Annotated in this window: 58 protein-coding genes and 1 pseudogene (1 of these 59 only partly in view); 23 read left to right on the forward strand and 36 right to left on the reverse strand. The window is 71.7% G+C overall.

Annotated elements, in window-relative coordinates; genetic code table 11:
- Positions 1-363 precede the first annotated feature (363 nt).
- Positions 364-1,017 (forward strand): annotated as a pseudogene (locus tag ACFPZN_RS33345) (transposase); the annotation flags it as partial.
- Positions 1,018-1,122: 105 nt separating this feature from the next.
- Entirely contained in the window at positions 1,123-1,764 is a 642-nt protein-coding gene (locus ACFPZN_RS33350; RefSeq protein ID WP_378286283.1) for a class I SAM-dependent methyltransferase, read from the forward strand.
- 279 nt (positions 1,765-2,043) lie between these two features.
- Here ACFPZN_RS33350 and ACFPZN_RS33355 read toward each other — a convergent pair whose 3' ends face one another.
- Positions 2,044-2,649 carry a hypothetical protein gene (locus ACFPZN_RS33355; RefSeq protein ID WP_378286284.1) on the reverse strand — a complete coding sequence of 202 codons (606 nt, stop codon included), beginning with the start codon at positions 2,647-2,649 and terminating at the stop codon, positions 2,044-2,046.
- 59 nt (positions 2,650-2,708) lie between these two features.
- On the opposite strand from ACFPZN_RS33355, the gene ACFPZN_RS33360 reads away from it, so the two are divergent.
- Complete coding sequence (locus ACFPZN_RS33360; protein ID WP_378286285.1) at positions 2,709-3,041, forward strand: hypothetical protein; 333 nt, start codon at positions 2,709-2,711, stop codon at positions 3,039-3,041.
- On the opposite strand, the gene ACFPZN_RS33365 is transcribed toward ACFPZN_RS33360, so the two are convergent.
- Positions 3,038-4,141 (reverse strand): hypothetical protein, encoded by a 1,104-nt coding sequence (locus tag ACFPZN_RS33365; RefSeq protein WP_378286287.1) that lies wholly within the window; start codon positions 4,139-4,141, stop codon positions 3,038-3,040. The genes ACFPZN_RS33360 and ACFPZN_RS33365 overlap by 4 nt on opposite strands.
- Positions 4,142-4,250: 109 nt before the next feature.
- On the opposite strand from ACFPZN_RS33365, the gene ACFPZN_RS33370 reads away from it, so the two are divergent.
- Positions 4,251-7,208: a DUF4132 domain-containing protein gene (locus ACFPZN_RS33370; protein WP_378286289.1), complete on the forward strand. Its 2,958-nt coding sequence runs from the start codon at positions 4,251-4,253 to the stop codon at positions 7,206-7,208.
- A 344-nt stretch (positions 7,209-7,552) separates the two neighbouring features.
- Positions 7,553-8,065 carry a hypothetical protein gene (locus tag ACFPZN_RS33375; RefSeq protein WP_378286290.1) on the forward strand — a complete coding sequence of 171 codons (513 nt, stop codon included), beginning with the start codon at positions 7,553-7,555 and terminating at the stop codon, positions 8,063-8,065.
- Between the two features lie 482 nt (positions 8,066-8,547).
- Here the strand turns inward: ACFPZN_RS33375 and ACFPZN_RS33380 are convergent, their stop codons facing one another.
- Positions 8,548-9,972 carry an MFS transporter gene (locus ACFPZN_RS33380; RefSeq protein WP_378286291.1) on the reverse strand — a complete coding sequence of 475 codons (1,425 nt, stop codon included), beginning with the start codon at positions 9,970-9,972 and terminating at the stop codon, positions 8,548-8,550.
- Between the two features lie 423 nt (positions 9,973-10,395).
- Here ACFPZN_RS33380 and ACFPZN_RS33385 point away from each other — a divergent pair, with 423 nt between their 5' ends.
- Positions 10,396-11,145 carry a class I SAM-dependent methyltransferase gene (locus tag ACFPZN_RS33385; protein ID WP_378286292.1) on the forward strand — a complete coding sequence of 250 codons (750 nt, stop codon included), beginning with the start codon at positions 10,396-10,398 and terminating at the stop codon, positions 11,143-11,145.
- Positions 11,146-11,189: 44 nt separating this feature from the next.
- Positions 11,190-12,404 carry a cytochrome P450 family protein gene (locus tag ACFPZN_RS33390; protein ID WP_378286293.1) on the forward strand — a complete coding sequence of 405 codons (1,215 nt, stop codon included), beginning with the start codon at positions 11,190-11,192 and terminating at the stop codon, positions 12,402-12,404.
- A 54-nt stretch (positions 12,405-12,458) separates the two neighbouring features.
- Here ACFPZN_RS33390 and ACFPZN_RS33395 read toward each other — a convergent pair whose 3' ends face one another.
- On the reverse strand, positions 12,459-13,121 hold the full coding sequence (locus ACFPZN_RS33395; protein WP_378286294.1) for a response regulator transcription factor: 663 nt from the start codon (positions 13,119-13,121) through the stop codon (positions 12,459-12,461).
- Positions 13,118-14,227: a sensor histidine kinase gene (locus tag ACFPZN_RS33400; protein WP_378286295.1), complete on the reverse strand. Its 1,110-nt coding sequence runs from the start codon at positions 14,225-14,227 to the stop codon at positions 13,118-13,120. The genes ACFPZN_RS33395 and ACFPZN_RS33400 overlap by 4 nt, the downstream gene beginning before the upstream one ends.
- Positions 14,228-14,360: 133 nt before the next feature.
- On the opposite strand from ACFPZN_RS33400, the gene ACFPZN_RS33405 reads away from it, so the two are divergent.
- The 3 genes from ACFPZN_RS33405 (at position 14,361) to ACFPZN_RS33415 (ending at position 17,197) form a co-directional block, all read left to right on the forward strand.
- Complete coding sequence (locus ACFPZN_RS33405; protein ID WP_378286296.1) at positions 14,361-15,644, forward strand: alpha/beta fold hydrolase; 1,284 nt, start codon at positions 14,361-14,363, stop codon at positions 15,642-15,644.
- 373 nt (positions 15,645-16,017) lie between these two features.
- Entirely contained in the window at positions 16,018-16,578 is a 561-nt protein-coding gene (locus ACFPZN_RS33410) for a hypothetical protein (protein ID WP_378286297.1), read from the forward strand.
- Positions 16,579-16,582: 4 nt separating this feature from the next.
- Positions 16,583-17,197 carry a hypothetical protein gene (locus ACFPZN_RS33415; RefSeq protein WP_378286298.1) on the forward strand — a complete coding sequence of 205 codons (615 nt, stop codon included), beginning with the start codon at positions 16,583-16,585 and terminating at the stop codon, positions 17,195-17,197.
- 26 nt (positions 17,198-17,223) lie between these two features.
- Here ACFPZN_RS33415 and ACFPZN_RS33420 read toward each other — a convergent pair whose 3' ends face one another.
- Positions 17,224-17,469, reverse strand: coding sequence for a DUF2630 family protein (locus tag ACFPZN_RS33420; protein WP_378286299.1), 246 nt, complete (start codon positions 17,467-17,469; stop codon positions 17,224-17,226).
- A 135-nt stretch (positions 17,470-17,604) separates the two neighbouring features.
- On the opposite strand from ACFPZN_RS33420, the gene ACFPZN_RS33425 reads away from it, so the two are divergent.
- The gene (locus tag ACFPZN_RS33425; protein WP_378286300.1) at positions 17,605-19,413 is read left to right on the forward strand and encodes a class I SAM-dependent methyltransferase; all 1,809 of its coding nucleotides are present in this window, start codon (positions 17,605-17,607) and stop codon (positions 19,411-19,413) included.
- Here ACFPZN_RS33425 and ACFPZN_RS33430 read toward each other — a convergent pair.
- From ACFPZN_RS33430 to ACFPZN_RS33510, 17 genes are all read right to left on the reverse strand, one after another.
- On the reverse strand, positions 19,410-20,048 hold the full coding sequence (locus tag ACFPZN_RS33430; RefSeq protein ID WP_378286301.1) for a GTP-binding protein: 639 nt from the start codon (positions 20,046-20,048) through the stop codon (positions 19,410-19,412). The genes ACFPZN_RS33425 and ACFPZN_RS33430 overlap by 4 nt on opposite strands.
- Positions 20,029-20,433, reverse strand: coding sequence for a DUF742 domain-containing protein (locus ACFPZN_RS33435; protein WP_378286302.1), 405 nt, complete (start codon positions 20,431-20,433; stop codon positions 20,029-20,031). Before ACFPZN_RS33435 ends, ACFPZN_RS33430 begins: the two co-directional genes overlap by 20 nt.
- Positions 20,434-20,439: 6 nt before the next feature.
- Entirely contained in the window at positions 20,440-20,856 is a 417-nt protein-coding gene (locus ACFPZN_RS33440) for a roadblock/LC7 domain-containing protein (RefSeq protein WP_378286303.1), read from the reverse strand.
- Positions 20,853-23,555: a sensor histidine kinase gene (locus tag ACFPZN_RS33445; protein WP_378286305.1), complete on the reverse strand. Its 2,703-nt coding sequence runs from the start codon at positions 23,553-23,555 to the stop codon at positions 20,853-20,855. Before ACFPZN_RS33445 ends, ACFPZN_RS33440 begins: the two co-directional genes overlap by 4 nt.
- Positions 23,556-23,609: 54 nt before the next feature.
- Positions 23,610-23,957 (reverse strand): hypothetical protein, encoded by a 348-nt coding sequence (locus ACFPZN_RS33450; RefSeq protein WP_378286306.1) that lies wholly within the window; start codon positions 23,955-23,957, stop codon positions 23,610-23,612.
- A 31-nt stretch (positions 23,958-23,988) separates the two neighbouring features.
- The gene (locus tag ACFPZN_RS33455; RefSeq protein ID WP_378286307.1) at positions 23,989-24,528 is read right to left on the reverse strand and encodes an ATP-binding protein; all 540 of its coding nucleotides are present in this window, start codon (positions 24,526-24,528) and stop codon (positions 23,989-23,991) included.
- Positions 24,529-24,708: 180 nt separating this feature from the next.
- Complete coding sequence (locus tag ACFPZN_RS33460; protein ID WP_378286308.1) at positions 24,709-25,290, reverse strand: PadR family transcriptional regulator; 582 nt, start codon at positions 25,288-25,290, stop codon at positions 24,709-24,711.
- Positions 25,291-25,484: 194 nt separating this feature from the next.
- Positions 25,485-27,263 (reverse strand): fatty acyl-AMP ligase, encoded by a 1,779-nt coding sequence (locus tag ACFPZN_RS33465; protein ID WP_378286309.1) that lies wholly within the window; start codon positions 27,261-27,263, stop codon positions 25,485-25,487.
- A 5-nt stretch (positions 27,264-27,268) separates the two neighbouring features.
- Positions 27,269-29,056, reverse strand: a complete 1,788-nt coding sequence (locus ACFPZN_RS33470) for an acyl-CoA dehydrogenase family protein (RefSeq protein ID WP_378286310.1) — start codon at positions 29,054-29,056, stop codon at positions 27,269-27,271.
- Positions 29,057-29,291: 235 nt separating this feature from the next.
- Positions 29,292-29,708 carry a nuclear transport factor 2 family protein gene (locus ACFPZN_RS33475; RefSeq protein WP_378286311.1) on the reverse strand — a complete coding sequence of 139 codons (417 nt, stop codon included), beginning with the start codon at positions 29,706-29,708 and terminating at the stop codon, positions 29,292-29,294.
- Positions 29,705-30,664 carry an SGNH/GDSL hydrolase family protein gene (locus ACFPZN_RS33480; protein WP_378286312.1) on the reverse strand — a complete coding sequence of 320 codons (960 nt, stop codon included), beginning with the start codon at positions 30,662-30,664 and terminating at the stop codon, positions 29,705-29,707. The genes ACFPZN_RS33475 and ACFPZN_RS33480 overlap by 4 nt, the downstream gene beginning before the upstream one ends.
- 18 nt (positions 30,665-30,682) lie before the next feature.
- Positions 30,683-31,330, reverse strand: coding sequence for an SGNH/GDSL hydrolase family protein (locus tag ACFPZN_RS33485; protein ID WP_378286313.1), 648 nt, complete (start codon positions 31,328-31,330; stop codon positions 30,683-30,685).
- Positions 31,330-31,587 carry an acyl carrier protein gene (locus tag ACFPZN_RS33490; protein WP_378286314.1) on the reverse strand — a complete coding sequence of 86 codons (258 nt, stop codon included), beginning with the start codon at positions 31,585-31,587 and terminating at the stop codon, positions 31,330-31,332. Before ACFPZN_RS33490 ends, ACFPZN_RS33485 begins: the two co-directional genes overlap by 1 nt.
- Positions 31,588-32,158: 571 nt before the next feature.
- Complete coding sequence (locus tag ACFPZN_RS33495; protein ID WP_378286315.1) at positions 32,159-32,896, reverse strand: TetR family transcriptional regulator; 738 nt, start codon at positions 32,894-32,896, stop codon at positions 32,159-32,161.
- Positions 32,897-32,901: 5 nt separating this feature from the next.
- Complete coding sequence (locus ACFPZN_RS33500; protein WP_378286316.1) at positions 32,902-33,435, reverse strand: fatty acid desaturase; 534 nt, start codon at positions 33,433-33,435, stop codon at positions 32,902-32,904.
- The gene (locus tag ACFPZN_RS33505; RefSeq protein ID WP_378286317.1) at positions 33,432-34,943 is read right to left on the reverse strand and encodes a phytoene desaturase family protein; all 1,512 of its coding nucleotides are present in this window, start codon (positions 34,941-34,943) and stop codon (positions 33,432-33,434) included. Before ACFPZN_RS33505 ends, ACFPZN_RS33500 begins: the two co-directional genes overlap by 4 nt.
- A gap of 106 nt (positions 34,944-35,049) precedes the next feature.
- Positions 35,050-35,619 carry a hypothetical protein gene (locus tag ACFPZN_RS33510; RefSeq protein WP_378286318.1) on the reverse strand — a complete coding sequence of 190 codons (570 nt, stop codon included), beginning with the start codon at positions 35,617-35,619 and terminating at the stop codon, positions 35,050-35,052.
- 276 nt (positions 35,620-35,895) lie between these two features.
- Between ACFPZN_RS33510 and ACFPZN_RS33515 the strand changes: the two genes are divergently transcribed.
- The 4 genes from ACFPZN_RS33515 to ACFPZN_RS33530 all read left to right on the forward strand — a co-directional run bounded on the left by ACFPZN_RS33515 (position 35,896) and on the right by ACFPZN_RS33530 (position 39,522).
- Positions 35,896-36,498 carry an ATP-binding protein gene (locus ACFPZN_RS33515; protein ID WP_378286319.1) on the forward strand — a complete coding sequence of 201 codons (603 nt, stop codon included), beginning with the start codon at positions 35,896-35,898 and terminating at the stop codon, positions 36,496-36,498.
- The gene (locus ACFPZN_RS33520; RefSeq protein WP_378286320.1) at positions 36,471-37,385 is read left to right on the forward strand and encodes an SAM-dependent methyltransferase; all 915 of its coding nucleotides are present in this window, start codon (positions 36,471-36,473) and stop codon (positions 37,383-37,385) included. The genes ACFPZN_RS33515 and ACFPZN_RS33520 overlap by 28 nt, the downstream gene beginning before the upstream one ends.
- 258 nt (positions 37,386-37,643) lie before the next feature.
- The gene (locus ACFPZN_RS33525; protein ID WP_378286321.1) at positions 37,644-38,690 is read left to right on the forward strand and encodes a hypothetical protein; all 1,047 of its coding nucleotides are present in this window, start codon (positions 37,644-37,646) and stop codon (positions 38,688-38,690) included.
- 73 nt (positions 38,691-38,763) lie between these two features.
- Positions 38,764-39,522, forward strand: a complete 759-nt coding sequence (locus ACFPZN_RS33530; RefSeq protein ID WP_378286322.1) for a class I SAM-dependent methyltransferase — start codon at positions 38,764-38,766, stop codon at positions 39,520-39,522.
- A gap of 252 nt (positions 39,523-39,774) precedes the next feature.
- On the opposite strand, the gene ACFPZN_RS33535 is transcribed toward ACFPZN_RS33530, so the two are convergent.
- Positions 39,775-40,011, reverse strand: a complete 237-nt coding sequence (locus ACFPZN_RS33535; RefSeq protein WP_378286323.1) for a hypothetical protein — start codon at positions 40,009-40,011, stop codon at positions 39,775-39,777.
- A 198-nt stretch (positions 40,012-40,209) separates the two neighbouring features.
- Between ACFPZN_RS33535 and ACFPZN_RS33540 the strand changes: the two genes are divergently transcribed.
- Both ACFPZN_RS33540 and ACFPZN_RS33545 read left to right on the forward strand, forming a co-directional pair.
- Complete coding sequence (locus ACFPZN_RS33540) at positions 40,210-40,806, forward strand: ArsR/SmtB family transcription factor (protein ID WP_378286324.1); 597 nt, start codon at positions 40,210-40,212, stop codon at positions 40,804-40,806.
- 84 nt (positions 40,807-40,890) lie between these two features.
- Positions 40,891-41,877 (forward strand): LysR family transcriptional regulator, encoded by a 987-nt coding sequence (locus tag ACFPZN_RS33545; RefSeq protein WP_378286325.1) that lies wholly within the window; start codon positions 40,891-40,893, stop codon positions 41,875-41,877.
- Here ACFPZN_RS33545 and ACFPZN_RS33550 read toward each other — a convergent pair.
- The 4 genes from ACFPZN_RS33550 to ACFPZN_RS33565 form a co-directional block, all read right to left on the reverse strand.
- Positions 41,864-43,402: an FAD-binding oxidoreductase gene (locus tag ACFPZN_RS33550; protein WP_378286326.1), complete on the reverse strand. Its 1,539-nt coding sequence runs from the start codon at positions 43,400-43,402 to the stop codon at positions 41,864-41,866. The two genes, ACFPZN_RS33545 and ACFPZN_RS33550, sit on opposite strands and share 14 nt — an antisense overlap.
- Before the next feature lie 90 nt (positions 43,403-43,492).
- Entirely contained in the window at positions 43,493-43,915 is a 423-nt protein-coding gene (locus ACFPZN_RS33555; protein ID WP_378286327.1) for a hypothetical protein, read from the reverse strand.
- A gap of 173 nt (positions 43,916-44,088) precedes the next feature.
- The gene (locus ACFPZN_RS33560; protein WP_378286328.1) at positions 44,089-44,721 is read right to left on the reverse strand and encodes a helix-turn-helix domain-containing protein; all 633 of its coding nucleotides are present in this window, start codon (positions 44,719-44,721) and stop codon (positions 44,089-44,091) included.
- A gap of 146 nt (positions 44,722-44,867) precedes the next feature.
- Positions 44,868-45,443 carry a PadR family transcriptional regulator gene (locus ACFPZN_RS33565; RefSeq protein ID WP_378286329.1) on the reverse strand — a complete coding sequence of 192 codons (576 nt, stop codon included), beginning with the start codon at positions 45,441-45,443 and terminating at the stop codon, positions 44,868-44,870.
- Positions 45,444-45,512: 69 nt separating this feature from the next.
- Between ACFPZN_RS33565 and ACFPZN_RS33570 the strand changes: the two genes are divergently transcribed.
- Complete coding sequence (locus ACFPZN_RS33570; RefSeq protein WP_378286330.1) at positions 45,513-45,905, forward strand: nuclear transport factor 2 family protein; 393 nt, start codon at positions 45,513-45,515, stop codon at positions 45,903-45,905.
- Between the two features lie 178 nt (positions 45,906-46,083).
- Complete coding sequence (locus ACFPZN_RS33575) at positions 46,084-46,848, forward strand: peptidoglycan recognition protein family protein (protein WP_378286331.1); 765 nt, start codon at positions 46,084-46,086, stop codon at positions 46,846-46,848.
- Between the two features lie 50 nt (positions 46,849-46,898).
- On the opposite strand, the gene ACFPZN_RS33580 is transcribed toward ACFPZN_RS33575, so the two are convergent.
- Positions 46,899-47,546: a TetR/AcrR family transcriptional regulator gene (locus ACFPZN_RS33580; protein ID WP_378286332.1), complete on the reverse strand. Its 648-nt coding sequence runs from the start codon at positions 47,544-47,546 to the stop codon at positions 46,899-46,901.
- A 108-nt stretch (positions 47,547-47,654) separates the two neighbouring features.
- Between ACFPZN_RS33580 and ACFPZN_RS33585 the strand changes: the two genes are divergently transcribed.
- Entirely contained in the window at positions 47,655-48,440 is a 786-nt protein-coding gene (locus tag ACFPZN_RS33585; RefSeq protein ID WP_378286333.1) for a glucose 1-dehydrogenase, read from the forward strand.
- 7 nt (positions 48,441-48,447) lie between these two features.
- Here ACFPZN_RS33585 and ACFPZN_RS33590 read toward each other — a convergent pair whose 3' ends face one another.
- A complete protein-coding gene (locus ACFPZN_RS33590) occupies positions 48,448-48,600 on the reverse strand; it encodes a hypothetical protein (protein ID WP_378286334.1) in 153 nt (50 codons plus the stop codon).
- A gap of 124 nt (positions 48,601-48,724) precedes the next feature.
- Between ACFPZN_RS33590 and ACFPZN_RS33595 the strand changes: the two genes are divergently transcribed.
- On the forward strand, positions 48,725-49,285 hold the full coding sequence (locus ACFPZN_RS33595) for a GNAT family N-acetyltransferase (protein WP_378286335.1): 561 nt from the start codon (positions 48,725-48,727) through the stop codon (positions 49,283-49,285).
- Here the strand turns inward: ACFPZN_RS33595 and ACFPZN_RS33600 are convergent.
- Positions 49,280-50,413 (reverse strand): SGNH/GDSL hydrolase family protein, encoded by a 1,134-nt coding sequence (locus ACFPZN_RS33600; protein WP_378286336.1) that lies wholly within the window; start codon positions 50,411-50,413, stop codon positions 49,280-49,282. The two genes, ACFPZN_RS33595 and ACFPZN_RS33600, sit on opposite strands and share 6 nt — an antisense overlap.
- 111 nt (positions 50,414-50,524) lie before the next feature.
- Between ACFPZN_RS33600 and ACFPZN_RS33605 the strand changes: the two genes are divergently transcribed.
- Complete coding sequence (locus ACFPZN_RS33605) at positions 50,525-51,001, forward strand: MarR family winged helix-turn-helix transcriptional regulator (RefSeq protein ID WP_378286337.1); 477 nt, start codon at positions 50,525-50,527, stop codon at positions 50,999-51,001.
- Position 51,002: 1 nt separating this feature from the next.
- Here ACFPZN_RS33605 and ACFPZN_RS33610 read toward each other — a convergent pair whose 3' ends face one another.
- From ACFPZN_RS33610 to ACFPZN_RS33630, 5 genes are all read right to left on the reverse strand, one after another.
- A complete protein-coding gene (locus tag ACFPZN_RS33610) occupies positions 51,003-52,511 on the reverse strand; it encodes a hypothetical protein (RefSeq protein WP_378286338.1) in 1,509 nt (502 codons plus the stop codon).
- Complete coding sequence (gene cutA / locus ACFPZN_RS33615) at positions 52,511-52,843, reverse strand: divalent cation tolerance protein CutA (protein ID WP_378286339.1); 333 nt, start codon at positions 52,841-52,843, stop codon at positions 52,511-52,513. The genes ACFPZN_RS33610 and cutA overlap by 1 nt, the downstream gene beginning before the upstream one ends.
- Positions 52,844-53,012: 169 nt before the next feature.
- Complete coding sequence (locus ACFPZN_RS33620; RefSeq protein ID WP_378286340.1) at positions 53,013-53,198, reverse strand: DUF397 domain-containing protein; 186 nt, start codon at positions 53,196-53,198, stop codon at positions 53,013-53,015.
- A 122-nt stretch (positions 53,199-53,320) separates the two neighbouring features.
- Positions 53,321-53,554, reverse strand: a complete 234-nt coding sequence (locus tag ACFPZN_RS33625; protein ID WP_378286341.1) for a DUF397 domain-containing protein — start codon at positions 53,552-53,554, stop codon at positions 53,321-53,323.
- Complete coding sequence (locus tag ACFPZN_RS33630; protein ID WP_378286342.1) at positions 53,491-54,285, reverse strand: helix-turn-helix domain-containing protein; 795 nt, start codon at positions 54,283-54,285, stop codon at positions 53,491-53,493. The genes ACFPZN_RS33625 and ACFPZN_RS33630 overlap by 64 nt, the downstream gene beginning before the upstream one ends.
- A gap of 165 nt (positions 54,286-54,450) precedes the next feature.
- Between ACFPZN_RS33630 and ACFPZN_RS33635 the strand changes: the two genes are divergently transcribed.
- Positions 54,451-54,600 carry the 5' end (the start) of an ATP-binding protein gene (locus ACFPZN_RS33635; RefSeq protein ID WP_378286343.1) on the forward strand. The gene runs 255 nt beyond the window's last position, so 150 of the gene's 405 nt are visible here — the first part of the coding sequence; it begins with the start codon at positions 54,451-54,453; the stop codon falls past the right edge of the window.

Here is a 54,600-nt window from a genome sequence, read left to right on the forward strand (position 1 = left end):
GCAACCAGTCGTCGATCCTCACATACAGTGCGGTGGCGAGGGTGTTCAGGTCTGGGGTCACAACCGACCATGGACACCCTCGCCCCATTTCCGCAGGCGATCCCTTGGAATCAACCGTCTAGTGCGATGACCATGGACGTTCGCCGGGTCTGGTGACACGCCGGTCGACGTCCACGGTCTTGTCGTTGTTGGGCCTCACCCTCGATGCGATGTGGTCGTTGTCGAGGGTGAGGGGCGCAGGCTGTAGCAGATCGTGCGGCGGGGGAAGCACGAGTCGATCCGGGTGCGCCGGGCCATGATCGTCATGGCGTCGGCGATCACCCGCCTGGTGGCCGCGCATGAGGACACGGTGCCGACCGCACCGTGGAGATCGGGCGGGAGCGGCTGCGGCAGATCCTGCACGCTCATGGCATCACCTTCCAGCGCACCCGCACCTGGAAGGCCTCCACCGACCCCGATTTCGACGCCAAGCTCGACCGGATCGAGCACGTGACCAGCCGGTTCCCGGACCGGTGTTTCGCGTTCGACCAGTTCGGGCCGTTGTCGATCCGGCCCTGCCACGGCACCGGCTGGGCCGACGAGGGGCGGCCGGACCGGCTGCCGACCACCTACACCCGCGCCCACGGCGTCCGGTACTTCCACGGCTGCCATTCCCTGAGCGACGACACCCTGTGGGGCGTCACCCGCCGCGGCAAAAGCGGCGCCAACACCTTGGCCGCACTCAAGAGCATCCGGGCCTGGGCGGCCCGCAACAACGTCGAACTCTGTCTCACCCCGACGTATGCGTCGTGGACCAACCCGATCGAGGCGCACTTCGGCCCGCTGCGCATCTTCGTGCCGGGTAACTCCAACCATCCCAACCACCCCGTCCTAGCCCGCGAGTTGCGGGCCTACCTGCGGTGGCGCAACACCAACGCCCGTCATCCCGATGTGCTGGCCGCCCAACGCCGCGAACGCGCCCGCGTCCGCAGCGAACGCCAGCACCGCTGGGGCCGGCCACACCCCAAGGCCGCGTGATCGCACCTGGCGAACCTTCATGGTCATCGCACTTGTAGGGGCGATCTTCATGATCGACAGCCCCGGCCCGCGCCGGAGGTTGACGGATTGGCTACCGTGTCGCCCATGCCTGACACCTGGCTGTCCGATACCCGCTCCTCGTACGACACCGACGCCTCCGGATACGCCGAGAAGGTGCGTGGACTGCTCGGTGAGAGGCCTTACCTACGCACGAGCCTGGCGTTGTTCGCCGAGTTGGTGCACGGTGCCGGAGGCGGGCCGGTCGCCGATGTCGGCTGCGGGCCGGGCTATGTCACCGGCTACCTCCACGACCTCGAAGTGGACGCGTTCGGCATCGACATCTCGCCGGAAATGATCGCCATCGCGCGGCGCGACTACCCCGGCCTACGCTTCGAGGTCGGGACGATGACCGACCTCGACCTGGCGGACGATTCAGTCGCCGGCGTACTCGCGTTCTGGTCCGTGATCCACGTGCCCGACCACGCCATGCCCGGCGTGTTCGAGCAGTTCCGCCGAGTGTTGCGCCCAGGGGGTCCGCTACTGGTCGGCTTTCACGTCGGTGACGAGACACGACATACGTCCGAGGGCTACACGGGTCGCCCGATCAACGTTGACAGTCACCACCGCCGGCCGAGCAAGATCGCGGGCTGGCTTCGTGACGCGGGGTTCACGATCGAGGCCGAACTGGTCATCGGGCCGGACGAGGACGGCCCGGGAGCCGTCATCTTCGCGCGCAGCCAAGCCTGACCGCACCCACAGGACGGCACCTGTGAAACCCAGGTGCCCCGCCGCGCGATCTGCCGCAGCCTGCGGCCTTCATCCTCGGTCAGCCGACGTGCCCGCACCGGCTCAGCCACCCCCACCACCTCACCCTCAACAGCGATCTCGTCGCCATCGGGGGTGAGGCCCAGCAACGACCCGACCGTGGACCTCGACCGGCGTGTCCCGACCCGGTGAACGTTCATGGTCACCGCACTAGGGCTTACCCGGACCCGTCCTGCGATCGTGGGACGGGTCCAGGCCAGCTCAGTGAAGCTGGTGCCAGTGCCACGGTGGCGACGGCGCGCCGGTCGCATCGCGGCCATAGCGCCATTGCCCGGCGTCCACGCGCAGGGGCGAGTAGTGGTCCCGCAACGGCGTCCGCACGCTGAACCTTCCGGTGTTCCAATACCGCTGGAGCAGCACATCCGCTGCTTGGTCGGCGCCGACCTCCCGAAGCGTCTCCACGCAACGGTTGCTGAGCAGTGTGAGGTCTGCTCTGTGGGCGTAGCCGTCGGCCAGGAGACTCACCGCTCGGTGCCGTCCCTCCTGATGCCGGTTCAGCAGGTCGTCGTGGTCAAGCACGAGGATCTGGTCAACGATGCGATCGGCCAGCGTCCTCGCCTCGTCCTCCGCGCCCGCGTCCAGGAGAGCGACGAGCAGCCGGACGGCCTCGGACCAGATGCCCCTTTCCCCCCAGGGCCGGAGAGCACCACGCGGCGGCCGGGCTCCCGGGTCAGCAGCACTCCGATCGCCCGTTCGCACCCCTGCCTCCTGGAGGGCGCCCAGCAGCGCGACCGCGGGCCTCGCCGCCCACCGCGCCGACGGCGCGCCGGGAGCCGTCCTCGTCGGGGCGAGCGCCGCCAGCACCACGTTGAGCCTCTACCTCGCCGCCGTCGACGCCTACCGCTAACGCCCTATCCTCGTGTGCCATGCCCAGTGCCAGGTTCTTCTTCGATGCGGGATCGGGCGGGGTCTTGTGGGCCATCACGCCGGAAGACCGCGACGTGTGGGGATATCCGGTCGACCTGGACCGGCTGCCGATCAGCCGACCCCTCCGCGAGGAGCTGGAGAGCTTGGTAGCGCGGTACGACACGTCATTCAACTGGGACTACCCACCGGATCCGGGGCCGTGGCGGGAAGGGGAGTGGCGCCAGTTCAACGAGGCGGTGCGTCAGGCCCTTGGCCGTCTACGCACGGAACTCGGACCGGCATGGCAGATCGATGACGAGTTCTCCACGCGAACCGATGACTCGGGACGCTAGGGGGCGTCGGGCAGGTCGAGGAGTTCGGCGAGCGATCTCGCCAGGCCGGCGGTTGCGGGGTCGGTCGCCTTCAGTCCGATGGCGATCGCCTGGTGGGCGAACGGCGAGGAGAGCACGCTCTGGTAGAGACCGCGGATGACGGGCAGGCGGTGGCTCCATTGGGCACGTTCGGCTTGGTCGCTGCGCAGGAAATCGTCCACGAACATCAGGGTCTGCAGCCGCCTGAGCGTGGGCGGCCGCGCGAGGACGCGCTGGGCGTACGCGGTCAGGATCGTCTCGGCAGCGGAGAAGGTGAGGATGGAGGTTGTAGGGAACTCGCGGTCGCACATGGCGATCAGAATCCAGCCGGCACCGTTCAGCACATCGTCGTCGGCGGGGGCGGTGGTGAGCGCGGCGGCCAGGTCTCCGGTCTCTGCGACGATGTCGGCGATGTAGACGTCGAGGAAGGACCCCTCGCAGGCCTCGCGGACGAGCCAGTCCTTGATGTGCCGGTCCACCGTGGCGCCGCGCATGTGCGTGATCGCGTCGATCCGAGCCCATCCCGTGCGCTTACGGGCCATCTCGAACAGCGCCTCGTAGGGACGGGACTGCGAGCCGGCGAGAGCGTCCGCGGCGCAGCAGCAAGGACCCTCCAGGAGGCTCAAGGTGAGGATGGTGTCCCGGTCGTCGTCGTTCCCGGCGATCCCCAGGAGCAGTAGCCCCAGCTCGACCGCGCCGATGTGGGCCCCGGTCCTGGCGAGCCATCGTCCCAGCGTTCGGAGGCGATCCTCGGAGAAGTCGTCGCGCGCCAGGATCCGCGCCCGCAGCTCGCCACGCTCATGCATCAGATGCAGCTGCCGCAGCAGTTCGTCCAGCCGCAGGAGCATCTCGCGGCTGGGAGGCCAGTCGGTGAGCACACCGCTGAGGGCGCCGAGCAGTGCGTCGAGATCGGATCCGGTCGGTGAGCGCGGACGATCCGCCGTGTGCGAGTCGGGCCCGGGGAAGCCGTCCCCCGGCGGCGGCCCGGAGTCGGACGACCGCAGCAGGTGCCTGACGTGTTCGTAGTAGGAAGGCCCGTCCCCGATGGGGTCGCCGAGCGTTCGCCATTCCGGGGCGTTCACCGGAGCGCGGCCTGAGTGCCCTTTCGCCTGAGCATGATTCCGATCATGCCACACGGTCCCGCACGCGTTACGCATGATCTTGTCGGGCGTTGGGGCTACGTTGCCCCGCATGACCCAGAACGAGGACCTTCTCACTCTTCCTGATGATTGGCGCGTCACCCTCCATCCGCGTCGTGGCGGGACTCCCGGCCCCCCGCTCGAACTCGCCCCGGACGCCGCCTCCACCGTTCAGCAGTGGGTGAAGGAGTCGCGCGACGAGATCGACCATCTGCTCGGCGCCCGGCCGAGTCGGGGGGACCTGGTCGGATCCGCCCGCGCGCACCTGCGGGGCGAGGCGAACCCGCAGGGTGCCGCCGTACTCGCGGCCGTCCTGGCCGCGGAGTGGCCCCTGCAGGACGACTACGAGTACGACGAGGAACCCTTCGCCACCTTCGCGGACGCGTGGATCGCCGAGTACGGCCTGGTGTTCGCCGCCGAGGCCGCGGTCGAACTCAGCGGCGTCTTCGTCGACGGTTACGAATGGCGGGAGCGGAAGCACTGGCGCCATCTCAAGAACCGCCGCCTGGACAAGCAGGACTCCGGTTACAACCGCGGTCTGGACTGCCTCGAAGAGGTCGCGGGCCGCGTTCGCGCCTTCCTCGCGGCCGCCGACGAGCCGGAGTACGAGCGCGTCGTCAAGGCACTGGGCGAGCGCCGCCATGACGGCATGCGACGCCTGACCGCCGCGTACCTGGTGCCGACGCAGACCGCGTGGGTCGACGAACTCTGCGCGACCCTGCCCCAGTTGCAGCCGCACACATGGATGATGGTGCTGCGCACGATGGGGTCGGCCGACCATCTCGCCACGCTGCTCGCCCGTGAGCGCGGGTGGTACTGGCTCGACGGCAGGCCGGGCGTGCTCTCCACGGCCGTCGACGGCGTCGGCCCGGCGCTGGCCTCGACGCTGGCCACCGTCGCCGACGAAGAGACCGAGACCGGACGCGACCCGTACGAGTTGTTGCGGGCGCTCGGTGTGCTGGCGACGGACGAGGCGTTCCGGCTTCTGGTGGACCGCCTCGACCGGCCGCGCGTGCACAAGGCCATGATCGAGACGGCTCGCCGCTTTCCCGAGCGGGCGGTGCGGCTGCTCGGCGAGGCGGCCGCGTCGGGTCCCGCGTCGATCTCCGCCTACGCCGTCCGGCTGCTGCGCGACCATGTGGCGGCCCATCCCGACGTCACCGCCGCCGTTCTGCCGCGGCTGCCCGCCGCGGTCCGCGACGCCGTCGAGTCGATCGACGAGCTGGCGGCCGGGTGGGCGCCGGTGACCGGCGCGGAGCCCCTGCCACGGCTGCTCATCGAGCCGCCGTGGACGCGCGAGCGTCCCAGGTTCAAGCGGGTGACCGTCAAGGGACTCCAACCTCTGACCACCAAAGTGCCAGGGGAGCCGGAGGAACGAGCGGCGGCCCGCGCCCTCATTCCCATCGCGCTGGGCAAGACCGGCCCGCAGCGTTTCAAGGCGGAGGCCGCCCTTCGGCGCATCGCCGAGGAAGTGGTCCTTGAGGTGGCCGGTGAATACGGCGCCAAGGCCGCGAAGGCGGTCAGGACGCTGCTCGCAGCCGACCCCCTGGACGACCTTCCGGCCGCGATGCCCCGGCGGGAGGTCTGGCAGGATCCGCACCTTTTCCCCCAGGTGCTCCTCCGGGAGAACGGCCTGGCGCTTCCCGCCGACGCGCTCGACCACATCGTCGCCATGCTCTCCATCTCCGAGCCCGACAAGCCGTACGCGGGCCTCGAGGTCGTCAAGGAGATCTGCGACCCCGCCTCCCTCGCCGAACTCGCCTGGCGGCTGTTCGAGCTGTCGGGCCTGCGCGGGCAGACCTACAGCTCGCAAGACCGCAACTGGGTGCTGACGGCCCTCGGGTCGTTCGGCGACGACGAGACGGTGCGCCGACTCACGCCGGTGATCCGCGCCTGGCCGGGCGACGGCGGCCACCACAAGGCGGTCAGGGGCTTGGACGCCCTGCTCGCGATCGGCAGCGAGGTGGCGCTGATGCACCTCCACGGCATCGCCACCAAGGTCAAGTACAAGGGCATCAGGACGAAGGCGCAGGAGCGGATCAACGCCCTGGCCGAAGAACTCGGGTTGAGCGCCGAACAGCTCGGCGACCGGCTGGTCCCCGACTTCGCGCTGGACGAGACGGGCGGGATCTTCCTCGACTACGGGCCGCGCGGCTTCACCGTGGGCTTCGACGAGCAGCTCCGGCCGTACGTCGTCGACGACACCGGGCGGCGGCGCGCGAGCCTCCCCAAGCCGGGCGTCCGCGACGACCAGGAGCTGGCCCCGGCCGCCCACAAGCGGTTCGCCGCGCTGAAGAAGGACGTCCGGACCGTGGCCGGCGAGCAGCTCCGGCGCTTCGAACGGGCCATGGTCACCCAGCGCCGGTGGACCGCCGAGGAGTTCCGGACTCTGATCGTCGAACACCCGCTGGTGTGGCACGTCGCCCGGCGGCTGGTGTGGATCACCGAGGACGGCCGCGCGCTGCGCGTCGCCGAGGACAGGTCGCTCGCCGACCTCCAGGACGACGAGCTGACCCTGACCGAGGCGACCCGGGTGCGGGTGGCCCACCCGCTCCACCTGTCCGGCAGGCTGGAGGACTGGGCCAAGGTGTTCGACGACTACGAGATCACCCAGCCCTTCCCGCAGCTGAGCCGCCCCACGTACGCGCTGACCGAGGAGGAGCGCGCGGGTACCGAGCTGGAACGCTTCCACGGCATCACCGTGCCGGTCGGCACGCTGGTCGGCATGGAACGGCGCGGCTGGCAGCGAGGCAGCGCCGAGGACAACGGCATCCAGGTCAGCGTCCTCCGGGAACTGCCCGGCGGACGAGCCCTCGTCATCAGCGTCGACCCGGGCATCGCCGTCGGTGACATCGGTTACTGGCCCGAGCAGCGCATCGACCGCGTCTGGCTCAACCAGGGCGCCCACCTCAGCTGGCGGACCGAGTCCCGCCCCCTGCCGTTCTCCGAACTGGACGCGCTCACCGCTTCCGAAGTCCTCGCCGATCTCGTCGAGCTGACCACCCCCTGACCCCGCCCCGCGCCTGCCACGGACGCCGCCGCCGCGTCCCTACCTGGTCAGTGGTCACAGGCGAAGACGACGGCCTGGATGCGGTCGCGCAGGTCCAGCTTGAGTTTTGGTGGTGGCCTCGCCGTTGGACAGGCCGCGCGAGTAGGAGGAGTACTTCGCGTTCGCGGTCGGTGAGCCGGTCCAGGCGGCGGCGGGCGACGGACGGGCCGAGCAGTCCCTCGCCCGCGGCGACCGTCCGCCCCCGGCTCGGCGACCGCAGCCGCCGCCTGGACCAGACCACCCAGCCCCGCACCGCCGCCGGCGGCACCTGGAACCGTTACCCCCACCCGCAAAGGAACAGCTCGATGAGCTTGATCGCCCAGCACGGTCCCGCGTGGACCCGTATCGACTACCACCAGTTCTTCCTCATGGAACCGGAGCATCAGGATTTCGTGCCCGAGGAGGCCGGACGGCTCATCTCCCCCACAGGCGAGGCGGTCATCGTGCACACCGGAATCGCTGGCGGCAACGTCGCGGTGCACATCGAGATCCACGACCACGAGCCGCCCTTGGACGATGCGGACTGGGAAGAGGTCGCCGAGGCCAGCATGCAGGTGGAAGAAGGCTCACTCATGGTGCGCTGTCTGATGGAAGATCCGCCGGACCTGCCGGTGCTCACTCCGGCCGGGCCAGGCCCCTACCGGGTCCGCGCACACGCTCGCGGCCGCGACATCGCCTACGACGGATGCGAGTCGCGATCACAAGAGGTCTATCTCTTCCAGATCTGGTCGGCTCCCTACCTGCCGCTGCACGTGCTCAAACAGACCGACCTGTGCGGCAAAGGCCTGCGCCGCCCCGCACACCCCGCCGAGGAGTAGCTACCCCGGCAACGCTCGTTCCGGCTTGAACCGACGCGCAGTCCGCCGGGCCCCCGGCTCAGCGCAACGGTGTTGCGGAATCCGACTCGCGCCAGGTCATAGCAGCTGGTGGCGCACAGGACGTCCAGCGCGCCATCTGGGCGGATCACCGTCAGGAGGTGGTTGGCCGTGCGCCAGTCTCCCAGGTCGGGCTCGTCGACATTCAGGTGCGCCACCGCGAACCCGACCGACGAGCCGGCCCTGTTGTGACGGCTCGGCTCCAGCGTCATCCGTTCGACGCGGCCACCATGGCCTCGTCTCTCGAAGCAGCGCCGGGACTTGATCCATCGAAACCCGTCAGGCCGGAACTCCTCGGCCATGCACAACGCCGCCGCGTGAAGAACATCGGCTGGTCGATGGGCGCCTGCCAGCGGGCCTGCCACGTCGTCGCCCCACGTGATCATGTCCAGATCACGCCGTCGCCGGGCGGGGCCCCTGGTCGCTCACGCCGTCTGCAGCCTCCTTCGCATCGCTACGGCCAAGGGGGCGGTCGACAGGATGATGACCGTGCTCAGCACCAGGGCCCACCTCCAGCCGTCGACCATCGCTCCCGGGGTGTCGGGACCCCCTTGGGCGGCGGTGACAGCGACGGCCAGGGAGGTCAGCATCGCCACCCCCAGGGCGATGCCCAGTTGCTGCGCGGTGTTCAGCACGGCCCCCGCGACGGCCTTGTGATCGGCGGGCACGCCGTTGTTGGCGGCGATGCTGGCGACCACCACCACGATGATGTGCCCGAACGAGTTGAGCGAGGTGGCCCCGAGCACGAGCCACAGCCCTCCGCGCTCGGGCAGGACGGCCAGGGCCAGCATGCCGAGCGCCGTGGCGGCGATGCCGAACAGCAGCACGCGGTCCGGGGACCAGCGCTTCAGGAACCTGTCGGTGAGCGTGCCGGTCAGGACGGCGACGGCGCCCGAGAGGGAGAACGCCAGGCCGGTGGCCAGCGCCCCGAGGCCCAGGACCTCCTGCAGGTACAGCGTCAGGACGATGAGCATGCCGCCGTGGGCGGCGCCCATCGCCATGGCGGTGAGGTTCGCCCCGCCCACGGCTCCGGTCCGGAACAGCGACAGCGGCAGCAGAGGTGAGGAGCTGCGGCGTTCACGCAGTACGAACAGCAGCGCGAGGCCGGCGCCGACCACCAGCAGCGACGCCGTGTACCCCCAGGACCTCTCGGGCCCGGCCTCCTCGAGGGTGTAGACGATGCACGCCATCGCCCCGGCTGACAGCAGGCCGCCGGGGATGTCCAGCTTCCTGCTGCCGTCGTGGACCCGGCTCTCGGGGAGGCGGCGCACGGCCAGCGCCGCCGCGCCGATCACGATGGGCACGTTGATGAAGATCGTCCAGCGCCAGCCCAGGAACTCGGTGAGCAGGCCCCCGCCGATCATGCCGCTGACGAACCCGGTGGACAGGATCGCGCCGTAGATCCCCAGGGCCCGCTCGCGTTGCGGCCCCTCGGGAATGGTGGCGGTCAGCAGGCCGAGGGCCGACGGCGCGATGAATCCGGCGGCCAGTCCCTGCAGGACACGGCCGGCGACCAGGACGGCCGGGTTCCACGCGGCGCCGGCCAGCATCGACGCCGCGCCCAGCACCAGCAGGCTGACGACGAACACCCGCCTGCGCCCGTAGAGGTCCGCGATGCGCCCGGCCAGCAGGAGCATCGCGGCGAAGGCCAGCGCGTACGCCGACAACACCCAGCCCACCGAGCCGGGGTCGAAGCCCAGTTCCCCGGTCATGGCCGGCACGGCGACGTTGACGATGGACAGGTCCAGTGCCACCAGGAACTGCGCGGCACAGATCACCAGCAGGCCCAGCATGGGCAACGCGGCCGGGCCGGCCTCCGTGCCGTCGACGGTGTCGCTTGCCTGGGTCATCGAGAAGCTTCCTCTCTCGTGCCATCGAAAGCGTGACGATCGGTGTGCGCCCTAGGCCGTCACCATCAAGACTAAGACGATAGTGACGCTGGGCGCGAGGAGGACGTTGGACGACGCCCGCGCCCGACACGCTGGAGCCGGTCCGCGGACTGTCGACACCCGAGTACATCTACCGCCGTGACGAGCCGGAAAACGAAGGACGCGCCGGCCGCTTCCGCGCGGGGCCTTGTCGGGTTCGTCCGAGCCGGAGGCGCTGTCCGGGTCACGGTTGCGGGGACGGATCCCGGATCCGGTTGCGCAGCGGTTAACCATTTGGGACAGCACCAAACCCCGCCAGATCTGACAATTCTCTCACATCGGGTTAGTTGCCCATTTGTCGGTTATGTGTCCCCGTCAACGAGTGACGCGAAGAATGGAGGACTCGTGACAGGGACGCAGTACGACAAGACCGCCGGTGTCTACGAGGACAGCCTCAACGTCCTCACCTACCCCGCCTATGTCGAGGAGCCGACGTACACGGCGGTCATCGGGGACGTGCGAGGACGCGACGTCCTGGATCTCGGGTCGGGTACCGGCATCTGGACCCGCCGGATCAAGCAGGCCGGAGCCGGCCGTGTCGAGGGCGTGGAGGTCTCCGCTCCCATGGTCGACACCGCCCGGGACAAGGAGCGCGAGGAACCGCTCGGCATCACCTACCACGTGGCCGATGTCTCGCAGGGCTTGGCGGGCGGCCTGGCGGGCGGCTTCGACCTGGTCACCGCCATCAACGTCCTTCACTACAGCTCCAGCCGGGACGAGGTCGCCGGCATGTGCGGCACGGCCCGGAGCGCGCTGCGGCCCGGCGGCCGTTTCGTAGCGACCTGCGCGAACTGGGACATGCCCGACGACACCGAGTACTACCGGCCCTATGGGCTCACCTGCACCGTGCCGGCCGACCGCGAGGAGGGGACCAAGGCGCTGGTCGAGACGACGATGGGCGGCGAGCACATCGCGCTCAACTTCTATCTGTGGCGGCCCGAGACCTATGCGGCCGCTCTGCATGCGGCCGGGTTCACCACGCTCCGCTGGCATGACTGGCAGGTGTCCCCGGAAGGCATCGAGAAGCACGGCGCCGCGCACTGGGAACGCTTCCTCGCCATTCCCTCCATTCACCTGGTGGAGGCCTATGCGTGACGAAGTAACCCCTGTTCTTCGAGAGAGATGGAGGAGGCGTGAGGATGTCTGAGATCGTTCGGCTGGACGACGCAGGCACGGATATCGACGGGGAGGGGGCGGAACTGCGGCGGCGCGGGCCGGCCGTGCTGGTGGAGTTGCCAGGCGGGGTGCGCGCGTGGGCGGTCAGCCGTTACGAAACCCTCCGGCGGGTGCTGGCGGATCCGCACGTGTCGAAGGACGCGTACAAGCACTGGGGTGCCTGGATCTCGGGGGAGGTGACGCACGACTGGCCGTTGAGCAACTGGGTGTCGGAACGGAACATGTCCACGGCCCACGGGGACGACCACAAACGGCTGAGGTCGCTGCTGTCGTCGGCGTTCACGGCGCGGCGGACGGCCGAGCTGAGGCCGGTGGTGGAGGCGATCACGGGACGGCTGCTGGACGACATCGCGCGGACACCGGCCGGGGAGTCGGTGGACCTGCGGGACAGGTACGCGTTCCCGGTGCCGATCCAGGTGATCTGTCACCTGTTCGGGGTGCCCGAGGAGCAGCGCGGGGAGCTGCGCTCGAAGGTGGACGCGCTGTTCGACAGCGCCATCACCGCCGAGGAGAGGGAGGCGAACACCGTCGCGAGTCACGAGTGGTTCGCGAACCTGGTGGAGCTGAAGCGAGCGGCACCGGCGGACGACCTGACCAGCGCGTTGATCGCGGCGATGGAGGATCAGCCGGGAGCGATGAGCGAGACCGAACTGATCGACACGCTGATCGGGATGCTGTCGGCGGGGCAGGAGACGACGGTCAATCTCATCGATCACGCGATCGCGGCGCTGCTCACCCATCCGGACCAGCTCGAGCAGGTGCGGTCGGGAGAGCTGTCGTGGAGTGATGTCACCGAGGAGACGTTGCGGTGGCAGGCACCGGTGCCCTACCTGCCGTTGCGGTACGCGGTCGAGGACATCGACGTGGACGGGGTGACGATCCGGAAGGGCGAGCCGATCCTGGCGGCGTACAGCGCCGCCGGCCGCGATGCGGAGAAGTACGGCGACCGGGCGGACGAGTTCGACAGCGGCCGGGAGACGAAGCAGCACCTGACGTTCGGGAACGGCGCCCATTACTGCATCGGGGCGCCGCTGGCGCGGTTGGAGGCGCAGATCGCGCTGCCGGCGCTGTTCGAGCGGTTCCCGGACCTGCGGCTGGCGATCCCGGCGTCCGAGCTCAGGACGACGCCCACGTTCCTGTCCAACGGGCACACGGAGCTGCCGGTCCTGCTCAGCTGAGAAGCTGCGCTTCCTTCACGCGCCCTCGCCGGACGCCGCCGCGGCGCTACCGGGTCACGGGTTCGGGCGGACGAGGCCGTGGTCGTAGGCGAAGACGACGGCCTGGATGCGGTCGCGCAGGTCCAGCTTGGCGAGGATGCGCTTCACGTGCGTTTTGGTGGTGGCCTCGCCGACGTGCAGGGCGCGGGAGATCTCGCCGTTGGACAGGCCGCGCGCGAGTAGCAGGAGTACTTCGCGTTCGCGGTCGGTGAGGCGGTCCAGGCGGCGGCGGGTCGGTTCGTCCGGCGGGGCGGGCGAGGTGCGGGCGAACTCGTCCAGCAGGCGGCGGGTGACCGACGGGCCGAGCAGTCCCTCGCCCGCGGCGACCGTCCGCACGCCTTCGATCAGCGTCTCCGGCGGGGACCGTTTGAGGAGGAAGCCGCTGGCCCCGGCGCGGACGGCGGCGAAGACGTACTCGTCGAGCTCGAAGGTGGTGAGCACCAGGACGCGGGGTTCCGGGCCGCGCGCGGTGATCTCGCGGGTGGCGGTCACGCCGTCCATGACGGGCATGCGCACGTCCATGAGGACGACGTCGGGGGCCAGGTCGCGCGCCAGCCGCACGGCCAGGGCGCCGTCGGACGCCTCGCCCGTGACGGTGATGTCGGGCTGGGTCTGGAGCATCATGCGCAGCCCGCCGCGCATCAGCTCCTCGTCGTCGGCGAGCAGCACCTTGATCACGTGGACCGTCCCGGGACTCGGACTTCCACGCGCCAGCCGCCGGCGGGCGCCGGGCCCGCGTCGCAGGTCCCGCCGAGCCGTTCGACGCGCTCGCGCATGCCGGTCAGGCCGCGTCCGGGGACGTGCGGCGCGGGGGTTCCGTTGTCGGTGACGCGCAGGGTGATCTCCTCCTGGTGGTACGACAGGGTGATCCGGACTTTCGTGGCGGACGCGTGCCGGACGACGTTGGTCAGCGCCTCCTGCGCGGCGCGGTACAGGGCGCGGCGGACGGGTTCGTCAAGGGGTGTGCCGTCGACGGACAGTTCGGCCGTGAGGCCGGTGGGCAGGCCGTCCACGAGGGTTCGCAGCGCGTCCGCCAGGTCGGGGGGCGGGCCGTCGGCGGCGAGCAGGCCCAAGACCTGGTCGAGGTCGGCCATGGCGGCGCGCCCGGTGTCCTCGATGCGGCGCAGCGACGACCGGACGTCGGGGTGCTCGCCGCCCAGCGCGAGACGGGCGGCGCCCGCGTGCGTCACCATGACGGTGACGGCGTGGCCGACCGCGTCGTGGAGTTCGCGTGCCAGGCGTGCACGCTCGTCGGCGAGCGCGCGCTCGCGCGAGGCCGCCGCCCGTTCCTCCTCGTGTGCGCGCAGCACGCGTGCCGTCTCCCAGCGGGAACGGTTGGAGGCCCCCACCGTCCACGCGACGCCGTGCAGCACCGCGCCCAGGACGAGCGCCTCCATGTTCTGGAAAGCGAGTGCGGCGAGGGCGACCAGGACGGGCGGCACCGACAGCGCGACCGCATGGGGGCGGGTCTGCGCGACCATCGTCAGGGCCAGCGCGGACGCCGCCGACAGGTTGGTCAGCGGGAGGTCCGCCAGCGCCACGGCGGCGGTCGCACCGGCGGCGCCCCACAGGGCGGCGGCCGGGGCGAACCGGCGGCCCGCGATCGCCGCGAACCAGACGACCGCGGCGGCCCGCGCCACGGGCGGCCCGTGCAGCACCGACGCGGTGGCGTCGGACTCGCCGATCGGGATGGTCGCCGACGTGTAGGCCACCAGGACGTCGATCGCCACCCAGCGCCACCGGCGATCGGCCCGACGGTCCGGCCGCCACCGGGTGAGGTCCATGACGGTCAGCGTACGGAAGGTCGGTGATCTGCGGAATCACACCGGAGGCGGGCGCTTCGTCCCCCTGCGGGGGGACGGATCCGATCCCGGCCGGGGGACGATCCGCGAGCCGTCCCGTTCCTAGCGTCGCGGCATGACGAACTCCCCTTCCACGGGCCGCCGCGTCGCCGGCTGGTCGCTTCTCCTCCTGACCGTCGTGCTCGGCCTGCCGCTGGCGGCCGCCGCGTTCCTGCTGGCCGCGGCGGTCCGGGCCGGGCTGGTGCCGAGCGCCGTGCTCGCGCTGGCCGCCACCGTCCTGGTGTGCGGGCCGGCCGCCCGCCTCGGCGCCCGGCTGGCGCTGCGGCGGCGACGGCGGCTCGCTGCCGCGCTCGTGACCGGCGGCATCGTGGCCGTCGTGGTCCTCGGCTCCGCGCTGACCGTCTTCCGGCCGCTCGGCGTCGCGGCCGGTCCACTTCCCTCCCAGGACACCCGGTATTGGGGGCTGTCCACGGGTTCGCGGATCGCCTACACGCTGACGCTCGGCACCGGGACGCGGCGGCCGGAACCGGTCGTCCGGCTGCACGGCGGCCCCGGAACGCCGGGCACCGGTCCGGACGACCTCGACCGGCACCTGGCCGCCGAAGGCTTCGACGTCTACACCTACGACCAGCTGGGCTCCGGACGGTCCCAGCGGCTGGACGACCCGACCGGCTACACCGTGGCCCGGCAGGTCGCAGACCTGGAGGCGATCCGGCAGCGGATCGGCGTGCCGCGGCTGATCCTGGTGGGCGGCTCGTGGGGCGCCACGCTCGCCGCCCGCTACATGGCCGCGCACCCCGGCCGCACCGCCCGTGCCGTGTTCGTCTCCCCCGGCGCGCTGTGGGCGCCGGAATGGGAGAGGTCCGGCGAGGGCGAGATCTGGGACCGGCTCACCCCCGCCCAGCGCGCGGCCATGGACGCGCTGGAGGCCCGCCCCAAGCTGATCGCCTGGTCGCTGCTCACGGAGGCCAACCCGCGGGCGGCGCACGACCTGATGCCGGACGAGGAGATCGACCCGCTGTTCGACCGGCTGCTGGCCACGGTCGGATCGGCCGCGACCTGCCGTCCCGGACGGCCCTTCGCCGAGCCGTCGTCCCGGTCGGGCTTCTACGCCAACCAGATGACCTCGGCCGACGCGCTCACCGTGCCGGATCCGCGGCCCGTCCTGAGGCGCGACCGGACGCCCGCGCTCGTCCTGCGCGGCCAGTGCGACTACAAGCGGTGGGAGATCGCCCGCGAGTACCGGGACACCCTGCCGGGCGCGAAGCTCCTGTACGTGCGGGGTGCGGGCCATGTGATCGAGGCCGAGCAGCCTGCGCTCCACCGCGACGCGATCACCGCGTTCCTCACCGGCGGGCCGCTGCCGCTGGCCCCGCACACCGGATACGGCCTCCCATGACCGACGAGTCAGGGCACCGCGGCGAGAGCCTTGCCCAACACCGTCACCTGGGTGTCCGACATCTGCGACACCGGCCCGCCCCCGGCCGCGGCCTGGAGCGTGCCCGTGACGGTCCGGTTGCGGTCCCGGACGCTGACGGTGACCCAGTTGGGAGCCGAATTGATCGAGTAGAGGCAGTCCGCGGGGACGTTCGGGCATGTCCGCAGGCCGCTGGTGCCGTCCTTTGAAGGCCGTCCCCCTGCCTGCAGTTCACCTGCCGGGGTGAATGCCCTGGATATGTCCTCGCCCGGGTGTGCTGTTATGTTGGCGTCGCGATCGGGGGATCGGGTGGAGCGCCCTCGTGCCTCCCTGCTCCAAGACGGAGGCTCGCAGCGTGCGCCGGTTCCTTGTCGCCCTCTCGGCCGCGTCCCTGCTCCCGCTCGCCGCGTGCGGGGGCGGCGGGTCGCCGGGCGCCGCCGAGTCCGAGGCGCCGCCGCTGTCGGAGGTCAGTCCGATGGCCCCGCCCCCGTCCAGCACCCGGACGCCCGGTCCCGAACTGAAGGCGGCGTGCCCGCTGCTGCCGCCGGGGCGGCTGGTCTCGGTGCTGGGTGCCCGCGATCCGAAGCCGCACGAGGACCCGGGCGGTCCCCTGGCGCGCACCTGCCGGTACGTGTCCACCAGCGGCGGGATGTTCCTGATCGTCGGGACCGAGCCCGCCAACGGCACGGCCGACGAGATGGCCTCCCGCGTCATCCGGCGCTACAGCGGGTCGCTGGTGAAGGTCTCCGGGGTGGGGGACGCCGCGTACTACCAGAACGGGCCCGGCGGCCAGACCATGGTGGTCACCCGGGCGGAAGGCCCCCAGATGCGGACGATCACGTTCAGCTGCCGCTTCCCGGGCGATCCCAAGGACAAGCTCGTCGTGCTGCTGCGCGGCGTCCTGGAAAGGATCTGATCCGGTGGCCGTCGGATGGCGCGGCGCGGGGCTCGCCTTCGTCCTTTGTGTCGCGGGGTGCGGGGGCGGCGACGCAGACGCCTGGGCGACGCGCGGGGCGGCGGTGCCCGTTCCGAACGAGCCGCAGCCGACCCGCTCCCCCGACGCGTCGGTCGTCGGGGTGGACGGGCTGCGGGTCGCGCTGGAGGGGCGCGTGGCGGCGACGGCGGGGCTGGTCCGTCCGCTCAAGTCCGACTGCGACACCACCGTGGCCACGCCGTCGTTCACCTGCCGCGTCACCTTCATGGACGAGGTCGTCACCTACCGCGTGACCACCGAGGCCCGGGGGACGAACTCCTTCACCTGGAAGGCCCAGGCGGACGCGATGGTCGTCACGCGCACCGGGATCCAGGCCGCGGTGTGGCGCACGTACTCGCCCCGCGCCACCGCGATCAGGTGCGACGCCTTCCCCGAGCGCCAGCGCGCGGCGCCGCGGGCGGTGCTGCCGGGCCGCTGCTACGTCAAGCCGACGCTGAGCGATCGGGCCTTCGGCCGCGACTCCGGGAACGCCGCCCGCACGGTCGCCGTCAAGATCAGCGTCTATGACGGCTCGCTCGGGCTCACCGAGCAGACCCAGTAGCGATCGCGAGATCCCCGAGAAGCTCGCTATTGGCGGTAGTTCTCCACCTGCGAGGCGGGCCTGACCTGGGCGTCATCGGGATTCTGGCCCGCCTGGACGCGGGCGCGGCGCTGGCGGAGGAGGTCCCAGCACTGGTCGAGGGCCACCTCCAGCTCCTTGAGGCGCCGGTGCTCCTCGGCGTCGGACGGGCTCTCGTGCTCGTGGCGGGCCCGCAGCTCGCGCTCCTCGTCGACGAACGCGCGGATGCGTTCGAGGATGTCCTTCTCGTCCATCGGCCCCTCCGTTCCGTGACCACCGGTCACCTGCACCACCGAATTATCCCTGGATCTCAGAGCTTTCCCGAAATCGGTCGCTAAGGATCTTTACTCTTGTCAGCAGGCTGACAGGAGAGCGTGCTGGGGGCGGGGATGCGCGGAGCGAGGACAAGCGGCCTGCTGCTCGGGGCCGCCGCGGTGGGATTCGTCGCGGACGCGCTGTGGCGCCGCACCCGGGCCAGGTCCCTGGCGACCGCGCCGTCGGCCGCGCCCGACACCCCCGAGGGCGCGTACCGGCTGGTCCGCGCGGCCGGGGTGCGGGTTCCCGAGCCCGACCTGCGCGCCGCCCGCGCCCACGCCGCCGACCAGGGACTGGACGTCCTCGACCTGGTCCCCGCCCGCCTCGACACCGCCCGCGCGCTCGAACTGCTGCTCCTGGCGCCCCGGCGGGCGAACCGGATGGCGCGCGGCGCGACCGCCGGGCACGCGCTGCTGGTCTCCGCCGACGTCCACCGCCGCGCCGAGGTGACCGGCGACGCGCTCACCTACAACGAGATGGACGAGCTCGCGATCAGGCTCCGCAGGTACGCCCCGGTCACCACCGACGCGGTGATCGTCCCCGGCCTGGCGCCCGTGCCGTGCACGCCCGCCGAGCGGCGGGCCGTGCTGCGGCGGCGCTGGCTGTCGCACCTGCCGACGTACCTGACCGGCAACCTCCTCGCGCTCGGCGGGCTGGGCGCGCTCGCGGCGCGCCGTCCCCGCTGGGGCGCCGCCGTGCTCGCCGCCGCCTGCGCCCAGCCGTACCTGGCCACCCTGTGCACGCCGCTGCGCCCGCACGACCGCGCCCGGTTCTCCCTGACCCGGCCGGTCGCCGCGCCCTACCGCTGGGCCCGCGTCGCCATCGCCCCGGAACACCCCGACCCGCGGATCGAACGGGCCCGGGACGGATACGCCGCCGACATCGCCGAAGGCGTCGAACGCTTCCTCCTGCCCGCCGCGACCGCCTGCCCCTGGTGCGCCGGCACCGACCTCCGCAAGCTCCTGACCAGCGGCGAGTACCAGCGGAACAAGCCGGGCACCTTCCGCCTCGACACGTGCCGATCCTGCGGCCACGTCTTCCAGAACCCCCGGCTCAGCACCGAGGGCCTCGACTTCTATTACCGCGACTACTACGACGGCCTGGGCGCGGAAGAGGTCGAGGACGCGTTCCGCGTCAGCGGCCACTCCTACAAGGGACGCGCCACGATGGTGAGAGGCCACGCCGTTCCCAAGGCGTGGCTGGACGTCGGCGGCGGCCTCGGCCATTTCTGCTCCTACGCCCGCGACATCTGGCCGGACACCCGATTCGACGCCCTCGACATGGGCGCGGGCATCGTCCAGGCGGAGAAGCAGGGCTGGGTCGACCGCGCGCACCGGGGCTTCTTCATCGACAAGGCAGCCGAACTCGCCGGGCGGTACGACGTCGTCAGCATGCACCACTACCTGGAGCACACCCTCGACCCGGCCGCCGAACTGGACGCCGCCGCTAAGGTCCTCCCGGCGGGCGGCCACCTGCTCGTCGAGGTGCCCGACCCGCAGTCGCCGTTCGGGCGGCTGGCCGGACGCTGGTGGCACAACTGGCTCCAGCCCCAGCACCTGCACCTCATCCCGTTCGGCAACCTCGTCCAGGCCCTGCACGAGCGCGGCCTGGAGGTCGTGGCCGTCGACCGGGGCACCGCCCACCAGCGCGCCGACGCGCTCCCCGCCCTGATGGTGATGCTCAACCGGCTCGTCCCCGACCCGGACCGGCCCTGGCGGCCCGCCGGACGGCGCCGCCTCCGCGTCGCCGTCCGCACCGCCGCCTACCTGGCCGCGCTGCCGCCGCTCGCCGCCGCCTTCGCCGCCGACCAGCTCGCCAGCGCCGTCATCGCCAGGACCGGCGGCGCCAACGCCTACCGCGTCCTCGCCCGCAAGACCGGTTAGCGGGCCGGGACCGCGCCCCCGTTCCCGGTGTGGGACGCCGAGCGCAGCGCGTGCTCGATCAGCCCCACCAGCACCTCCTTGGCCGACCCGGGACGGCGCGCGTCGCACAGGATGATCGGGACCTGCGGGTCCACGTCCAGCGCGGCCCGGATCTCCGGTCCGTCGTAGCGTTCGGCGTCGTCGAAGCAGTTCACGGCGATGACGAACGGCGTCCCGCGCCGCTCGAAGTAGTCGATGGAGGCGAAGCTGGCCGGCAGCCGCCGCGTGTCGGCCAGCACCACCGCGCCCAGCGCGCCGCGCGACAGCTCGTTCCACATGAACCAGAACCGCTCCTGGCCCGGCGTCCCGAACAGGTAGATCGCCACGCCGTCCCGCAGCGTGATGCGGCCGAAGTCCATCGCCACGGTCGTGGTGCGCTTGGCGGCCACGCCCTCGATGTCGTCCACGCCGACACCGGCGTTGGTCAGCTTCTCCTCGGTGCGCAGCGGCCGGATCTCGCTGACCGCGCCGACCAGCGTGGTCTTGCCGACCCCGAAGCCGCCGGCCACCAATATCTTCAGCGCCACCCGCGGCCCGTCCGCGGCACCCGGATCGGGAGCCGCGGCGGGGGCGGGATCAGAGCGCGCGTAGCTCATCGAGCACCCTTCTGAGCAGGTTCTGGTCGACCTGCGCGGTCGGCGGCTCCCACTGCTGCACCGCGAGCAGGCCCTGGGCGAGCAGGTCCCCGGCCAGCACCCGGATCACGCCGAGCGGCAGGTCCAGTTCGGAGGCCAGGTCCGCGAGCGTGTACGGCCGCCGGCACGCCGCCAGCATCCGCCGCTGCTCGCGCGACAGCCGGGTCAGGTCGGCGGGCGCGTGGCCGGTCGCCACGATGATGGCCACGATGTCCAGCGGTTCTCCGGCCGGGACGGTCCGGCCGCGCGTCATCGCGTACGGGCGGACGATGGGACCGGCGGCCTCGTCCAGCCACCGCTCCCGTCCCGGCCCCTGGGGAGGACCCCCGGTGGTGCTTCCTTCCATGCGGGGTCACCCGGAACCCGATCCGCTCGGTCTCAGCCCGGTCGACAGTTGCCGATGCACCCGCTTCACCAGCATCGTCATCTCGTAGGCGACCAGGCCCGCGTTGGCGCCGATATCGCTCAGCAGCGCCAGGCAGCTGTTGCTCCCGGCCGCGACCACGAAGAACAGGCCCTTCTCCATCTCCACGATCGTCTGCCGGATCTCACCCGAGTCCAGGTGCGGCTGCGCCCCGATCGCCAGGCTGTGGAACCCGGCGGCCAGCGCGGCCAGATACTCGGCGTCCTCGCGGGCGACCTCGCTGGAGGCCCCCATCACCAGGCCGTCCCGGGACAGGACGACGACCTTGCGCACCTGGGGCACCCGGCCGACCAGATCGTCCAAGAGCCAGGCGAGCCCTGCCGTTCCGTCCGATGGAGCGCTCATGACGGTCTCCCATCTGCAGTGAACCCGTTTCCAGTGAAACCGTCTCCGGGGAAGCCCTCCCCTGTGAACCCGGCGCGTCCGGCCGGGCCCTCGTCCTCCTCGCGGCCGCGGAGCCAGCCCGCCTGCAGCGAGGCGAACAGGTCGCGGGACGCCTCCGCCGAGCGGTCCTCGGCGAAGGGGATGCGGGTCCCCTCCGGCGGGGTCGCGCCGGGCGGCTGCGGCGGCGCGACGTTGCGCAGCTCCGGTGCCAGGCTCGCCTGCCGGACGCGGCGCGGCAGCGGGGTGCGGCCGCTGCCGGTGCCGGTCACCTGCGGCGGCGACATCGGCGGCGGCACGTACGGGTGCCGGTCCTCCGGCTCGGGCAGCGGCCTGGTCCACGACTCGGGCGTCCACGAGCCCGAGCCGTCGGAGATCCCGGCGACCGGGACGTCGGGGGCCGGGAAGTCGTGGGCCGGGGCGCCGGTGGCGCCGGCGACCGGGATGTCGGTGATCCCGGCCACCGGGCCCGGCGAGGCCTCGGGGGACGGGCGCGGCCCCGGCAGCACCGGGCGGTCGGGGACGGGCGCCGACAGCTCGGCGTTGTTGCCGGGGCCCGGCGAGGGGTTCCGCCAGACCTCGGCCTCGATCGTCTGCGCCGGGTTCGGCACGCCGTTCCGCCCGCCCGGCGCCTGGATCGCCGGCGGGCGGCCGGGGTCCTGCGGCCGGGCGATCGGGGCGCGCTCGGGACGCCGCGGCGCGTCGTCCTCGGGGCCCTCCACGTCCACGATCAGCTCGCGCGGCACCAGCACGACCGCGCTGATGCCGCCGTACAACGACGGCTGGAGCGCGACCTTGACGCCGTGCCGGGCGGCGAGCCGGGACACCACGAACAGGCCGAGCCGGTCGCTGTCGGCCAGGTCGAACTCCGGCGGGCGGGCCAGCCGCATGTTCAGCGCGTCCATCTCGGCCGGCTCCAGGCCGATGCCGCGGTCCACGATGTCGATCGCGAAGCCGTTGGCGCCCATCTCCCCGCGCACCAGCACCTCCGTCGGCGGCGGCGAGAACACCGTGGCGTTCTCGATCAGCTCGGCCAGCAGGTGGATGATGTCGGCCACCACCTCGCCGATCACCGCGGCCTGCGCGGACACCACCACGACCTCGACCCGGGTGTAGTCCTCCACCTCGGCGACGGCGGCGCGCAGCACGTCGTCCACGTGCACCGGACGGCTCCAGCCGCGGCCGGGCGACGCCCCGGACAGGATGACCAGGCCCTCCGCGTGCCGGCGCATGCGGGTGGTGAGGTGGTCCAGCCGGAACAGGTCCTCCAGCGCCTTGGGGTCGGAGGCGCCGCGCTCCATCTCGTCCAGCATGCTGAGCTGGCGGTGCAGCAGCGACTGGCTGCGCCAGGCGACGTTGAGGAACACCCGGCTGATGCCCTTGCGCAGATGCGACTCGCTGACGGCGGTCTCGATCGCGGTGCGCTGCACCCGGTTGAACGCCTCGCCGACCCGCGCCACCTCGGTCGTCTTCCCGACCTCCAGCGGCGGGGCCTCGGCCGCCACGTCCACCTCCTCACCGCGCCGCAGCCGGGCGACCACCCCCGGCAGCCGGTCCTCGGCCAGGTTCAGCGCGGCCCGCTGCAGCCCGCGCAGCTCGCGGGACAGGCTGCGGGCGGCCAGCAGCGACAGGATCACCGACGCCACCACGGCCAGCAGCCCGAACCCGCCGGCCAGCGCCAGCCGCAGCACGATCCGCTCACCGATCGGCTGCGCCATCTCGTTCAGCGACAGGCTGGTCTGGGTGACGGCCTGCTCCCACGCCTGCGACAGCCGCGGCGTGGTCGCCGGCCAGTTCGCCGCCTCGCCCGGCAGCCGGTTGCCCGGGGCGGCGGCGATCGCGCCCTCCATCGCCCGGACGTCCTTGAAGCCCTGGGACGCGGCGAGCCGTTCCAGGGGCGCGCGCAGCTCGTCGTCCAGGTCGTTCATCCCGGCCTGCCACTCGCGGCGCCCGAGGGCGACCGACTGCACGAACGCCAGGTGCTCGGCCGGAGTGAACCGGCCGTCCCTGGCCAGCGCCGCGGTCACCAGCGCGTCCTCGCGCAGCATGAACGCGCGGGCGTTGCCCAGGCTGATCAGCGCGCGGCCCTGCTCGAAGATGGCCAGATCGTTGACGATCACCAGGCCGCTGAAGACCTGGATGATGCTGTCCAGCATCAGGCTGTAGGCGTCGATGATCTGGAGCGTCTCGGCACCGCCCGAGTCGACCTGGGCGCGCAGCGCGGGCAGCGTGTCCAGCCGCTTGAGCGCCGCGGCCAGCCGCTGCTCGCTGCGGGCGTCGGCGGCGTCGCGGGCCTCGGCCGACAGCGCGGTGCGGCGGAACGACGCCTGGACGCCGTCCGCCCGCTTGCGCTGCGCCTCCAGCCGCTGCCGCTCCTGCCCGTCGCCGCCGGCGCGGCCGCCGGTGCTGAGCGCGACCACGCTCAGCTGCCGTTCCTGCTGGAGCTGGTTCACCAGGTAGATGCCGGGCAGGCTGATCTTCTCGTAGGTGTCGGAGAAGTCGTACTTGTCGAGCGCGTCGCCGAGCGTGATGCTCGCCGCGAACCCCCACAGCCCGATCAGCGACAGCAGCGGGACCAGCAGCAGCGCGGTGATCCGCAGCCGTATCGGGCGCCTGCGCGGGCGCTTGCCCGGCGGCCTTTCCTGGTGATGTCGGCTGGCCATCTCATCACGTCCTCGGGGATGGGGTCGATGGGGACGGGGTCGGTGGGGACGGGGTCATGGCGGGTCCTCCTCGCCGCGCGGACGGGAGGCCAGGTGACGCAGCCGCTTGGAGATCAGCACGACCGCCTCGGCGTGCCCCCGCCCGGCCTGCTCGCGCGTCGTGTACTGCCCGATGTCGGCGTGCGTCGTCAGATCGGAGACGATGGTCTGCCATAGCAAGGGCCTTCCGTTCGAGGCGAATCCCTGATCGACGACGGTGAACCAGGTGGAGACCACGACCACCTCGGTCCCGACATGGATGACGTCCTGCGCCAGGAGGCGCGCCCCTATGTCGAGCAGCAGCCGCTGAGCCTCGTCCGAGGTGGCGCGCCCACCGTCCGCGCGGTACCAGTCCACGGCCATGACCATCCCCAGGAAGAAGGGAGAAGGGCTTTCAGGGAACGGGCGGCCCGGGTGCGGGCCACGCGGTCAGCTCGCACCACACGCACTTGCCCGACACGGTCTGGTCGGTGCCGTGGCGGTCGGCGATGGCCGCCACGAGGAACCAGCCGCGGCCGGTCTCGTCCATCAGGTCGACGCGCCTGACCCTGGGCGGGAACGGGCTCGGGTCGTGCACCTCGATGCGCAGCCGGGGCCCGGCGCGGAGCACCGTGAGGCGGAGCGTGGACCTGGGCGTGGCGGCGTGCCGCACCGCGTTGGTGACCAGCTCGGAGACCAGCACCTCGGCGTCCTCGCGGACGTGCTGGACGGCGCGCGCCGTCACCAGCGCCCGCATGAACGCGCGGGCCCGGGGGACGGAGGCGTGCACGGCCGGCAGTTCGAGCTCGTCCAGGGGTCTGAGCCTGGACGGGCCGGGCGCCGGAGCCGGGCTCGGGGCCGGGGACGCCGCCGGGTCCCGGGGGTCGGGGATGAGGGGGTCGGGGGTCTGTTTCGCCTGGTCAGTCCTGGCGATGGTGGGGGGTTCGGCCGACATGGGGGACGCCTCCTCGGAAGGGGCGCAGTGACCGGGGCGTCCGGCGCGGAGGGCACGCCGGAATCCGCGGATCACCGGATGTGGGCACCGATGCCGCGTGGACGCGCGGCGGGAAGATGATCGGTGAGGGGGGAGCCGGGCGGCCGGGACGGGTCATGGCGGGTGTCGTGACGACGGCCCTCATGACGGGTCGGACCCCTCGGCGTGCGCGGCCGCGCGCTCGCGCAGCAGCTGTGCGGTGCTCCTGAACCAGTCGTGGTTCTCCTGCTCGAACCGCCGCCCCCGGAGGCAGGTGAGGTACGGTCCGATCGGTTCGCCCTGCCGCAGGAAGGTCTCCTCGTCGAGATCCCCGCGCAGCCGTTCCAGGGTGCGGTCGAACAGCGCGACCTTGGCCGCGGCGGCCAGCGCGCGCTCCTCCAGCTGGGCGATCACCGCGGGGACCTGGATGTGGTCCACGGCCTGCACCATGACCAGCAGGTCCTCGCGGATGAGCCCGGGCTTGGCGGGCACGGTGGCGAACCGCTCCAGCTCCTCGATCCCGGCCGGTGTGACGGTGTAGACCCGCTTGTTGGGCCGGTCGTGCTGGATGACCTGGCGTCCGGAGATGAGCCCTTCCGACTCCAGCCTGCTCAGCTCGGTGTAGAGCTGCTGAGGGACCGCGTGCCAGAAGTTGGAGACCGCCACGTCGAAGATCTTGGCCAGCTGGTAACCGCTGTACTCACCGTCGAGCAGTGCCGCGAGCACCGCGTGGCGTAGCGCCATGGATCGCCCTCTCCCCGGTTGGTTCAGGGTAGTGTCAGAGCTTACTAGTCAAAAACATGACTAGTAAGGACTTCAACTAAAAAGGGCAGATTCTTCGCAGCATCGGACGAACGGGCGGCCTCCCTCGCAACGGAGACGGCCGCCCGCCGGGACCCTCGGTACCTCCCTTCCTGACTCGTCCGACGCCGAGAACGTCAGGTGCCCGCGCGGCGCGGCGCGGCGGCGGCCGGATCGAGATCGCCGCCCAGCCGCCTGATCCTCCCCTCCAGGAAGTCCTCGCGGGTCAGCGGGCGCTGGATCTTGCCGCTGGTGGTGCGGCGGACCGCGCCCCGGCCGGCCAGCACCACGCTCACCGCGGTCAGCCCGAACGCGCGGGCGACCGTGTCCCGGGTCAGCGCGGCCAGCTCGTCCGGCGACCGCTCCCCCGCCGCCGCGGCGGCGAACTCCTGCACGATCACCACGTGCTCGGCCCCCGGCGCGGAACCGGCCGGGTCGAGGGCGAACGCGGCGGTGGTCCGGGCCGCCGGATGGGCCGCCATCGCGGCCTCCTCCAGGTCGTGGGCGTAGATGTTGTGCCCGTTGACGATGATCAGGTCCTTGATCCTTCCGGTGATGTACAGCTCCCCGTCGACCCGGAACCCCAGGTCGCCGGTGCGCAGGTAGGGCCCCCGCCCGTCGGCGGTCCGGGCCTGGAAGTCCGCGCGGGTGCGGTCGGGCCGCCGCCAGTAGCCCCGGGCGACGCTGCCGCCCGCGACCCAGATCTCGCCGACCCGCCCGTCCGGCAGCACGGCCCGGGTGTCCGGATCGACGACGCGGACGTCCAGCCTGACCGGACGGCCGCTGCTCACCAGCCGTTTCCCCGGTGTACGGACGACGGCCTCGTGACGGCTCAGCGCCTCGGCGTCGAATTCGCGGACGACCGCGCCCGTTCCCAGCGGGGCGCCCGTGACCAGCAGCGTCGTCTCGGCCATCCCGTAACACGGCATCCACGCCCCGGCCCGGAACCCGGCCTTCCCGAACCGCTCCACCATCCGCTCCAGCGTGTCGGCCCGCACCGGCTCGGCGCCGTTCTTGGCCGTCCGCAGGCTGGACAGGTCCAGCCCCTCGAGCTGGGCGTCGGTGACGCGGCGCAGCACCAGCTGGTACCCGAAGTCGGGCGCCACGGTGATGGTGCCGCGATGCCGGCTGATCAGCTCCAGCCACAGCACCGGGCGCTTGATGAACGTGATCGGCGAGGTGAACACGTACCGGCAGCCCAGGTACAGCGGCTCCAGGAACTGCCCGACCAGCCCCATGTCGTGGTAGTGCGGCACCCAGCCGACCCCGACGGTGTCCGCGGACCCGTCGATCCGCCGCTTGATCTCCTCGGCGTTGTAGAGGAGGTTCCCGTGCGTGACGATGACGCCCTTGGGATCGCTGGTCGAGCCGGAGGTGTACTGGAGGAAGGCGGGGGTGTCGGGGGTGAACTCGGGGGCCGTCCAGCCGTCCGGGTCGTCCCTCACATCGGTGTCGGTGGCCAGGCGGCCGACGTGTTCCGCCAGGCCGGCGCCGTCCAGCCATTCGCCGATCATGCCGCGGCGCGCCTCGTCGGTGAGGATCCAGGTGATGTCGGCGTCGCCGATGATCCCGTAGGTGCGGTCCGCGCGTCCCGCGTCCAGCGCGGGCAGCGGCGCCGGAACCGCGATCGCCCGCGCGTACAGGCAGCCGAGGAAGGCCACCAGGAACTCCAGGCCCTCCGGGTAGAGGAGCAGCACGGCCCGGTCGCGCAGCCCGAGGGCGTTCAGCCGCGCCGCCACCGCGCGGGCCCGCCGGTCCAGCTCGGCGAACCCCAGCTCGTCCTCCCGGTAGCGGCGCCCCGGCCCGCGCTCCTCGCTCACGAAGGTGAAGGAGCGGCCGTCGCCGTGCCGCCGGACGTTCTCCCGGACGACCGCGACGAAGTCCTTGGCGTCCTTGAACTCCCGCGCCGATTCCACCGCGATCACCCCGCCGCCGGGAGCGGCACCGAGACCGAGCGCCCGCCGTCGGCCAGGCCCAGCAGCGTGAACCAGCGGCCCTCCCCGAAGCAGCGGAACATCGTCTCCTCCAGCGACGGCAGGTACTGCTCCGACAGCGCCGTGTCGGGCCGCGCGCGCTGCAGCAGCCGCTCCAGCACGAGCACCAGCCACGCGCCGTCGGCGAACGAGCCGCCGAACTCCGCGTGGTTGTGGATCCAGGTGAGCATGCACGAGACCATCGCGTGGATCTCGCAGTGCCGCCGCGCCCGCCGCAGCGCCTCCGCCGAGGTGGTGTCGGACGGGTCCGCCCGCACCTGCGCGTGCAGCTCCGACCGCAGATCGCCGATCCGCGCCACCAGCGCCGCCAGGTCGTTGGCCACGTCCGGCGCGGCGAACACCCGGGCGGTCGCCAGCAGCGTCTCCACCGTCGCCTCGTACTGGCGGCCGATCTCGTCGTGCCCCTCGTTCGTCAGCTGCAGCAGCCGGCCGTCCGGGCGCCACTCCGGCGGCGTCCGCGTCCAGCTGAACAGGTCGGCCAGCAACTCCCCGGACGCCTCCGCCTCGGGCTGGTCGCCGACCAGGAACGGGAGTTGCCCGGCGACGTTGGCCAGGTTCACGTGCGTGGTGCCCTCGAAGATGCTCGCGATGGCGTGGTCGCGCTGCAGCTTCTGGAACACCCCGTGCGCCACGCCCTCGCGCAGGTAGCCGCGCGCCGCGAGCACCGCCCCGATGCTGGCCACCACCTCCTCGCCCTGCACGGGCACGAAGTACTTCACGATGGACGACCACAGGCTCAGCCGCCCCGGCGCCACCGTCAGCGTCCGCGCCACCGGGATCGCCACGCACTCGGCGATCAGCAGGTCCAGATGCGCCTTGACGAGATGGTCGCGGATCACCGGGATCTGGTAGATGTCCGCGCCGTACAGCTTGCGGGCCCGCGCGTACTCCATCCCGATGCGCACCACCGCGTCCATCGTCCCGATCGACAGCGCCGCGATCGCGGTCCGGGTGATCTGCAGGGTCTTGAGCGTCTGGACGAGCCCGGAGCCCGGCCGCCCGATGATGGCGTCGGCGGGCACCCGCGCCCCCTCGAACACGACCCCCGACAGGTCGTGGCCGCGCAGCCCCACCGTCCTGACCGGCGGCAGCACCGACCACTCGCCCGGGTCCAGGTCCTGCTTGTCCACCAGGATCAGGGAGAAGTCGCGCGGGCCCGTCTTGGCGTAGGCGGTGACGAACCGGCCGCGGGTGGCGTTGCCCACCGGCCACTTGGTGCCGGTCAGCACCAGATCGCCATCGTGGGCCTTGGGGACCGCCTGCGCCTCGCAGGCCATCACATCGCTGCCGTGGTCGGCCTCCGAGACGCCGAAGCAGGCCAGGTCGCCGTCCAGGACGCCCTCGGCCACGGCCTTCTGCTGGCGCGGGTCGCCCCACAGCCACACCGGGTTCACCGCCAGCAGGCCCGACCCGTACATCACGGCGACGGTGAGGCTGCGCCGCGAGATGCCGCGCGTGACGAAGAACAGCTCTTCCAAGGTGGTCAGCCGCCCGCCGAGGTGGCGCGGCACCAGATATCCGGGGAAGCCCCAGGCGCGGACCGTCTCCACGGCGCCCTCGGGCAGCTCGTCGCGCTCCTCGGCCTCGACGATCGACTTGTAGGAGAAGGGCCCGGCGGCGTCGTCCAGGGGGTCGCCGAGAAGGGCGTCCAGATCGGCGGCGATCCGGTGCGCCGGGGACAACTCTGCGCGCGGGGAGACTTGGCTACTGGTCATCGTTGGGTTCCCTCTTCTCGCGTGGCGAGACGTCGTTCGCAGGGCACGGCGGGGCGGGGGCACGGTCGCACCCCCGCCCGGTGCCGTCCTGGGTGGACGGCACCGGGCGGGCCGGGCGGCCGCGCGTGCGGTGGCCAGGGGGATACGGCGGCGGGGGCCGGCCGTCAGGCGGTCAAACGGTCGTCAGTCGGCAAGGTGGCCGGGCGCTCCGGGGAGCCGGGGACGCGCGACGGTTTCAGGCGGACTCCTCGATCTCCTGCATGCGCCGTCCGACCGCCCGGGCCAGGGTCATCGCGGCGGGCAGCGGCCGGACCATGACCGTCAGGTCGCGGACCAGCCCCTTCCCGTCGAAGGTGATCAGGTCCAGTCCCTGGACCCGCGTGCCCATGACCTTGGCGGTGAAGACCAGCGCCTGCACCGGCGGGGCGCCGCCGTTCCCGGCGGGGTCCCGGCCGGCCAGATCGTGCGTGTACGAGAAGTCCTCGAAGACCTCCAGCAGCACGCTGAGCAGACCGGTGACGGAGTCGGCGCCCCGGTACGGCTTCACCATCACCGGGCTGTGGAACTCGATGTCCGGCGCGAGGGTCCGGGTGATCGCGGCGAGGTCCTTGGACTCCACCGCCGCGCGGAACGATCCGGGCGGGGCGCTCACGCCGCCCGTTCCGTTCCCACGGCCTCGGCCAGGTCGTTCGCCCAGGCCCGGTAGCCGTCCGGCGACGGGTGGAAGCCGTCGGAGGCGAACAGCGTGCGGTCGGCGGCCATGTCCGGATCCATCGGGACGTGCACGGCGCCGTTGGCCCGCGCCACCTCCCGCATGATCCGGTCCATCGCCCGCGCCCGGCCGCCCATGACCAGGCGCAGCGGCTGGGGCAGCGCCGGGAACCGGTGCACCGGGGGCATCCCGGCGACGATCACCTCGGCGTCGCGGTACCGGCCGCGCAGCGCCCCGAGCAGGTCGGTCAGGTCGGCGGTCCAGGTCTTCAGCGGGCGCCGTCTCATCAGATCGTTGATGCCGACGGTCACCACCACGATGTCGGGCGGGGCTCCGTCCTGATCCGCGTCCAGGGCCGGGACGAGATCGGTGCCGATCCGCCGGGCGGTGGCGCCGTTCTTGCCGGACACGACCCAGGCCACCCCGCGGCGCAGGCGCCGCTGGAGCGCCCCCGCGAGGAAGCCGGGCAGGGCCCGCTCGTGCTCGGCGGCGCCCACTCCCGCCGCGGTGGACTCACCGATGACGACGAGCCGCAGGAGCGGGACCGCGCCGGCGACCGTGCCCCGGTCGGCGCCGGAGGCGGGGTCGAGCCGCGGGGTCCGGCGAACGGTCCGCCGACCCTGGACGAGCAGAACGGGCGCGAGGACCAGCGCCATGGCCGCGTGCGGAACACCCGCCAGCACGCGCGGTATCCGGGCGGCGCGGGAGGCTTTCCCCGTACGGCGGGGAGGCGGGGGCGCGGCGTCGGAGGCCGCGCGCGTGTCAGGGACGCCGCCGGTGCCGGTGGCGTCGCGAGAGTCGGGGACGCGTGGGGTGCCGGGGTCGGCGGTGGCGTCCGGGCGGATGTCGGTGTCGGTGTAGCTGTCGGCACGGGTGAAAGAGGCTGGTCTCTGCATCTCTACCCCAGAGTGTGGCTATCCCGATGACGAGAGGACGTGTTCCCCCAGTAGGTTTCTTACGATTCCGGTGATGATCTCCGCCACGTAGGCGTGTCCCGCGGAGTTGAGGTGGATCCCGTCGAAGGCCCACAGCGACGGGTCGGCCACGCGCGGCACGGCGTCCGGCTCGATGAATTCCATTGCATGTGCACGTGCACTGTGCCGCAGTTCCGCGTTGAACCCTTGAATACGTTCGAGTATGCGTTTTCTTCGGAAGTCGGAGATGATAGATCGTTCCAGCAGTGGCGGACGGGGGACCGGTGCCGCGACGCCCACCGCGCCGACCGACCGGGTCCAGCCGAATATCTCTCCCAGATGCCCGGCCGCCTCCGTCCTCTCGAATCCGTTGACGACGTCGTTCATTCCGCAGTTCAGCACCACCAGCCCCGGGGTCAGGCGGCGGACCTCGGGCAGCTGGGCCCGGGTCACCTCCGCCACGGTCGCGCCCGCCCCGCCGAGGTTGGCGACGCGGTCGCGGGTCAGGTCGAGGTTGCCGGCCAGCCGGCCGGCCCAGCCGAGCCAGCCGCCGGCCGGATCGGGGTCGTCGCGGCCTTCGGCCAGGCTGTCCCCGAGCACGACCAGCCTTACGGGAGCGGGAGCGGGCGGCATTGCCCGTTCCCGCATCAGCGGACCAGCTCGAGCAGGTAGTCGGTCAGGGTGTCGACCGTCCCGCGGCGGCGCGCCTCCGCCACGTCGACCTCGACCTGCAGGTGGTCCTCGATGTCGCTGATGATGCTGATGGCGTAGACCGAGTCGACGCCGTAGCGGGCCAGCTCGACCGTGGGGTCGATGCTGTCGGCCGGCTTGTCGAGATAGAACGCGATCCGGTCGAGGAGCCAGGTTTGCAGCCCACCGCGAGATATGGTCTCCGTTTCGTTCACCGCGTTCCCCTTCTGTAGAGGTGATTTTTTACCGAGTCCCCCCGAGTTCAACGCGATTTCCCCCGCTATCGGGCTTCTCCTATCGGGGCGCAACGAAGATTACCGCCGTGACCGTATCAGACGGCACAGTGACCTGTGAACTATTGGAAACAATCTATTTTCTGCGCTGTAAATTGAGTCAGCGAGCCGGTAAATGGGGCGGACCTAAGTCCTGGCGGACCGTGATCAATGGACGGGTCCGGGCCGGGCCGGAGAAAGAGATCATCCGGGCGCGCAGAAAGATCCTTTTCTTCCCTCCCCCCGGTTCACCTGCCCGCATACCGGGTGGGATCCGGACAGAACGTGAGAGTTGCACCGGATCCGACACGCGGGACGAGGCGCGACGACCGGGCACACCGTGCCACCCGGGGATTTTGGGACAGCGCCGAACGCGAAAATGACCACCCGAGCATCGACGGTTCCCGCCCGTGCCTCACGCACACGTCGGCGGCCCCGTGAGCGTCGCGACGACGGTCGGTGCGCTGTGTATCGGTCCACAGCGACACTCCGTCACCGCCGATGACGCCGGCCGTCACCCGGCGTGAGGCGCACCGCTCGGAAAGTCCGGGTTGTCCGTTCCATCTGCGCGTGAGACGCCCGAGTTGCCTGAGATATCCGAACCATCCGAGTCATCCGGTTCTGGCGTTCGGCCCGCGAAACCGTCCCAGAGGAACGCGGCCGGGCCCGCCACCCGGAACAGCTCCTCCACCCGGGAGCGGTCGCCGTCCAGATGGGTCAGCGTCTGCACGCCCAGGAACGCCGCGATCGCGATCGAGCCCAGCTCCCGCGACGGGACCACGTCCTCCAGCGCGGTGCCCGCGACCAGCCGGCGGACGGCCGCGGCGGCGAACTCCGACCACGGGCCCACATGGGCCAGCAGCTCCTCGCGCAGCCGCGGGGACGTCGCCGCGGCGGTGAACAGCTCCTGCACCGCCGCGATGTGGCCCTCCTCCGCCATGTCCTCGGCGTACAGGCCGCGCAGCCGGTCCAGCAGCTCCACCGCGCTGTCGCACGACCCCAGCGCCTCCTGGTACGTCTCCATCCGCTTCCGGCCGGTGTGGCGCAAAGCGGCCAGGAGCAGATCCTCCAGATCCTCGAAGTGGTAGTAGATGACGCCCGGCGCGAACCCGCCGGTGCGGGCGATCGAGCGCGCGGTCGTACCGCCGTACCCCTCGGTCGCGAGGGTGCGGACGGCCGCCTGGAGGAGCCGCTCCCGGGCCTCCTCACGCCGGGCGCGCGGCCGGGACGTCCGGGGCCGGGATAGGGGCATCGGGGTCAGATCACTCTCCGCGGACGGACGCCCGCCGCGTCCAGGAAGGGGTCGAGCCGCCGGGCCAGCCTGGCCAGGTGGTGGCTCGGCACCTGGGGATAGAGGTGGTGCTCCAGGTGGTAGGTCAGCTCCAGGAACAGCGCCGGGACCACGCGCCCGCGCAGCGTGTGCGTCTGGGTCAGCGGATCCTCCCCGTAGTGGCGGTGCGGCAGGTGGACGGTCAGCAGCGGGTAGACCCAGCTGCCCGCGATCATCATCGTGGCGTAGACGAGCAGTCCCCGCCAGAACAGCGCGGCCTCGGTCGCGGTGCGGCCGAGGCCCAGCGAGCGGTGGACGACGTCGTGCGTGGCCGTCACCACCGCCACGAAGATCCCGAACGCGATGAGCGGCGTCGTCCACCACCAGCCCGCCGCGGCGGCCCCGGCGAACAGCGCGACGCCCAGGTAGGGCAGGGAGAGCGTGAGCGTCCTGCGGCGGCGGGTGGTCACCAGGAGGTCGTGGCCGAGTTCGGACAGCCGGGGGATCGGGTGCGTTCTCATCGCGCGGCCACCCGTCCGGCCGTTCTCAGCACGGCGTCGGCGACGATGCGGCTGCCGAGCGCGCAGGCGACCGTGCCCAGCCCAGGCCAGGTCGAGTCGCCCGCCAGCCAGAGGCCCGGGACGCCCAGGGAGTGCGGGACGGCGTTCTGGTTGGCGTTGCCGGGAGTCTGGCGCGCACCCCCGACGGCACCGCGCGGCCGGAACGCGAAGCGCTCGTACGAGCGGGGTGTGCCCACGTCCAACACGACGGCCCGTTCGCCCAGGTTCGGGTGGACGCGGCGCGCCAGCCCCAGGAGCCGCTCCCCCATCTCATGCTTGCGCGCCTCGTACGCGGCGTCCGTCAGCCCTTCCCAGGCCGCGAGCTCGGTGTGGGTGGAGACCATCACGGCGCGATGTCCGGGCGGGGCGCTCTCGGTGTCGCCGGGTGCGGAGACCGAGACGAACATGTTGTTGCCGTCGCCCAGGGGACGGCCGTAGTCCTGCAGCAACTGGTGGTGGGTGAAGTCCTGGCCCACGACCTCGTCCTCTGGAACGCCCAAGAAGACGACGATCGCGCCACCGAGGTCGTCCGCGTCCCGTTCGAGGTAGGGCCGAAGCCGTGCCGCCAGGGCGGGGACAACGCGGGCGGTCGTCTCCACGGGTAGCGCGCTCACGACCTGCTCCGCGTGGACGACCCCCCTCTTGGTGTGGACCTCGAAGGCACCGGCCTGGCCGCGCACCCGTTCCACCTCGCAACCCACGCGCAGCTGCCCGCCCATCCCCCTGTAGTGGGCGGTGAAGCGGCGCCAGAAGCCGCGCATGCCGCCGTCGGCCCGGGTGAGCCCGGCCCCGCGGATGGTCACGCCCAGGGCCGCGTTGATGAGCGGGGCCCTGTCGACCGTGCTGTGCACCGTGTCCTCCACCAGCATCGACAGCAAGCCCACCAGCGGGTCGTCGCCGCGCAGACCGTGCCGGACGAGGGCGTCCCCGAGCGTGGCGTTCATGTGCCGGACCAGCGGAAGGTTGCGCGGGCCCAGCGCCCGGAGGTTGTGCACGGCGTCAGAGGGCCGTCGCAGGGGCAGCCGTACACCGGCGCGGCTCGCGTCCCAGAACACCTGCGCGATGCGGTCGAGCCCCGCCCAGAACGCCCTGTGCCGCGGGGTGCCGCCGAGGGCCCGCAGCCGCTCCCTGTGCCATGCCGCCGTGTCGCGGTGGAGGGTGACGGTGCGGTCGGGCAGCCACGCCGCGTACCCCGGCAGCGCCTCGCCGGGGACGGGGGCCATGCCGATGCCGTCGAGGAGTTCGGCGCCGACCCCTCCGGGCTCGAAGTCGACCATCGTCGTGGCGCCCACGTCGAACGAGAAACCGCGCCGCCGGTAGTAGCCCGCGCAGCCGCCCACGTGGCCGTGCGCCTCGATCACCGCGGTGGACAGGCCGGCCGCCTGGAGCCGCGCCGCGGTCGCCATCCCGGCGAGCCCGCCGCCGAGCACCGCCACCCGGCACGACACCGGAAACCGCGGCGCCGCCACGCGCCGTCTCTCCTGAACGTCTGTTCTGAACATGAGTTCAAAATCTGCGCGTGCCCGGCACGGGTCAAGGAAGGTAAGAACAAACTGCCCCTACCGGCAGCGGGCTCTAGACCGCCACGACGGTCTGGAGCAGTCCCCAGACGAAGTGCGCCACGTACGTGCCGCCGCCGTTCTCCTCGCGGGTGAACGTCACGTGCCAGCGGCTCGGCACTTCTCCCGCCTGGTGCCGGAGCGTCCCCGCGCCGCCGAAGCGCAGGTCGAGGTCGCCCACCACGCACGACCACGGGACCAGGTCGTCGACCGACGCGAGCTCGGGGACGGGCGAGTCCGCGGCCCTGACCAGCCACTCCTGGAGGATCGTCCCCTCAGGGCCGGTCAGCGTCTCGTACCGCAGCTCCGGCCACAGCCACAGCGGCCACCGCTCGACGGTGCACCCGACGTCGCCGAGCCGCCGCTCCCCGGTCTCGGACGGCGGGCCGAGGACGGCGGCGAGCCGGCGCCGCCCGTCCGGGAACGACCGTGACCGCACCATGCGCTGCCAGCGGGCGTTCACCTCGCGCATCTCGGTGCGCGAGGCGTCCAGCGACCTGGCGGCCTGCGCCACCAGGTCGGGCTGGTAGTCGGCCATCCGCCGGAGCAGGACGAGCTGGAACTCCCGCCGCGCGAACCCCTTCATGTCCCCTATCCCTACACCCTCGGGCGGCTAGAGCGTTCCACTCGAGGTCGCGGCCGACTTTTCCCAGCGTGGCGCAAGGGCTTTGCATGCGTGCAAGCCCCGGTGACTCCGCCCGCCCCGTCGCGTCAGAGTGTCTGTTGTGCGGGCGGCCCGCCGGCTCGCCCGAACCCGCCATCCGACTTCCCACGGGAACCCGACATCCACCGTCCCCCGACTTCCCCTGGCACGCGCATGTTCGGTTACAGCCCTACACGGATACGTGGAACCGCCGACGCCATGGACGCACTCGACGCTTGGGCCGGATCGCCGGCGTTCATCTCAGACCCCTTCTCCGAGCCCTCGCTGGAGCTCGGCACGCCCGCGGGCTGGGCGCCCGGCGCCCTGGCCGCCGAGGGCCTGCTCGGCGAGATCGACCTCGCCGCCACCCCGGCCGCCGTACGGCTCGCCCGCTCCTACGTGCGCGAGCTCGCGGGCGAGTTCTTCGGGGCGGGCGCGGCCGTCCTCGAGGACCTCGAACTGCTCACCAGCGAGACCGTGACCAACGCCGTGGTGCACGCGGCGCCGCTGATCGACGGCATGATCATGCTGGCCGTCCTGCACGTCGACCGGCACGTCCGGGTCGAGATCACCGACGGCGGCCCGATGCCGGGCGGTCCCGGGCCCGCGGACGACCCGCTCGCCGCGCGCGGGCGCGGGCTGCGGCTGGTCCAGGCGCTCGCCGTGGAGCACGGCAGGCATCACAACACCGACGGCACGGCCACGTTCTGGTTCGAGGTCGCGGTCGACGCCCACCCGGGCGAGGAGCTTCCGGGCGACGCGCCGGACGCCTCGCCCCTGGAGGAGCCGGAACGGTGGCTCGGCGGCTGGGTGATGCCGTGACCTCCGGGCCGGTGCTGAGCATGGACGCGCGGGACCCCGCCGCCCTGCCCGGCCGGCGCGCCGGCGGCCGCCGCGGACGCCCCGTGCCCGAGACCGCCCCGGAGCCCAACGCGGCCCGGATGTACGACTACTACCTCGGCGGCAAGGACAACTACGCCGTCGACCGCGAGCTGGCCGGCCGGGTCGTGGACGCGGCACCGGTCGTGCCGCTGGTGGCCCGCGCGAACCGGGCGTTCCTGCGCCGGTCGGTCCGATTCCTCGCCGAGAGCGCGGGGATGCGGCAGTTCCTCGACATCGGCTGCGGCCTGCCCGCGCTCGAGAACGTGAACGGCCTGGCCCGCGCGGTGGACCCGTCCTGCCGGGTCGCCTACGCCGACAACGACCCGATGGTGCTCAGCCACGCCCGCGCGCTGCTGGCGGTGGACGACCTCACCGACGCGTTCGGCGGCGACCTGCGCGATCCGGAGGCGCTGCTGGGCCATCCCGCGCCGCGGCGGCTGATCGACTTCGACGAGCCGGTGGCGGTGCTGCTGCTGAGCGTGCTGCACTTCGTCACCGACGCCGAGGATCCCCGCGCGATCATGGACGGTCTGCTGGCGGGCCTGCCGCCGGGCAGCCACGTCGCGATCTCCCACGCGGCGCGGACCCCGGAACTGGACGCGGTGGCCGCCCTCTACCGGGACGAGGCGGACGTCCCGTTCACGCCCAGGACCCGGGAGGCGATCGCCGAGCTGTGCCGGGGGCTGGAACCGGTCGAGGCGTTCCCCGCCGGGCCCCCGCTCCCCGTGTCCGTGCCCGCGCCCGTCCCGGACCGGTTCCCGCGGTCCGCCGGCCTTGAGTCCGACCCGATGCCCCTCGCCTGCTTCGTCGGCCGCAAACCCCGATAGAGCACCGCCCCTATCCACCCCCCGAGGACATCGATGACGGCGCCCGAGACGATCAGCACCTTCCGGACGGTGCCCCCACTGCCCGAGAGGACGCCCAGGTCGGGGCGGTTCCGCACGAAGCCGGCCGGGGGCCGGAGGGGCCGGGACGGCACCGCCCGGCGCGGATGCACCGCCGCCGGATCGCGCCAAGAGTCCGTGTCGCCCCCAATTGCCCCGATACGATCGACTCGCCAGCACGTGCCACTCCTAGGGCGAGCGATGACCGCCGACGATGAGCCGAAGTCCCTCTCCGAGCTCACCAGGGCCCTCGGCCTGAACATGTCCGACGTGGCGATGTTCTCCGGACTCGACGAGAGCACCGTCTCCCGGCTGTGGGACAACACCGCCTGGCTCGACCGGATCAGCGGGCGCTCGCTGCAGAGCCTCATCTCCTCCATTCCGGGGATCGCCGAGTACTCCATGGCGCACTCTCTGCGGCGGCGGCGCGACGCGCTGGTCGACGACCTGGCCGACCAGGGGCTCACGGTCGACCTCCAGGTCCTGAAGGAGTCGACCGTCCCCCAGCAGCACCTCCTGAACGCGCTGGAGGCGGCCCTGCACATCATGCGCGGGCACGCCACCCAGCGGGTGTCGTCCTACATCGCGCGCTTCTGGGGGCGCGAGCAGGACCGCGCGATGGAGGTCCTCTACTCGCCGACCCCCGGCGAGGGGCTGCTGGACGACCCGCACAAGCTGTTCGACGCGTCCATCGACCTGGCCCCCCGGCTGAACCGCAAGTCCTACTCCTTCCACTCGATCCTCGCGCTGAACATCCTGACGCACCAGGTCAGCAAGGTGACCGGGTCGCTGAGCGCGGAGCTGGAGCCGCCGGTCCCGGGGCGGCAGAGCGCGTTCATGATGCGCGGGGTGGTGATGGGCTCGCTCATCGGCTCCGACGACCTGGAACTGGCCGAGCGCTACCACCGCGAGCTCCAGCGGACGCCCGTCTACGCGGCGCTGGAGGAGTGGTCGTTCCCCACCTACATGAGGGACGGCCGGATCAGCTCCGATTTCACGCTGCCCAGCTCCCTGCTGCTGCGCAACACGGCGCGCGAGGTGCTGCGGGAGATCGGCAGCTACAACGACGCCTACCTCTACTACCTGGTGTCGACGTACATCCCGCTCGCGCTGCAACGCGATCCGACGTTCGGCGGGCGGATCGGCGATCTGGTGCGGACGCTGGAACGGCGCGGCTCCGGATGCCGGGACAGGACGGTCAGGGACGCCTGCGGCGCCCTGGTGAGACAGATCAAGGGCATGGCCTGAGCCATGCGGGCCCTTGGCGGAACACGCGGTACGACGCGCCCTGAATGCGGCGTGCGAAAGGAATGGGGGGCCGGTGGACGAGACGACGCGGACGGTCGCGCAGCTCACGCGGGAACGTTGGGAGGCCAATGCCGAGTACTGGGTGAAGATCATCCGGGAGGGCCGTGACCGGTACCGCACCGAGCTCACCGACCAGGCCGTGCTGGACGCGATCGGCCCGTGCGCGGGGCTGCGGGTCCTGGACGCGGGCTGCGGCGAGGGCTACCTGTCGCGGACGCTGTCGGCGCGCGGCGCCGAGGTCGTCGGGATCGACGCCGCCCAGGGGCTGATCGACGCGGCCAGCGCCCATCCGGACGGCCGCGCGGTGTCGTACCACCGGGCCAGCGTCGACGCGATGCCGGTGGAGGACGCGAGCTTCGACCTGGTGGTCTGCAACCACCTGTTCAGCCACCTGCAGGATCCGGCGGACGCGGTCGGGGAGTTCGCGCGGGTGCTCAGGAGCGGCGGCCGGCTGGTCGTGCTGACCCTGCACCCGTGCTTCTACATCGCCGACGCCGAGCAGGGCGCGCGGACGGCCGTGCCCGCCGCGCGCTACTTCAGCCCGCGCGGGATCGACCAGCGCTTCCTGGTGGACGGGCTGGAGTCGCCCTCGGAGATCACCTCCTGGCTGCGTCCGCTGGAGTACTACTCTGGAACGCTCCGAGACGCCGGGTTCGTGATCGCGGACCTGCGGGAGCCGCATCCGACCGAGGAGCAGTTGCGCGACGACCCGTGGTGGCGCCGCGGCTTCCCGATCGCCCTGTTCATGCTCCTGATCGCCGAACGCCGCTGACCTGGGGCGCGCGGCTCGGGCCCCCTCCGACGCCATTGTCGGAAGGGGCCCGAACCCTCTCCACCGGGGCTGGGCTGTGTCTCAAAGTCCCGGCCTACGGCGCTCGCCTGGCGGCTCGCCCCTAACCGGGCCTTGGCGAGCGCGGCATCGCTCCGCGATCTGGCCGGTAAGGCTCGCCTCCGGCGTCGCCTCACCGGCCAGGTAACACGCTCGCGCGGTACCTAGGGCCACGTCGAGACCGGCCCTAGGACGTCACCGGCGCTTCTTCAGGTTCTCCGGAGATGCCGGACGGTACGCGGCGGCCTTGCCGGCGGCGCGGTCGTCCGCGTCCCGCATGCCCTCCCGGGGCGCGGCGGCCTCCGCCCCCTCCGCGAGGTCGGCGTCCATGGCCGCCGCGTCGGCGCCGTGGCCCTGCATACGCATCTTCTCGCCGGGTGACGGCGCCCCGTTGCGGCGTGCCGACTTCTTGCCCCCGCTCGACTTGGCCATCCCAGGTTCCTTTCTGCGTGGTTCGGACCTTTCCCAAGGTCATCGACATTGATCACGATCCCCGCAGATCGCTCGCCTAAGGCAACGAGATCACCAAGGTTCCCGCCGTACTGGGCAACCCACCCGAATCCGCCCCGATCTCGCCCATCGCGCCGCGCCTATTGCAGAGAGTTCTCTGCACAGGGCTAGACTCCCCCCATGGAGCCCGGGGAACGCGAGGGTGAGGGCGCCGACGCCGCCGCCGGCGCCGCCGAGACGGCCGATCCGGAGCGGCTCAAGGCGCTGAGCCATCCGCTGCGCCGGAAGATCCTGCGGCGCCTGGCCGCGCACGGCCCCGCCACGTCCACCACCATCGGCGAGGCCCTGGGCGAGAACACCGGCACGACCAGCTACCACCTGCGGCAGCTGGAGAAGTACGGGTTCGTCGAGGAGATCCCGGAGCGCTCGGCCGGGCGCGAGCGCTGGTGGCGGCCCACCCGCGGGCCGCGCGACGTCCGGATGCCCGCGGCCGGGTCGCTGGCCGCCGCGGACCGTCCCGTCCTCGCCGAGGTCCTGCGGCTGGGGCACGCCGAGGACATGGCCCTGCTCAGCCGGCTGCCCGAGGAGTACGAGCGGGACCGGGAGTGGGCGCGCCTCTCCCGCGGCTTCACCCACATGACCCGGGAGGGCCTGGCGGAGTTCTTCGAGGGCTACCTCCGGCTCCTGCGCGAGCACGGCTTCGGCCCCGAGGACGCGCCGCCGGACGCCCGTCCCGTCCACCTGCGCCTCTTCACCCTCCCCGCCGACGAGGACTGACCGTCACCCGGATCACCCTGCCGCCACACGGCGCTGCCCGAACGGCCATAGACGTTCTACCTGCGGGCATGGCACTGTGGACGGGTGCCTCTCCCCCCCACCACCCCCGAACTCGCCGACCTCGACCTGCTGCTCTCGGTCGAGCGGCTGGGCAGCCTGGGCCGTGCCGCCCGCGAGCACGGAATCTCCCAGCCCTCGGCGAACGACCGCATGCGGACGCTCGAGAGCCGTCTCGGACTGGTGCTTTTGGAACGTTCCCCAACGGGCTGCCGGCTGACCCCCGCGGGCGCCGGCGTGGCCGAATGGGCCCGCGACGTCGTCGCCGCGACCGGGCGCCTGCTGACCGGCGCCGCCGTGCTGTGCGCCGCCGGCGACGGCCGGCTCCGGATCGCCGCCAGCACGACGGTGGCCGAGTTCCTCATGCCCCGCTGGCTGGTCGAGCTGCGCCGCGAGCTGCCCGACCTGACCGTCGCGCTGCGCACGGAGACCTCGCACGACGTCGAACGGCTGCTCCGGGACGAAGAGGTCGACCTGGGCTTCGTCGAGGACCCGTCGGCGCACCCCGACCTGCGCGACCGGGTGATCGCCGACGACGAACTGGTCGTGGTGGCCTCCCCCGGCCATCCGTGGGCCCGCGCCGGCGCCCCGGTGACCGGCGCCCAGCTCGCGTCCGGACGGCTCGTCCTGCGCGAGCGCGGCTCGGGCCCCCGCGAGGCCCTGCACCGGGGCGTCCGCGAGCTGCGGGACGGCGGCGGCCACCTGGAGCTGTCCTCCACCGCGGCGATCAAGGACGCGGTGGCCGCCGGCGCGGGCGTCGCCGTGCTCAGCGCCCTGGCCGTCCGGCGGGAACTGGCCACCGGACGGCTCGCCCGCGTCCCGGTGACCGGCGTCGACCTCGACCGGCGGCTGCGCGCGGTGTGGCGGCGCAGCTGCGCGCCGTCCGCCCAGGCCGAGGCGCTGCTGCGGATCGCCGGACGGGCCGGCCGCGCCCCCGCCGCCGTGGAGTGGCTGGACGGCGCCCCCGTGGAATGGGCGGACGGCCCGGACCGGGCCCAGGTCAGAACGGCCTGACGGACTGGCGGTGCCGGAAGACGTCGTGCGGGTCCCAGCGCCGCTTGACGGCCTGGAGCCTGCCGTACGCCCCCTTGTAGTACAGCGTCCAGTACTTCTGGCCCGACCCGTTCCACTCGGGGTCGTTCAGGTCGGCGTCGGGGTAGCAGATGTAGCAGCCGTCGGTCTGCCCGTCGATCGTCGGGACACCCTTGGTCTCGGCGAACGTCCCCTTGTAGATGTCGCGGATCCAGGCGATGTGCTCGTCCTCGTAGGCGTCGTGCTGGGTCCAGTAGACCTGGAACTGGAGCTTGAGGATGGAGTCGCGCTGCGGCACGGCGGTCGGGCGCGGCGCCCTGTTGACGGCACCGCCGTAGGAGTCCACCTGGATGAGGGCCTGCTTGTTCACGTAGTCCCGGTACTTCTCCTTCCCCAGATAGGCCCACATCGCGTCGATCTGCTTCTCGGTGAACGGCTTGCGCAGGTACGCCGACTTGTACTTGCCGCAGCGGTTCTCGCCGCTGGCGTTCAGCGCCTGGGTGGCGGTCAGCCAGGGCATGACCCGCGGGATGTCCAGGTGGGCGATGGCCGGATGCTCGCCCATCGGGGCCGTCATCGCCCTGGACTTCGGGCCGATCCGGCCGTCGACCGCGTCCAGGAAGTCCTTCATGGCCTCCGCGCCCTCCAGGTCGTCGACGTCGACCTGCGCCAGCAGCCCGATCTGGCCGTTGCTGACGTGGTTGAGCTTCAGCATCGCGAAGAGCTTGCCGGCGGCCGTCCCCGGGTCCTGGTGCTCGCGGAAGTAGTCGCCGTACGCGGTGACCAGGTCGGCGAAGTCCTGCTTGGTGAAGTCGTCCCAGTCCCAGGCGAGACCGGCCAGCAGCACCTGTTTCGGCGGCTCGGGAAGGTCGCGGAACCAGAACCGCGTGACGACGCCGAAGTTGCCCCCGCCGCCTCCCGTGTGGGCCCAGAGCAGGTCGCGGAGGTCCTCGTCGTCGTCGTCGCGTTTGGCGGTGACCAGCTTGACCTGGCGGTTCCCGTCGACCACCGCCACCTCCACGGCGTAGAGGTAGTCGACCGTCAGCCCGTGCTGCCGGGAGAGCAGCCCGAAACCGCCGCCGGTGATGTGGCCGCCCAGACCCACCGAGTAGCAGGAGCCGCCCGGCAGGGCCCGGCCGCTGAGCGGGTAGAGATGGCTGTAGACATGCCAGTTCGTCGCGCCCGCCTCGACGCAGTAGGCGCCCATGGCGGCGTCGTAGGAGATCCCGCACATCGGGCTGATGTCCAGGATCACGCGCACGTCGTCGCCGCAGACGAAGTCCTCGTAGCAGTGGCCGCCGGAGCGGACCGTGATCCGCTTCGGGTCGTCCTCGGGACGGCCCGCCAGCGCCTCGGCGAGCGCCGCGCAGACCTCCTGGCCGGTGCGGACCAGCCGCACGTACTCGGGCCGCGCGATCCACCGCTGGTTGAAGCCGCGGCTGAGCGCGGGATAGCGCTTGTCGTCGGGGGTGACTTTCGTGGAGGGCGGAGCGGGAGCGTCGGTCATGCGGCTATCCCTCCCCCTGCCGACCCAGCGCAAGCGATCAAATACGAAGGGTTGGCGGCGGGGTAAGGGATGCGTCGGCCGTTACGCGCGTTATGCGACCTGCCCGTCGGACAGGGACAGCTTCCAGCGCTTGTTGATCTCGTCGTTGAACAGCGGCATCAGCCGCGCGAGCGCTTCGTCCACGCTGAGGTCGGAACGGATCTCGACGATGGCGGGGCCGCTCAGCTCGTGGTAGACCACCGGCTCGGGCAGGTTCCGATTGGCGATGAATTCGTTGGACAGCCAACCGCGGGCACTCGCGTGCGACCAGAAGGGGCTGTTCATCGCCTTGGTGCCGATCTCGGTGAAGACCTTGCACAGATCCTCGATGGTGCGGACCTCGGGACTGACGTGAACGAAGATCACCCCGTCCGACCGGAAGGTCTGGGCCATGAGCTGCCCCATCGGCAGCCGCTCGCGGATCGGCACCATGCGGAACCGCGCGGGCGTGGAATCGTACGACCCCTTCGTCATCGACTGTCTCCTCGCGTGCTGTTCCCCTGGGAGCCGGCACCTCGACACGGGATTCCCGTGGATCAGAGGTTACTTCGCCAGGTTGCACCTGTTCAGGACTGACCCCATATTGTCGGTGAACACCGGATGGTCGGCAACGGGTGGCACGTATTCAGCGCCCGGGCCATCCGCTTCTATTCTTCCCTATCACCGTTCGCGGCACGGGCCGCGTCGGCCTTCTCGCGTGCGATGATCGCCTCCCACCGGTCCTGCTCGGCGATCGCCGCGGCCTCCCTGGCGGGCGTCCGGCGGTGGCGCAGCTCGTCGAACGCACGGCCGACCTCGTCCATGTCCACGTTCGCCGGACCGCTCCAGAACACGATCGTCGTCTCTTCGGAGTCGGGAACGGACGTCGGCACGGTGCGCCATTCGCGGATCTCGCTCACGGACAGCGAGGCCCCGGCCCGCCGCCCCGGGAGCTTGTGCGGACCGCCCTTGGCAGCGGTCGCGCGGGCCGGCGGCGCCCCGCCCGGCTTCTGCCGCGGGGACACCTCACCCCCGGCGGCCCCGGTCTCGGCGGCCTCCGCGGCCTCCGGCTCCTCGCCATCGCGCAGGTACCTCTCGCACGCGCCCTCGCGCCACTTGAGCACCGCGTCGATAGAGCTGTAGGCCAGTTCGCGCACCGTGCCGCCGTGCTCCACCCTGCTCCAGGTCGTGGGGCTCATCGGCGCCTCCTTGGCGGCCTTGCCGATGCTGAGGCCCAAGCGCAGCCGCCTCTGCCGCACGCGGACGCCGAGTTCGTGCCGGTTCTCTGTTGTCGGGTCCACGAATCAACAATGCCAGAAACCACCCCCGCACGGGCAGGGCCGAACCCTCCGACCACGCAACGATCTTCAGCGCACGACGGACGCCTTCGGTCCCCCTCCGCCGTGACCACCGAGTTCCGGTCGGTCGTGGATCAGGGCATCCGGATCTAACGGCCGCCGGTGTCCCTGACCGCCGCGCGTTCGGCGAGGGTGGCGAGCACCGCCTCGCCCCAGCGCAGGTTCTCCCGTTCCAGCGCACGGCCGCGCATGAGAGTGAGGTACGGGCCGACCCTCTCGGCCGTGCGCAGGTACTCCTCCTCGTCACGGCCGCCGAGGATGCGCGCGCGCAGCCGGTCGTACCGGGCGAGCTTCGCCCGCGACCAGGCCATCCGCTCCTGGACGGCCGCCATCACCGCGGCGACGTCCCCCGCGTCCGCCGACTGCACCTTCACCAGCAGGTCGTCGCGGACGGCCACCGGCCGCACCGGCGCGGCCGTGAACTCGTGCAGCGCCCGGCGCCCGGCCTCGGTGACCTGGAACATCCGCTTGTTGGGACGGCGCCGCTGCTCCACGACCCGCGCGGCCAGCAGCCCCTCGCCCGCCAGGCGGTCGAGCTCGCGGTAGAGCTGCTGCGGCGTCGCCGTCCAGAAGTTGGCCACCGAGGCGTCGAACCGCTTGGCCAGCTCGTAGCCGGACGCCTCCCCTTCCAGGAGCGCCGCGAGCACCGCGTACCTCAGGGCCACCTGGACAACGTACCAGCGCCCTATTAACGTACACACCTATTCAACAAGTTGAGTAGGAAGGTAAGCCGGATGCATCCGTTCCGCCAGGCCGTCGAGAACGAGGACCTGGAGTCCGTGCCCGGACTGCTGGCCGAGAACGTCACCTTCGTCAGCCCGGTGGCGTTCGCGCCCTACAGCGGGCGGTCGCTGGTCGCCGAGATCCTGCGCGGCGCCTTCCACGTCTTCGAGGACTTCCGCTACGTCAACGAGATCGGCGAGCCCGGGGGCCGCGACCACGCGCTGGTCTTCCGGGCCCGGGTCGGCGACCGCGAGATCCACGGCTGCGACTTCGTCCACCACGACGACGACGGGCTGATCGACGAGTTCTGCGTCATGGTGCGCCCGCTGTCGGCCGCCAACGCGCTCGCCGAGGAGATGGGGAAGCAGTTCGCGCGGATCGGCCGCGAGACCGGCCTGGTCTGACCGGGCGAACGGCACGGCACCGGGATCGATACGGGCAGACACCGACAAATCCCAGACCGTTCATGCATCAGATACCCCAAAAACCCCATGGGTGGCTATTTCTCACGGAGCTTCTCTAATACGGTCCGGCGCGAGATCCCTGTCGACCGATCGCTACCCCTGCAAGGAGCTCCCGCTCATGTTCGGAGACAGCCCCCTCGACCGCCGGACCCTGCTGCGCGGCGCCGCGACCGTCGCCGGCGGCACGATGCTCGGCGTCACCGCCACCGCGCTCCCCGCCTCCGCGCTCGCGGCGCCGACCGTCCACACCCGCTCCCAATGGAACGCGCGCCCGCCCAAGTCCGCGGCGAGCGTGCTCGACCGCGCCCCCGACCACATCGTCGTCCACCACACCGCGTCGGCGAACCAGACCGACTACTCGCTGGCCGCCGCGTACGCGCTGTCCCGCTCGATCCAGAACTTCCACATGGACTCCAACGGCTGGGCCGACACCGGGCAGCAGCTCACCATCAGCCGCGGCGGCCACCTGATGGAGGGCCGCAACCGCAGCCTCCAGGCGATCCAGGCGGGCGACCACGTCGTCGGCGCGCACACCGCGAGCCACAACGACCACACGATCGGCATCGAGAACGAGGGCCTCTACATGACGGTGGGGCCCACGGCCGCGCTCTGGGCCAAGCTGGTCGAGACATGCGCGTGGCTGTGCGACGTCTACGGCCTCGACCCCCACGGCGCGATCGTCGGCCACCGCGACTACAACGCCACGGCCTGCCCCGGCGACCGCCTGTACGCCAGGCTCCCCGACCTCCGCAACCAGGTCGCCGGCCTGCTCGGCACGGCCCAGACCCGCCGCACCACCACCCCGGCGCCGGCGCCGTACCCCGGGCCGCGCCACACCTTCGACCACGGCCCCGCCCTCGGCCCGGGCGACCCCACCCGCTGACCGGTGGGGCGGCCCGCTTCACGCCGAAGCGGGCCGCCCCACCGCCGTGACTACGCGGGACGGGCCGAGGACGTCGCGTACCTGGCCTCGATGGTGAGGACGGCCTCGTCCACGGCGCGCGCCATGGACGCCTCGTCCGGCGACCAGTCCACCAGGAGCATCCGCGGCCAGAAGACATAGTCGGCGATCATGCCGAGGAACTGGGTGGTCGCGAGCTCGGGGTCGTCGAGCCGAACGGTCCCGGCCTCGTGCTCGGCCTCCAGGTAGCGCCGGACCGAAGTGAAGTACGGCATCTTCCCCCGCTTGAACTGGGTCTGCCCGAGCTCGGGGAAGCGCGGCGCCTCGGCGATGACGATGCGGAACAGGGCCACCATCCGGGGACGGGTCAGCAGGGCCACGTACCGGCGCCCGACCGCGGTCAGCCCGGCGCGCAGGTCGCCCGGCCGCAGGTCGAGGCCGCCTTCGCCCTCGACCTTCCAGTACTCGGTGACGATCGCGTCGAACAGGGCCGCCTTGGTGGGGAACTGCTTGAACAGGGTGGCCCTGGACACTCCGGCGGCCTCGGCGATCCGCGCCAGCGACGTCCCGTCGTAGCCCGAATCCAGGAACAGGCCGGTCGCGGCGTCGATGATGGCGCTCCGCTTCTGCTCCGCCATGCGGCGGTGGTAGGCCGAGGGCTCGGTCGTCACGCGGCCCATTATGCCCGATGGCGAGGTGAGTCACTTGACTCGCCACCGCGACGCCGCCTACCCTTCCCCGAGGTGAGCCACTCGACTCACCACTCACCTCGGGGAAGGGACCACCTCATGGGACGCTTCGACGGCCAGACCGTGATCGTCACCGGCGGCACCGGCGGCATGGGCGCCGCCCACGTCCGCGCCTACCACCGGGAGGGCGCCGGCGTCGTCATCGCCGCCCTCGCGGACGACCGCGGCCGCGCCCTCGCGGCCGAACTGGGCGACCGCGCGCTGCACGTCCACCTGGACGTCACCGACGAGGACCAGTGGGCCGCCGCCGTCCAGGAGACCGAGAACCGCTTCGGACCGGTCTCGATCCTGGTCAACAACGCCGGGATCCAGAACGCCGCCGCCCTCGCCGAGGACACCGGCCGCGACACCTGGGACCGCACGTTCGCCGTGAACGTCACCGGCCAGTTCCTCGGCATCAGGGCCGTGGCGCCGTCCATGCGCGCGGGCGGCGGCGGGGTGATCGTCAACATCGGCTCCACCATGGCCCACGGCGGAACCGCGCTGTACGCCCCCTACGTCGCCAGCAAGTGGGCGGTGCGCGGTCTCACCCGGAGCGCCGCACTGGAACTGGGCCGCGACGGCATCCGGGTCAACGCGATCCACCCCGGGGTCGTCTCCACCCCGCTGATCAACGAGCCGGCCGCGCCGGGCGCACCCGCCATCGGCGACTTCTACTCGCCCGAGCCGTTCGCCGTCCCGCGGCTGGCCGAGCCGGAGGACGTCACCCGCCTGCTGCTGTTCCTCACCTCCGCCGACGCGTCGTTCGCCACCGGCTCGGAGTACGTCCTGGACGGCGGGCTGCTGCTCGGCCCCGCCCTCCAGCCCGAGCCGACCGCTGCCTGACCGCCGCTCAGCGGCGGCCGCGGACCTCCGCGGCGAGGTCGTGGATCTTCTGCTCGGTCTGCCGCAACTCCCGTTCCGCCCTGGCCGTGCGAGCCGCCGCCCTGCGCTCACGCCGCGTGGGCCGCCGACCCGTCGTCGCCTTCCGCCTGAACAGTCGCATGCTGCCACCTCCACCGTGTGCGACGGCGTGGTACCCGGTTTGCGGTGATTGATTCCCTATGCGTCCCGCCACTGCTCGTTGTCCACGCAGTCCTGGCCGAGCCCGCGACCTTTATGATCGCCCGATGCTGAGACCCGGCTACCCGATCGAGTCCGCCCGCCTCACGCTCCGGCCCTACGACGAGAGCGACCTCGATGATCTGTACGACATCCAGTCCCGGCCCGAGGTGACGCGCTACCTCCTGTTCGACGTCCGCGACCGCGATCAGGTGCGGGGGTCGCTGGAGGAGCGGATCCGGTCGACGGGGCTGGAGGCCGAAGGCGACACCCTCACCCTGGCGGTGACCCTGCGGGATTCCCGCAGGGTGATCGGGGACCTCATGCTCACGTGGACGAGCCGCGAGCACCGGCAGGGCGAGATCGGCTACATCTTCCATCCGGACCACGGCGGTCAGGGATACGCCACCGAGGCGGCCCGGGTGATGATGCGGCTGGGATTCGAGGAACTCGGGCTGCACCGCATCGTCGGCCGCCTCAATGGGCGCAACGCCGCGTCCGCCCGAGTTCTGGAGCGGCTCGGCATGCGCCGTGAGGCGCACCTGAGGCAGAACCAGATCGTCAAGGGCGAATGGGCGGACGAGGTCGTCTACGCGATGCTCGAAGACGAGTGGCGGGCGCGGCTATAGGGCGAGCGCCCGGAGGTCGACGGATTCGGCCATGGCGCGGGCGCCGGCGTCGTTGAGGTGCATGCCGTCGCCGCTGTCGAACTCGGGCCGGATGAAGTCGGGGTCGTCGGGGTTCTCCACCGCCCGCGCGACGTCGAAGACCGCGTCGAAGGGGCCGCCGGTGCGGATCCACTCGTTCACGCGGCGCCGGACGGCGAGCCCTTCGGGGGTGCTGACCCCGGGGTAGACGGCGCCGCCGTACGGGCCGATGGTGCCGGCGAGGATCGTCAGGCCCGCCTCGTGCGCGCGCCGGGCCAGCTCGGTGAAGCCGTCGATGAGCTGCTCGGCCGTCGCGGGCGGCAGGCCCGCCATGCCGGGCAGCCCGAGGTCGTTGATGCCGAAGTGGACCAGTACGTGCGTCGCGCCGGGCACCGCCAGGACGTCCCGGTCGAAGCGCGCCAGGGCGTGCCGGCCGATCTCGTCGGTCAGCAGCCGGTTCCCGGCGATCCCCTGGTTGACGACCCAGCCGCGGTCGAGCCGTTCGTTGAGCGCGTCGACCGAGCGGCGGTCGGCGTCCATGGTGCTGCCGACGCCCTCGAACCACGAGTCCCCGAACGCGACGGCGACCGCGGACCCCTCCGGCGCGAGCACGTCGATCCCCGTCACGTAGAACCTCGCCTCGACGCGCTCGGCCCCGGGCAGCCCGGTGGCGGACGCGAGGTTCCCGTCCGCCACGTAGGCGGTCCGCATCGGCATGTGTGAGTAGGTCGCCAGGCCGGTCTCATGCGGCAGGTAAAGGCTCAGCGCCAGGTCGGTGCCCGCCGCCACGGCCAGGTCGACCGGGTCGCTGTCCAGCTCGCCGCCCGCCGGGATCGTCACCTGCTCGGAGCCCGCGAACCGCAGCGCGGTGTCGGTCTCCGGGACGATCTCATCGCCTGCCTTGCCCACCGCGATCCGGGCCGCGCCGATCGTCAGCGGCTCCCGCCCGTACAGGTTGGTCAGCCGGACGCGCAGCCGCTCGCCGCCGCCGGCCGGTCGCAGCACCTGCCGGACCGTCTGACCGGCGAACCCCCGCGGCTCGCTGAGCTTGATCTTTTCGTACGGGCTGATCACCGCGCTGCGGAAGCCCGCCGCCCATCGCTCCGTCATCGTCTCACTCCCATTAGTTGACGCGAGGAATATCTGGTACCCTGATACTGCTCACACAATATTCCTCATGTCAACTATCCGCCTCGCAAATAATGCGGGTAGGGTGAGGGGGTGACCGACCTGTTCGCCGACCCCCGCCTCACGATGTCGGGCCTGCTCTTCGAGGCGCATGAGGGGCTGCTGGCCAAGCTGCAGCCCGTCCTGAAGGCCCACGGCGTGTCCGGGCTCGACCTCAACGCCCTGACGCGGCTGAGCCGCTCGCACGGGCGGCGGATGCGCATGAGCGACCTGGCCGCCCAGACCTCGCTGTCCACCAGCGGTGTGACCCGGCTGGTGGACCGCCTGGAGCGCGCTGGCCTCGTCCGACGCGAGGCCTCACCCGACGACCGGCGCACCACCTACGCGGCCCTCACCCCCGAAGGCGCGCAACGGCTGGAGCAGACCCTGCCCGACTACCTCGCCGTCATCGACCGCTGGTTCGCCGGCCCGTTCTCCCCCGAGCAACTCGAAACCTTCCTCGCAGGTCTCCGCGTACTCCGCGACGCGGTCAACCCCGAGGCCACCGCCCACACCTCCGAGGGCCGGTGAGTCAGGTGCCGATCCGCGCGATCGTCGCGCGGACCAGCGCGATCGCGTCGGCCTCCACCTGCGCGGCGGGGCGTGCGGCCTCGTAGTCCACCTTGATCACCACATTGGCGTGCCGGACGAGGAGATCGACCTCGGTCTCCCCGTCCTCGGTCGACACCGTCCGCCACGCCTCGTCGCCGAGCCCGGGCACGGCCGCCGGACGGGGCTGCCCGGCCGGAACCCGCTCCAGGAACCCCCGCTCCATGGCCATATCCTCGCGGGCCCTGCCCGTCGCGCTCTCGAAGGCGCCCCTGCCCGACAGGTCGAGGTCCAGCAGCAGCGTGTTGCCGTCATCGTCGGCGCGGAGGCAGCGGGAGACCGCCGAGTAGGAGTAGTCCGAGAAGGTGTCGTTCGTGGCCGAGCTGTTCTGGACGGCGGGGCCGGGCAGCATGCGCTGCCGGGTCGCGGGGTCGATGACGGAGCAGGCGCGCGGGATCGTGTCGGCCTCGTCCCGTCCCGGGAACCAGGGCTCCAGCCACGGCCTGCCGATGGCCGCGGCGACGCACAGCGCGAACACGACCGCCACCCACAGCGCGGTGCGGACCGCCCGCACCGGATTCGGGACGACCGTCAGCCGCCCATGCCCCGCCAGCGCCCGCATCGTCTCAAGGGCGGCGTCCATCCCGCGGTCGCGGCCGAGCAGCCCCTCACGGGGCGCCGCCAGGAAGAACCCCTTCCCTTCCCTGACCTCCACCTGGACGATCCGGCCGAACAGCGTGGGCATCACCGAGAACCGGACGACATCACCCCACGCCACCGTCCTGGTCCTGAGGATCAGGCGGTTGCGAAGCCCGGACTCGTCGGCCTTGGTGGACCCGCGCAGGAGTTTGAGGATCAGCAGCGCCTGCACGAACGGCACCGCGATGAGGTACCCGAAGGCGAACGAGAAGGTCGAGCCGCCGAAGGACCTCGTGAACTGCCAGGCGAGCACCGCGAACACCGGCAGCAGCCAGATCAGCGGCTTCCGCGACGGGCGAAGCGACAGCGGCCGCGCGGGCGGCGCGGGCTCGCGCGCATCCTCCGGCTCGCCACCCCGCGCCCGCTCGCGTATCAGCGCGACCAGGTCGTCGAAGCCGATACCGTCCGGCGCGGACCCGTCATCACGGACCGCGGCCAGCGTCACCGGCTCCTTCCCGGCCCGCACGACCGTAATGATCCTGGGCGTGCTCTCCGTCCCCACGACATCGGTGATGTCGTCCCAGGGGATGAAGACCTCCTTACGGAAGGGGCGGTTGCGGATGCCGTCCGGCCCGATCTCGGTACGCGCCCGCACCGTCACCGCGACCAGGAAACCGACGGCGACCAGCGCCACCAGCGCAACCACCGGGAAACCTGGCGAGACCCCGCTGAGCGCCACCATCACCCCGCCCAGCAGCCCGAGCGCGATCACGAGCCCGCGCACGGGCCTCCACCCGAGCCGCCGGACGACCACCGCGGGCGAGGCGCCCGGCTGCTTGAGCTGTTCGTCCATCACCCGTTCGCCCTGGTGCTCCACACCGCCAGCACGGGGACGGCCACGATCTCGGGCCGCGCGTCCGCGTGCAGGGAACGGACGCCTTCGACGATCGCTCCCATCCGGTCCTCGGTCGTCCGCAGGACCACCGCGTAGCCGGCGTCCCCGGTCTTGACCCGCTCCCCCTTCAGGAAGGGGGTCGCCGCGAGCCACATCGTGACGTCGTCGGCCAGTTCCCGCTCCAGAACGAACCGGACGAGCTGTTTGGCGTAGTGCTCGTAACCGACCCGGACGCGGACTTCGACCGGGCGGGAGGCCGCGTCCCGATACGGCTCGATGAGATCGATCACGGGCCACAGCCTAGATCGTCCCGTGAACATCGGGTGTGTACCGGTGTGAACTTCCCTGAGGCTTCTGGACGCCAAAGGCCCAGCGCCGTTCAGCGGGAAGGGATTGTTGTGGTGTCGCGGCGTATCGGGGGCGAGGTAGTCGCGCTAAGCGGCCTGGCGCTGGACGGGGCTAGCGCTGCTTGACCCGCGCAAGGAACCCGCCGAAGACATCCCGATCTACCGCGAGCACGGGACCGTCAGGATCCTTGCTGTCCCGCACGGCGATCGCTCCGTGAAGGTCTCCGACCTCAACGCACTCACCGCCAGTTGAGGTGCTCTGGCTCGACTTCCGCCACGTGACCGCGCTCAACTCCATGCCCCCAACGATCTCCGCACCGCCCTCATACGGCAATGCCCCCGCACGCTGGTCCTTACTGCCACACGCGACATACACAAAGCCCCGGACCAATGGACCGGGGCCTGGTGCTGGACGGAGGGCTAGTGCTGCTTGACCCGCGCAAGGAACGCGCCGAAGTCGCTCCGGTCTAGCGCGAGCACGGGGCCGTCGGGGTCCTTGCTGTCTCGGATGGCGATGGCGCGGGGCATTGACGCCAGTTCAACGCACTCACCACCGGTGGGGCCGCTGTGACTCGACTTACGCCAGTTGATTACTTCCATTTCTCGACCGTCCTCGCAAGCTCGTCGATCGATTGCCTCACAGGCAATGCGCATGCCTGGATCTCCTGGAGAGCCTTTCGAAAGGCTACAAGATCCTCCGGATCAGCCATAGTGAAGCCCCGCGCGGCCGTCTCTACGTACACGACCTCTTGCAGGTCTTCCAAGGTGGCGAGCGTGAACGAACCCATATTCCCCATGTGCGTGCCCTCTGACGGGACGACCTGGATGGGGACGCCCTTTTCGATCAAGGCGATGAGGTGCTGGAGCTGGCCTCGCATGATCTCGGGAGAGCCGACCTCTCGGTGGAGGGCGCACGAGTCGATCAGGAACACGCAGTCCGGAGGTGGTGGGTCCTCACGCATCAGGATCTGTTGCCGGGACATGCGTGCCTCCACCGCGTCCCGGTCGCCCTTCAGCATCGCGGCGGCGTATTCGGGGGTCTGCAACAGGCCGTGCACCAGAGACAGGCTGTACGAGACGAGCATGAGGGCCTCGCCCTCGATCGCGTGCCAGTCGAACCAGGTCGGCCAGGCCGGACTCTTGACGAGGTCGTCCCACAGGGCGAGGAGGGTGCCGCCCGCCTCCAGTTCGTGGTCCATGGTGGCGGCGAACTCGCGCGTGCAGCGGCTCTTGCCCTTCTCTACGAGCCCCACGTACTGGCCGGTCACGGGCACCCGCTGACCCGCGGCCTCCTGCGAGAGGCCCTTCGCCTCCCGGTACCTGCGCAGCTGCTTCCCGAAGGCCAGCAGCATGGGGGACACGTTCGCGCGCTTCTGCCGGGTCATGCCGGGCTCCCCTCAACCGGCGCGAAAGCGGCCCCCAAGCATGTTGACCGTCGTCCGCACCAGATTCCTCGCAGTTGTCAGGTTGCTACAGAGCGTAGTGCTCGACCCTCACGATTGTGTGCGGAACTTCACATCGCCGCACACGACCGCCGGAAGGTGATCTCGATGCCGAATCGCTCGTCATGCGAACCGCCGACACTCGTCATCAAGGCGTGTCCGGAGGCGGTGAAGGAGGCGCGGGATTTTGTCGCGCTGGTGTTCGGGGGGTGGGGGGTCGAGGATTTCGTGGCGCGGGTCGTGGTCTCCGAACTCGCC

Source organism: Actinomadura rugatobispora (assembly GCF_042656285.1).
GTDB lineage: Bacteria > Actinomycetota > Actinomycetes > Streptosporangiales > Streptosporangiaceae > Spirillospora > Spirillospora rugatobispora.

Excerpts from the sequence above, each read along its gene's own strand:
- ACFPZN_RS33350 (WP_378286283.1), top strand. The coding sequence starts at position 1,123 with ATGCCTGACACCTGGCTGTCCGATACCCGCTCCTCGTACGACACCGAC.
- ACFPZN_RS33360 (WP_378286285.1), top strand. The coding sequence starts at position 2,709 with ATGCCCAGTGCCAGGTTCTTCTTCGATGCGGGATCGGGCGGGGTCTTG.
- ACFPZN_RS33370 (WP_378286289.1), top strand. The coding sequence starts at position 4,251 with ATGACCCAGAACGAGGACCTTCTCACTCTTCCTGATGATTGGCGCGTC.
- ACFPZN_RS33375 (WP_378286290.1), top strand. The coding sequence starts at position 7,553 with ATGAGCTTGATCGCCCAGCACGGTCCCGCGTGGACCCGTATCGACTAC.
- ACFPZN_RS33380 (WP_378286291.1), bottom strand. The coding sequence starts at position 9,972 with ATGACCCAGGCAAGCGACACCGTCGACGGCACGGAGGCCGGCCCGGCC.
- ACFPZN_RS33390 (WP_378286293.1), top strand. The coding sequence starts at position 11,190 with ATGTCTGAGATCGTTCGGCTGGACGACGCAGGCACGGATATCGACGGG.
- ACFPZN_RS33400 (WP_378286295.1), bottom strand. The coding sequence starts at position 14,227 with ATGGACCTCACCCGGTGGCGGCCGGACCGTCGGGCCGATCGCCGGTGG.
- ACFPZN_RS33405 (WP_378286296.1), top strand. The coding sequence starts at position 14,361 with ATGACGAACTCCCCTTCCACGGGCCGCCGCGTCGCCGGCTGGTCGCTT.
- ACFPZN_RS33420 (WP_378286299.1), bottom strand. The coding sequence starts at position 17,469 with ATGGACGAGAAGGACATCCTCGAACGCATCCGCGCGTTCGTCGACGAG.
- ACFPZN_RS33425 (WP_378286300.1), top strand. The coding sequence starts at position 17,605 with ATGCGCGGAGCGAGGACAAGCGGCCTGCTGCTCGGGGCCGCCGCGGTG.
- ACFPZN_RS33430 (WP_378286301.1), bottom strand. The coding sequence starts at position 20,048 with ATGAGCTACGCGCGCTCTGATCCCGCCCCCGCCGCGGCTCCCGATCCG.
- ACFPZN_RS33435 (WP_378286302.1), bottom strand. The coding sequence starts at position 20,433 with ATGGAAGGAAGCACCACCGGGGGTCCTCCCCAGGGGCCGGGACGGGAG.
- ACFPZN_RS33440 (WP_378286303.1), bottom strand. The coding sequence starts at position 20,856 with ATGAGCGCTCCATCGGACGGAACGGCAGGGCTCGCCTGGCTCTTGGAC.
- ACFPZN_RS33445 (WP_378286305.1), bottom strand. The coding sequence starts at position 23,555 with ATGGCCAGCCGACATCACCAGGAAAGGCCGCCGGGCAAGCGCCCGCGC.
- ACFPZN_RS33450 (WP_378286306.1), bottom strand. The coding sequence starts at position 23,957 with ATGGCCGTGGACTGGTACCGCGCGGACGGTGGGCGCGCCACCTCGGAC.
- ACFPZN_RS33455 (WP_378286307.1), bottom strand. The coding sequence starts at position 24,528 with ATGTCGGCCGAACCCCCCACCATCGCCAGGACTGACCAGGCGAAACAG.
- ACFPZN_RS33460 (WP_378286308.1), bottom strand. The coding sequence starts at position 25,290 with ATGGCGCTACGCCACGCGGTGCTCGCGGCACTGCTCGACGGTGAGTAC.
- ACFPZN_RS33470 (WP_378286310.1), bottom strand. The coding sequence starts at position 29,056 with ATGACCAGTAGCCAAGTCTCCCCGCGCGCAGAGTTGTCCCCGGCGCAC.
- ACFPZN_RS33480 (WP_378286312.1), bottom strand. The coding sequence starts at position 30,664 with ATGCAGAGACCAGCCTCTTTCACCCGTGCCGACAGCTACACCGACACC.
- ACFPZN_RS33485 (WP_378286313.1), bottom strand. The coding sequence starts at position 31,330 with ATGCGGGAACGGGCAATGCCGCCCGCTCCCGCTCCCGTAAGGCTGGTC.
- ACFPZN_RS33495 (WP_378286315.1), bottom strand. The coding sequence starts at position 32,896 with ATGCCCCTATCCCGGCCCCGGACGTCCCGGCCGCGCGCCCGGCGTGAG.
- ACFPZN_RS33500 (WP_378286316.1), bottom strand. The coding sequence starts at position 33,435 with ATGAGAACGCACCCGATCCCCCGGCTGTCCGAACTCGGCCACGACCTC.
- ACFPZN_RS33510 (WP_378286318.1), bottom strand. The coding sequence starts at position 35,619 with ATGAAGGGGTTCGCGCGGCGGGAGTTCCAGCTCGTCCTGCTCCGGCGG.
- ACFPZN_RS33515 (WP_378286319.1), top strand. The coding sequence starts at position 35,896 with ATGGACGCACTCGACGCTTGGGCCGGATCGCCGGCGTTCATCTCAGAC.
- ACFPZN_RS33525 (WP_378286321.1), top strand. The coding sequence starts at position 37,644 with ATGACCGCCGACGATGAGCCGAAGTCCCTCTCCGAGCTCACCAGGGCC.
- ACFPZN_RS33535 (WP_378286323.1), bottom strand. The coding sequence starts at position 40,011 with ATGGCCAAGTCGAGCGGGGGCAAGAAGTCGGCACGCCGCAACGGGGCG.
- ACFPZN_RS33540 (WP_378286324.1), top strand. The coding sequence starts at position 40,210 with ATGGAGCCCGGGGAACGCGAGGGTGAGGGCGCCGACGCCGCCGCCGGC.
- ACFPZN_RS33550 (WP_378286326.1), bottom strand. The coding sequence starts at position 43,402 with ATGACCGACGCTCCCGCTCCGCCCTCCACGAAAGTCACCCCCGACGAC.
- ACFPZN_RS33555 (WP_378286327.1), bottom strand. The coding sequence starts at position 43,915 with ATGACGAAGGGGTCGTACGATTCCACGCCCGCGCGGTTCCGCATGGTG.
- ACFPZN_RS33570 (WP_378286330.1), top strand. The coding sequence starts at position 45,513 with ATGCATCCGTTCCGCCAGGCCGTCGAGAACGAGGACCTGGAGTCCGTG.
- ACFPZN_RS33575 (WP_378286331.1), top strand. The coding sequence starts at position 46,084 with ATGTTCGGAGACAGCCCCCTCGACCGCCGGACCCTGCTGCGCGGCGCC.
- ACFPZN_RS33580 (WP_378286332.1), bottom strand. The coding sequence starts at position 47,546 with ATGGGCCGCGTGACGACCGAGCCCTCGGCCTACCACCGCCGCATGGCG.
- ACFPZN_RS33585 (WP_378286333.1), top strand. The coding sequence starts at position 47,655 with ATGGGACGCTTCGACGGCCAGACCGTGATCGTCACCGGCGGCACCGGC.
- ACFPZN_RS33590 (WP_378286334.1), bottom strand. The coding sequence starts at position 48,600 with ATGCGACTGTTCAGGCGGAAGGCGACGACGGGTCGGCGGCCCACGCGG.
- ACFPZN_RS33595 (WP_378286335.1), top strand. The coding sequence starts at position 48,725 with ATGCTGAGACCCGGCTACCCGATCGAGTCCGCCCGCCTCACGCTCCGG.
- ACFPZN_RS33600 (WP_378286336.1), bottom strand. The coding sequence starts at position 50,413 with ATGACGGAGCGATGGGCGGCGGGCTTCCGCAGCGCGGTGATCAGCCCG.
- ACFPZN_RS33610 (WP_378286338.1), bottom strand. The coding sequence starts at position 52,511 with ATGGACGAACAGCTCAAGCAGCCGGGCGCCTCGCCCGCGGTGGTCGTC.
- ACFPZN_RS33620 (WP_378286340.1), bottom strand. The coding sequence starts at position 53,198 with ATGGAGTTGAGCGCGGTCACGTGGCGGAAGTCGAGCCAGAGCACCTCA.
- ACFPZN_RS33625 (WP_378286341.1), bottom strand. The coding sequence starts at position 53,554 with ATGCGCATTGCCTGTGAGGCAATCGATCGACGAGCTTGCGAGGACGGT.
- ACFPZN_RS33630 (WP_378286342.1), bottom strand. The coding sequence starts at position 54,285 with ATGACCCGGCAGAAGCGCGCGAACGTGTCCCCCATGCTGCTGGCCTTC.